51 protein-coding genes, 2 tRNA genes and 2 pseudogenes (2 of these 55 only partly in view) are annotated in these 57671 nt (G+C 58.7%); 16 read left to right on the top strand and 39 right to left on the bottom strand.

Features of this window, described 5'->3' with window-relative positions:
• Positions 1 to 654 carry the 5' portion of a DUF6544 family protein gene (locus GZ092_RS10025; RefSeq protein WP_293636248.1) on the bottom strand. It extends 195 nt beyond the left edge of the window, so only the first 654 of its 849 coding nucleotides appear in the window; its start codon is at positions 652 to 654; its stop codon lies off the left edge, out of view.
• Positions 655 to 922: 268 nt separating this feature from the next.
• Here GZ092_RS10025 and GZ092_RS10020 point away from each other — a divergent pair, with 268 nt between their 5' ends.
• Positions 923 to 1339, top strand: coding sequence for a hypothetical protein (locus GZ092_RS10020; protein ID WP_293636247.1), 417 nt, complete (start codon positions 923 to 925; stop codon positions 1337 to 1339).
• Between the two features lie 68 nt (positions 1340 to 1407).
• Here the strand turns inward: GZ092_RS10020 and GZ092_RS10015 are convergent, their stop codons facing one another.
• From GZ092_RS10015 to GZ092_RS10000, 4 genes are all read right to left on the bottom strand, one after another.
• Entirely contained in the window at positions 1408 to 2733 is a 1326-nt protein-coding gene (locus GZ092_RS10015; RefSeq protein WP_293636246.1) for a hypothetical protein, read from the bottom strand.
• A 3-nt stretch (positions 2734 to 2736) separates the two neighbouring features.
• Positions 2737 to 4635 carry an AAA family ATPase gene (locus GZ092_RS10010; protein WP_293636245.1) on the bottom strand — a complete coding sequence of 633 codons (1899 nt, stop codon included), beginning with the start codon at positions 4633 to 4635 and terminating at the stop codon, positions 2737 to 2739.
• Between the two features lie 41 nt (positions 4636 to 4676).
• A complete protein-coding gene (locus GZ092_RS10005; protein ID WP_293636244.1) occupies positions 4677 to 8075 on the bottom strand; it encodes a TM0106 family RecB-like putative nuclease in 3399 nt (1132 codons plus the stop codon).
• A gap of 63 nt (positions 8076 to 8138) precedes the next feature.
• A complete protein-coding gene (locus GZ092_RS10000) occupies positions 8139 to 8540 on the bottom strand; it encodes a hypothetical protein (RefSeq protein WP_293636243.1) in 402 nt (133 codons plus the stop codon).
• An 86-nt stretch (positions 8541 to 8626) separates the two neighbouring features.
• Here GZ092_RS10000 and GZ092_RS09995 point away from each other — a divergent pair, with 86 nt between their 5' ends.
• On the top strand, positions 8627 to 9604 hold the full coding sequence (locus GZ092_RS09995; protein ID WP_293636242.1) for a YafY family protein: 978 nt from the start codon (positions 8627 to 8629) through the stop codon (positions 9602 to 9604).
• A gap of 101 nt (positions 9605 to 9705) precedes the next feature.
• Here the strand turns inward: GZ092_RS09995 and GZ092_RS09990 are convergent, their stop codons facing one another.
• Positions 9706 to 10197: a pyridoxamine 5'-phosphate oxidase family protein gene (locus GZ092_RS09990; RefSeq protein WP_293636241.1), complete on the bottom strand. Its 492-nt coding sequence runs from the start codon at positions 10195 to 10197 to the stop codon at positions 9706 to 9708.
• A 690-nt stretch (positions 10198 to 10887) separates the two neighbouring features.
• Between GZ092_RS09990 and GZ092_RS09985 the strand changes: the two genes are divergently transcribed.
• On the top strand, positions 10888 to 11487 hold the full coding sequence (locus GZ092_RS09985; protein WP_293636240.1) for a hypothetical protein: 600 nt from the start codon (positions 10888 to 10890) through the stop codon (positions 11485 to 11487).
• A 39-nt stretch (positions 11488 to 11526) separates the two neighbouring features.
• On the top strand, positions 11527 to 12258 hold the full coding sequence (locus GZ092_RS09980; RefSeq protein ID WP_293636239.1) for a hypothetical protein: 732 nt from the start codon (positions 11527 to 11529) through the stop codon (positions 12256 to 12258).
• Positions 12259 to 12541: 283 nt separating this feature from the next.
• Here the strand turns inward: GZ092_RS09980 and GZ092_RS09975 are convergent, their stop codons facing one another.
• The 6 genes from GZ092_RS09975 to GZ092_RS09950 all read right to left on the bottom strand — a co-directional run bounded on the left by GZ092_RS09975 (position 12542) and on the right by GZ092_RS09950 (position 16212).
• Complete coding sequence (locus GZ092_RS09975; protein ID WP_293636258.1) at positions 12542 to 12703, bottom strand: DUF3024 domain-containing protein; 162 nt, start codon at positions 12701 to 12703, stop codon at positions 12542 to 12544.
• 255 nt (positions 12704 to 12958) lie between these two features.
• Positions 12959 to 13507 (bottom strand): methyltransferase domain-containing protein, encoded by a 549-nt coding sequence (locus GZ092_RS09970; RefSeq protein WP_293636238.1) that lies wholly within the window; start codon positions 13505 to 13507, stop codon positions 12959 to 12961.
• A 129-nt stretch (positions 13508 to 13636) separates the two neighbouring features.
• The gene (locus GZ092_RS09965) at positions 13637 to 13894 is read right to left on the bottom strand and encodes a DUF1272 domain-containing protein (protein ID WP_293636237.1); all 258 of its coding nucleotides are present in this window, start codon (positions 13892 to 13894) and stop codon (positions 13637 to 13639) included.
• Between the two features lie 176 nt (positions 13895 to 14070).
• Positions 14071 to 14910: a hypothetical protein gene (locus tag GZ092_RS09960; protein WP_293636236.1), complete on the bottom strand. Its 840-nt coding sequence runs from the start codon at positions 14908 to 14910 to the stop codon at positions 14071 to 14073.
• Between the two features lie 281 nt (positions 14911 to 15191).
• A complete protein-coding gene (locus GZ092_RS09955; RefSeq protein WP_293636235.1) occupies positions 15192 to 15539 on the bottom strand; it encodes a DUF2845 domain-containing protein in 348 nt (115 codons plus the stop codon).
• Positions 15540 to 15726: 187 nt separating this feature from the next.
• Positions 15727 to 16212 (bottom strand): lipocalin family protein, encoded by a 486-nt coding sequence (locus tag GZ092_RS09950; protein WP_293636234.1) that lies wholly within the window; start codon positions 16210 to 16212, stop codon positions 15727 to 15729.
• A gap of 199 nt (positions 16213 to 16411) precedes the next feature.
• Here GZ092_RS09950 and GZ092_RS09945 point away from each other — a divergent pair.
• Positions 16412 to 17140, top strand: a pseudogene (locus GZ092_RS09945) (NAD(P)-binding domain-containing protein); the annotation flags it as partial.
• Positions 17141 to 17162: 22 nt separating this feature from the next.
• Here GZ092_RS09945 and GZ092_RS09940 read toward each other — a convergent pair.
• Together GZ092_RS09940 and GZ092_RS09935 are read right to left on the bottom strand one after the other, a co-directional pair.
• A pseudogene (locus GZ092_RS09940) lies at positions 17163 to 17660 on the bottom strand (IS21 family transposase); the annotation flags it as partial.
• Between the two features lie 133 nt (positions 17661 to 17793).
• The gene (locus tag GZ092_RS09935; protein WP_293636257.1) at positions 17794 to 18060 is read right to left on the bottom strand and encodes a hypothetical protein; all 267 of its coding nucleotides are present in this window, start codon (positions 18058 to 18060) and stop codon (positions 17794 to 17796) included.
• Positions 18061 to 18400: 340 nt separating this feature from the next.
• Here GZ092_RS09935 and GZ092_RS09930 point away from each other — a divergent pair, with 340 nt between their 5' ends.
• Entirely contained in the window at positions 18401 to 18877 is a 477-nt protein-coding gene (locus tag GZ092_RS09930; RefSeq protein WP_293636233.1) for a hypothetical protein, read from the top strand.
• 144 nt (positions 18878 to 19021) lie between these two features.
• Here the strand turns inward: GZ092_RS09930 and GZ092_RS09925 are convergent, their stop codons facing one another.
• The 6 genes from GZ092_RS09925 to GZ092_RS09900 form a co-directional block, all read right to left on the bottom strand.
• A complete protein-coding gene (locus GZ092_RS09925; RefSeq protein ID WP_293636232.1) occupies positions 19022 to 20815 on the bottom strand; it encodes a DUF6538 domain-containing protein in 1794 nt (597 codons plus the stop codon).
• 113 nt (positions 20816 to 20928) lie between these two features.
• Positions 20929 to 21004: transfer RNA gene (locus GZ092_RS09920), tRNA-His, on the bottom strand.
• Between the two features lie 36 nt (positions 21005 to 21040).
• On the bottom strand, positions 21041 to 22975 hold the full coding sequence (locus tag GZ092_RS09915) for a SurA N-terminal domain-containing protein (RefSeq protein ID WP_293636231.1): 1935 nt from the start codon (positions 22973 to 22975) through the stop codon (positions 21041 to 21043).
• Positions 22976 to 23057: 82 nt separating this feature from the next.
• A tRNA-Val gene (locus GZ092_RS09910) sits at positions 23058 to 23133 on the bottom strand.
• A gap of 18 nt (positions 23134 to 23151) precedes the next feature.
• On the bottom strand, positions 23152 to 23424 hold the full coding sequence (locus tag GZ092_RS09905; RefSeq protein WP_011801034.1) for an HU family DNA-binding protein: 273 nt from the start codon (positions 23422 to 23424) through the stop codon (positions 23152 to 23154).
• Between the two features lie 250 nt (positions 23425 to 23674).
• Positions 23675 to 24781 carry a tartrate dehydrogenase gene (locus GZ092_RS09900; RefSeq protein WP_293636256.1) on the bottom strand — a complete coding sequence of 369 codons (1107 nt, stop codon included), beginning with the start codon at positions 24779 to 24781 and terminating at the stop codon, positions 23675 to 23677.
• Between the two features lie 314 nt (positions 24782 to 25095).
• On the opposite strand from GZ092_RS09900, the gene GZ092_RS09895 reads away from it, so the two are divergent.
• Complete coding sequence (locus GZ092_RS09895; RefSeq protein ID WP_293636230.1) at positions 25096 to 26037, top strand: LysR family transcriptional regulator; 942 nt, start codon at positions 25096 to 25098, stop codon at positions 26035 to 26037.
• Here GZ092_RS09895 and GZ092_RS09890 read toward each other — a convergent pair.
• The 3 genes from GZ092_RS09890 to uvrC form a co-directional block, all read right to left on the bottom strand.
• Entirely contained in the window at positions 26018 to 26899 is an 882-nt protein-coding gene (locus GZ092_RS09890) for a DMT family transporter (protein WP_293636255.1), read from the bottom strand. The two genes, GZ092_RS09895 and GZ092_RS09890, sit on opposite strands and share 20 nt — an antisense overlap.
• Before the next feature lie 62 nt (positions 26900 to 26961).
• Positions 26962 to 27528: a CDP-diacylglycerol--glycerol-3-phosphate 3-phosphatidyltransferase gene (pgsA, locus tag GZ092_RS09885; RefSeq protein WP_293636229.1), complete on the bottom strand. Its 567-nt coding sequence runs from the start codon at positions 27526 to 27528 to the stop codon at positions 26962 to 26964.
• Positions 27529 to 27613: 85 nt separating this feature from the next.
• The gene (gene uvrC, locus GZ092_RS09880) at positions 27614 to 29554 is read right to left on the bottom strand and encodes an excinuclease ABC subunit UvrC (RefSeq protein WP_293636228.1); all 1941 of its coding nucleotides are present in this window, start codon (positions 29552 to 29554) and stop codon (positions 27614 to 27616) included.
• A 43-nt stretch (positions 29555 to 29597) separates the two neighbouring features.
• On the opposite strand from uvrC, the gene earP reads away from it, so the two are divergent.
• The 3 genes from earP to GZ092_RS09865 all read left to right on the top strand — a co-directional run bounded on the left by earP (position 29598) and on the right by GZ092_RS09865 (position 32500).
• Positions 29598 to 30725, top strand: coding sequence for an elongation factor P maturation arginine rhamnosyltransferase EarP (gene earP / locus GZ092_RS09875; RefSeq protein ID WP_293636227.1), 1128 nt, complete (start codon positions 29598 to 29600; stop codon positions 30723 to 30725).
• A 177-nt stretch (positions 30726 to 30902) separates the two neighbouring features.
• Entirely contained in the window at positions 30903 to 31457 is a 555-nt protein-coding gene (gene efp, locus GZ092_RS09870; RefSeq protein WP_029525317.1) for an elongation factor P, read from the top strand.
• Positions 31458 to 31636: 179 nt separating this feature from the next.
• Complete coding sequence (locus tag GZ092_RS09865) at positions 31637 to 32500, top strand: TIGR00730 family Rossman fold protein (RefSeq protein WP_293636226.1); 864 nt, start codon at positions 31637 to 31639, stop codon at positions 32498 to 32500.
• Between the two features lie 39 nt (positions 32501 to 32539).
• Here GZ092_RS09865 and GZ092_RS09860 read toward each other — a convergent pair whose 3' ends face one another.
• The 12 genes from GZ092_RS09860 to GZ092_RS09805 all read right to left on the bottom strand — a co-directional run bounded on the left by GZ092_RS09860 (position 32540) and on the right by GZ092_RS09805 (position 44998).
• Positions 32540 to 33736, bottom strand: coding sequence for an MFS transporter (locus GZ092_RS09860; RefSeq protein WP_293636225.1), 1197 nt, complete (start codon positions 33734 to 33736; stop codon positions 32540 to 32542).
• Between the two features lie 13 nt (positions 33737 to 33749).
• Positions 33750 to 35114 (bottom strand): DNA recombination protein RmuC, encoded by a 1365-nt coding sequence (rmuC, locus tag GZ092_RS09855; RefSeq protein ID WP_293636224.1) that lies wholly within the window; start codon positions 35112 to 35114, stop codon positions 33750 to 33752.
• 3 nt (positions 35115 to 35117) lie between these two features.
• Entirely contained in the window at positions 35118 to 36104 is a 987-nt protein-coding gene (locus tag GZ092_RS09850; RefSeq protein WP_293636223.1) for a D-glycerate dehydrogenase, read from the bottom strand.
• A 17-nt stretch (positions 36105 to 36121) separates the two neighbouring features.
• Positions 36122 to 37534 carry a sodium:proton antiporter gene (locus GZ092_RS09845; RefSeq protein WP_293636222.1) on the bottom strand — a complete coding sequence of 471 codons (1413 nt, stop codon included), beginning with the start codon at positions 37532 to 37534 and terminating at the stop codon, positions 36122 to 36124.
• 69 nt (positions 37535 to 37603) lie between these two features.
• Positions 37604 to 38800, bottom strand: a complete 1197-nt coding sequence (pncB, locus tag GZ092_RS09840) for a nicotinate phosphoribosyltransferase (protein ID WP_293636221.1) — start codon at positions 38798 to 38800, stop codon at positions 37604 to 37606.
• A gap of 89 nt (positions 38801 to 38889) precedes the next feature.
• Complete coding sequence (locus tag GZ092_RS09835) at positions 38890 to 39243, bottom strand: FKBP-type peptidyl-prolyl cis-trans isomerase (RefSeq protein ID WP_293636220.1); 354 nt, start codon at positions 39241 to 39243, stop codon at positions 38890 to 38892.
• Between the two features lie 59 nt (positions 39244 to 39302).
• Complete coding sequence (locus GZ092_RS09830; protein WP_293636219.1) at positions 39303 to 39950, bottom strand: ABC transporter ATP-binding protein; 648 nt, start codon at positions 39948 to 39950, stop codon at positions 39303 to 39305.
• Entirely contained in the window at positions 39937 to 40719 is a 783-nt protein-coding gene (locus tag GZ092_RS09825; RefSeq protein ID WP_293636218.1) for an ABC transporter ATP-binding protein, read from the bottom strand. Before GZ092_RS09825 ends, GZ092_RS09830 begins: the two co-directional genes overlap by 14 nt.
• Positions 40719 to 42590: an ABC transporter permease gene (locus GZ092_RS09820; RefSeq protein ID WP_293636217.1), complete on the bottom strand. Its 1872-nt coding sequence runs from the start codon at positions 42588 to 42590 to the stop codon at positions 40719 to 40721. The genes GZ092_RS09825 and GZ092_RS09820 overlap by 1 nt, the downstream gene beginning before the upstream one ends.
• Before the next feature lie 208 nt (positions 42591 to 42798).
• On the bottom strand, positions 42799 to 43575 hold the full coding sequence (locus GZ092_RS09815) for a nitroreductase (RefSeq protein WP_293636216.1): 777 nt from the start codon (positions 43573 to 43575) through the stop codon (positions 42799 to 42801).
• Complete coding sequence (locus tag GZ092_RS09810) at positions 43572 to 44018, bottom strand: thioesterase family protein (protein ID WP_293636215.1); 447 nt, start codon at positions 44016 to 44018, stop codon at positions 43572 to 43574. Before GZ092_RS09810 ends, GZ092_RS09815 begins: the two co-directional genes overlap by 4 nt.
• Positions 44019 to 44041: 23 nt before the next feature.
• Positions 44042 to 44998: a histone deacetylase gene (locus GZ092_RS09805; RefSeq protein ID WP_293636214.1), complete on the bottom strand. Its 957-nt coding sequence runs from the start codon at positions 44996 to 44998 to the stop codon at positions 44042 to 44044.
• Between the two features lie 171 nt (positions 44999 to 45169).
• Here GZ092_RS09805 and GZ092_RS09800 point away from each other — a divergent pair, with 171 nt between their 5' ends.
• Positions 45170 to 45715 carry a phasin family protein gene (locus tag GZ092_RS09800; protein ID WP_293636254.1) on the top strand — a complete coding sequence of 182 codons (546 nt, stop codon included), beginning with the start codon at positions 45170 to 45172 and terminating at the stop codon, positions 45713 to 45715.
• 246 nt (positions 45716 to 45961) lie between these two features.
• On the opposite strand, the gene GZ092_RS09795 is transcribed toward GZ092_RS09800, so the two are convergent.
• Positions 45962 to 46837, bottom strand: a complete 876-nt coding sequence (locus GZ092_RS09795; protein WP_293636253.1) for a patatin-like phospholipase family protein — start codon at positions 46835 to 46837, stop codon at positions 45962 to 45964.
• A gap of 160 nt (positions 46838 to 46997) precedes the next feature.
• Here GZ092_RS09795 and GZ092_RS09790 point away from each other — a divergent pair, with 160 nt between their 5' ends.
• From GZ092_RS09790 to ggt, 3 genes are all read left to right on the top strand, one after another.
• Positions 46998 to 48056: an extracellular solute-binding protein gene (locus GZ092_RS09790; protein WP_293636213.1), complete on the top strand. Its 1059-nt coding sequence runs from the start codon at positions 46998 to 47000 to the stop codon at positions 48054 to 48056.
• A gap of 170 nt (positions 48057 to 48226) precedes the next feature.
• Positions 48227 to 48994: a 3-hydroxyacyl-CoA dehydrogenase gene (locus GZ092_RS09785; protein ID WP_293636212.1), complete on the top strand. Its 768-nt coding sequence runs from the start codon at positions 48227 to 48229 to the stop codon at positions 48992 to 48994.
• A gap of 182 nt (positions 48995 to 49176) precedes the next feature.
• Entirely contained in the window at positions 49177 to 51060 is a 1884-nt protein-coding gene (ggt, locus tag GZ092_RS09780) for a gamma-glutamyltransferase (protein WP_293636211.1), read from the top strand.
• Positions 51061 to 51393: 333 nt separating this feature from the next.
• Here the strand turns inward: ggt and GZ092_RS09775 are convergent, their stop codons facing one another.
• The 3 genes from GZ092_RS09775 to GZ092_RS09765 form a co-directional block, all read right to left on the bottom strand.
• Positions 51394 to 51981 (bottom strand): YigZ family protein, encoded by a 588-nt coding sequence (locus tag GZ092_RS09775; protein WP_293636210.1) that lies wholly within the window; start codon positions 51979 to 51981, stop codon positions 51394 to 51396.
• Between the two features lie 10 nt (positions 51982 to 51991).
• Entirely contained in the window at positions 51992 to 53278 is a 1287-nt protein-coding gene (locus GZ092_RS09770) for a mechanosensitive ion channel family protein (protein ID WP_293636209.1), read from the bottom strand.
• A 258-nt stretch (positions 53279 to 53536) separates the two neighbouring features.
• Positions 53537 to 54445 carry a YihY/virulence factor BrkB family protein gene (locus GZ092_RS09765; RefSeq protein ID WP_293636208.1) on the bottom strand — a complete coding sequence of 303 codons (909 nt, stop codon included), beginning with the start codon at positions 54443 to 54445 and terminating at the stop codon, positions 53537 to 53539.
• Between the two features lie 137 nt (positions 54446 to 54582).
• Here GZ092_RS09765 and dnaG point away from each other — a divergent pair, with 137 nt between their 5' ends.
• Together dnaG and rpoD are read left to right on the top strand one after the other, a co-directional pair.
• On the top strand, positions 54583 to 56610 hold the full coding sequence (gene dnaG / locus GZ092_RS09760; RefSeq protein WP_293636207.1) for a DNA primase: 2028 nt from the start codon (positions 54583 to 54585) through the stop codon (positions 56608 to 56610).
• A gap of 392 nt (positions 56611 to 57002) precedes the next feature.
• Positions 57003 to 57671: the 5' end (the start) of an RNA polymerase sigma factor RpoD gene (gene rpoD, locus GZ092_RS09755; protein WP_293636206.1), read on the top strand. 1536 nt of this gene lie beyond the right edge of the window; the window shows 669 of its 2205 coding nt (coding positions 1–669); the start codon lies at positions 57003 to 57005; its stop codon lies beyond the right edge, outside the window.

Here is a 57671-nt window from a genome sequence, read left to right as displayed (position 1 = left end):
GATGCCGACAACTTCGCCTGCCGCGTTGAACCGGAATTCGAGTGACACAGTGACATCATGGACTGTGAGCGTCGCGCATGCCGTGCGGTCATCAATGGCACTCCAACGCAGACGCTCGCTGGGCAGCAGGGCTGTCGGACTCCAGACTGTTTCGGCCAGGAAGCGATGTAGCGCGCCGGAGTTCATCTCTGGTGTGCCGCCATCCGAGGCGATTCTGATGGCTGAGAGCAGACTGACCTGGCCGGCGCCACGGCCGTCGACCAGAGAATCAAGCACCCGAATATGGATGCCAAGAGTAGCCCGGACCCGGGCGTCCCAGAGGAATCCAGTGGTTGTCGGTGCAATCGTCTGCTCGGCAGTGAAGGTCATCCAGCGTTCGGTCTTGGCGTCTAGCCTTAGCCGGCCTTCTTGCCGGAGATGTGCCAGACCGATAGTCTCGAATCCATCGGGCAGTGCCATGTGGAGATAGCGCTGCACAGGTGGCGGAAGGCTGTCGTAGTCAATTGAGCCTTGAACCAAGCCGGTCTTGACCTTTGATGCCTTTTCAAGAGCAGCGGCTAGCGAGCCGACTGCTTGACGTTGTGCTCTGCATCCGAGAACAAATATCACGGCAGCAATAACCACGGCACAGGTGATGGCAACAACCATAGTCATGGCAAACCATTCAGATTAATCATCTCTTTGCACGTGGCACGGGTAACAGAGTAACGGGATAACGGCGTCATGACAATGGCAGATTACAAAAGCTCCCCCCTGATGCGGTGACTTTTTCTGTATTGAAGTTGATGCTCTGACTGGTCTGAAAAATTTGTTTTTTTGTACAAAGAAAATTTGAATAATTTTTTAAAAAATATAAACATTCACCCTCTACGGTTCAGCCGGCCACGAATTGCGGTTGGCAACTACCAAATAGGAACTGTTTATGCAATCACATTCAATTCAAATCAAACCTCTCGATAGTCGCTGCCGCTACTGGGCAAAGATAGTGCGAGCTGGAAACGAACTCCCTGTACCCTCGCTCATCACGGGAGCCAATGATATTGGTGGCCCTTACTTGCAACTTGGAGAGGAAGAACTACTACCAGGTGATGCCCTTTTCGAGGGAGAGGCGAATCATCAGCGCCGCAATGACCGTGGTTGGAGCTATTGGCTTGCGTTTGTGAGCGAAAGCGGTGAATTTGTCCGTTACGAATCTAGTTTTAGCACTCAGAAAGCGGAAATGAAGGCACAAGGCCTTTCACCTGAATTGCTTAATGGGAGCGGGGACATTGCCGCCATGGTGCGCATTGTTCACGGACTCCGAGCAGGCCTGAGCGTGACGCCCTCAAAAACCGAATAGCCAAATTGATGACAACGCGTTGCTGAACCGTTTAAATCAGCATGTCGATTTCCAAATTGGATAAACCCTTATGCAACAACTGGCGTCGGAGACTTCGGCTCCTGAAAAGTACCTTCAATTATGAATATTTCTTTTAACTTACCTGGAATTAAATTCAGGTTTTGTAATTCAATCGTCGAGACACAGATTCGCTGATTCAGTCCCAAGGCACCATCAGCGCCATGTACCCAATATTCCGCGCGTCTGGGCGTCCACTCTCCCAGTTCACTGTGATGCGGATACAAGAGCAAGACATCCGGGGACGCGTATTGGGTCGAATAAGCGTACATCTGGTACACGTCAGTCGAGGTCACACCCTCCCGGTATGACTCTTCCTTGAGGCGCTTCCACTTGGTGTCAATAATGAAAGCAATCTTCCCTCCTTTCCTTGCCACGATGTCTGGCTTTAGTGCAAAAACCGGGCTCCCGCTTGCAAGACGTGCCAAATGGCGCTTTGGGCCCTGAAGTGAAACCACCAGCCCATCCTTGGCGAAAAGGCGTTTAGCGATGGCGCCCACATAGCTCTCAAAAAGCTGGTTCATATCAAAGAGCAAGGCGAACCCGTCCCCGGAGCCAGAGACGATGTCAGGAGACTTGCTTTCTATGAAGAGCCGTGCGAGCGCCAGAACAGGCTTGTACCGTAAAGATAAGCGGTTAGTTCCAGCCATTGCCCAGTTGATGGCGTTGGGAGCCAGGTCATCAACCTCTTGAAAGCAAAATACCAACTCCGCAATGTTGCGCTGGTTGGTCTGGGTTTTTGCCACTTTGCTCAGAACGCGCAATGCCGCCTTCAGGGCTTGGTTCAGCGGGTTGTTTTCTGAAAACTCGTCAAATATGCAAGCCAATCGGTCCGGCCGAGCCAGATTATGGCGAATTTGGTCGATTACTGACAGTCGACCGCGAAGCATCGTCAAGTTATCGCTGCGAGTCTCATAGCGTCTGACCATCCCCCTGCGCACGCATTGCCACAGCTTCTCGCAGAACAACCGAATCAATATTTCAAGGATGCTGTCGTTGTGCTTGTCGACCTTGGTGGAATCATCGTCGTAAAGCTGAAGGTCCAGCACCACGGAAATCATCCTGGCCAGGTTATGCCTGACCTGTGATATCTCGCCCTCGATTTTCGGAAGCACCTCAATCTGGTCGCGACCAAGATTGATGACTCCCACAAAGTTCTGAGCGACCAGGCTCAACCGTGGACCATGCTGGAATACAGTGACCTTGTGAAGCTTTTGGTATTCCTCCGAAAATCGTTCAAGCGCACGATGCTGGTCCGCTCTTACGACCCGATTGATGGGGTCGAAGGTGTCACCGCATGTGATTCGCTCGTATTCCCGTAGTGCCAGAACCGCCATAGCTCAGTTGCCGCCGTAAATGCGCTGGTATGCAGTCACCGGGAAAGGCGCCTCATTGACCCTGTACACAACTCGGGGCTCGTCCGAGAAGCTTTCGTCCCCGTCTGCGGGCAGCTGTGCGAGTTTATTGCTGATGACAAAGTCACCTGTGCCGTAGTCGTTTAGCGCACGTCGAACGTTAGACCAGTTTTCGTAAAAGTACTCCTGCAAAAGCGGGATAACCTTGCGCCGGAAGACCTGCTCCAAGCCCTCAACGCTTGAAATTCCTATGAAAAATGCATGGCCAATGCGATGGTCACGGTCGAACAACGCTTCAATTCGGTCATTGAGCGCTGTCAGCAGCTTGACCAAGTCCACCCCAGGAATATCATTTTTTTCCAGCGTCGAGGCGTCCGGCTCCAATTCTTCAAAGTCAAACCGACGCCTCAACGCCGTATCCAGCAATGCAATTGAACGGTCGGCCGTATTCATTGTCCCAATCACATGCAAATTTGAAGGAACAGTAAAGTCTTCCCCTGAGTATGGAAGCTTGACCGAAATGGCATTTGTCTCCCCTTCACGCTTATCTGGTTCCAACAGCGTTATGAGCTCACCAAAAACTTTTGAGATGTTGGCCCTGTTAATTTCATCAATGATGAGTACATGGGGTTGAACTGGGGGCTCTTTCGTTTGTGCAGTCAAAAGAGCATTTAGTTTTTCATAGTTAAGGCCCAACGCATCCAATTTGTAAATTGCTTGCATTGCAAAACCTCTATCGAAGATTTCGCTAACCGGCATAGCTGGCTCAAACACCGCAAGCCATTTGACAGGCCGACTCTGATGGAACGGAGCATCTTCCAAGAACTCATACTCGCCCGTAACCTCTGCAATACCACGGAATGATTTGTTCCCGTTAGACACCACGACGATGTCACCAATCTTCAGCTCATTATTCAAATAATTGACTGCCCAAACATGGGCCTCTATCCTTATTGTTTCTGGAGCATCTTTAAGCAATTTCTCCCTAATTGCAGATTCATTTTTGCAACCTGTGAAATCCACTTCATTGCCGTATCCGAGGAGCACGCACTCGTTCTCCAGTGCATATTTAAAAACCGTTACTCCTTCTTCGCTCCAGCTTGCCCCCAAGGACATTTTGAAGATAGTCCGCTGTTGCAATGGTTTTCCAGAAAGCCCGGGCTTCACGAGTTGACGGATTCGGGCGGAATCACAGGCCTTGCGGAATACGCCGGGAACCACACTGTAGGCAATTTGACTTGAGGAATTGAGGTGTGGCCGCAGCCCTTCAATGAACTCTTCATAGCCAAATGATTGGTGGAACGTCACAAAACTGATTCGTTGCTCCAGCCGAAGAACTTCGTACCGAGCCATCAACTCCTTACGGGTAGGTGGTACCTTACCATCGCAAAGCTGGACTGCACGGGCTGCTGTTACATAGGTCTTGCCGGTTCCGGGAGGACCATAAAGGATGGTGTTTGTCGCATTCATTTTTGAAATTTCAAGGTTTGTAGCATCTAAAGGCACTGGAATACTTAACTGCGGGACTTGTGCCGAAAGGGAAGCAGATACTGAACTATTCACTATACGAACTAAATACTTCCCCTCAGATTCTTTTTTAATTTCGGCAACATCACCTGATTTTGCACCAGAGTGACTGAAATATGAACCAAACCTTGACCTCAAACGTCCAGTATTACCCGTTACCCTAACATCATCTTCATATATTTTTCCAAATTCGTCTACTAAGGTGATTAGAGTTCCCTTTTGCTCTCCGCTTGCATTTCCGTAGTTTGCAGAAGAGAAAATTGACTGATTTAATGGAAAATGAATATATCCATTCCTAATCGCTCCATCCGTTAAAATTACACGTAATATATTTTCGCTAGCATTAAAGTTATTCATTTATTTATTTTATAAACCATACATTAAATTATAATAAACACTTAATCTGTCGTATTCGAAGTAGCGGTCGATTTTTCCGAATAATCAGCTATCCAGCAGAGTGTGTTTACAAGTGCCATTTGCTCTGGCGTCTTGCAATCCACATCCAGCAAGCGTGGACTGGCCACCACTACAACCAAGCACCTCGCTCGCGAAACTGCCACGTTCAGCCGGTTTTTGCTGTATAGGAACTCAATGTTGCGCGGCAGATATTCCCCGCTTGAGGTGGTCATGGATACCAGCACAGCTTCGGCCTCTTGGCCCTGGAACTTGTCGACAGTGCCTACCCGGGCACCTTCCGGCAGCACGCGCTTGAGCAAATTGACCTGCTGGTTGTAAGGTGCCACAACAAGAATATTGGACAGCCCCATGGCATGCTCGACCCCGTTGCGGTCCCTGTAGCGCTGTCCCAGAAGGCTCATGTAAAGCGCCCGAATCACCTCAGCCTCGACCTCGCTGCGCTGAGCGCAGCCATCGTGCTCAGTCCCCAAAAACCTGATGCCAGTGGGCTTGAGCGCAGGGTGGGCATCGCTTGCCAGCATCAAGCGCTGGTTTGAATTTTTGGGCTCGGCGTCGAGGCGACCGTCATAGACCGCCTCGGAAATAAATCGGCAGACATTCGGGTGCATGCGCCAGGTGTCGTTCAGAAACACGCCCGACTCGGGTGCAATCGTCGCCTCTCCTTTCAACAGATACTCAAGCACTGACGTACCCGATTCCCCGGGATGAACGCCCTGGATAGGCTGGCCAAGCTGCATCTGGTCGCCCAACAGAACGATGTTCCTGGCACAGGTTGACATGGCCATTAGATTGGCCAGCGACACCTGGCCCGCCTCATCGACAAAGAGGTAGTCGAATTTATGCTCAAGTCTGGGCGAGGAAAACAGCCAGGCCGTGCCGGCGCACAGGGAAAACTCCTTGAGCCGTTTGATGATGTCCTGGGTATTGGTGCTGTCGACGATGAATTTCCCGTTGATGCACGATTCTGGACCGGTGGACTTCTTGACGCCCTTGAAGGAAAAGCCAACGCCTTGGGCGACTTTCTCAACGGCCACCAGGAGATTGTTGATGGCTTTGTGGCTGTTGGAAGTGACGGCCACTGTTTTTCCCGCTTTGAGCAGCGCAACGATAATGTGCGAGCCGGTGTACGTCTTCCCGGCCCCGGGAGGTCCTTGGATGAACAGGTAGCTGCTCGACAGCTTTGCCACCACCCGGATGGTTCCTGCCAGTAGGTTTTCACCCTGCGCAATCAACGGCTGCGCGCCGTCATCACCCTCAACTCGGGGATTTACCTTTCTCAGCAAGTCCAGACCAGCACGGAACTTGTTGTCCCCTGCAAGGTAGGCATCGACAAAGCGCTTGTACGCGCCCTGAATCACGGACGTATTGATTGGAAGACCGGTGCCGAGCGCCACACCCGAGCTCGGTGGCGGGTCTTCAAACCCCACGTCAAAGCTCACCTCGCGGTTGTCTTCGTCGATAACGACCAACTTCGCCTCAAGCATCGACTCGACCACTGCACAGTTGTCGCCCGTCTTGAACTTGAATTCCTGCTCCGGAAAGCGGTAACAGCAACTCCAGCCGTCGCCATTTTGGACGTGCGGCTTGACCTGGCTCAGCCCTGCGATGACCTCGATATCTTCCAGCAATTCATCGTCAGTAGCCTGCTGACGCGCAAAGAGCGCCCACCACACCGGCTTTTCGCAGCGACGGTGAAAATCCAGAAGGTGAAACATCAACTCTTGCATGCAGTCTTGGTCGCTCCACATCAGCCGGTCGGCCGGCAGACTGCCGAGTAGTTGCACACGGTAAGCATCCATTGCCGCTTCAGCGCGCAGCGCAGCGGGCGACTTTTCCCTGGCCTGTAGCGCGTCCACGATACCCATGGCCGCCGGCGCCGCTTCCTGAGGCCGAATGCGCATCAGCCACTGACGCAGCTCGAAGGTGCTAATGACATCATCCTTGTTGTAATCCTCGATGGCCTGAAGCAATGCGGCGTTCTGCGTTGCTTTCCACTGCTCGTAGTAAACAATGGATGCGCCAGCGGTCTGGATGTCGCCTGCCCGTGCGGCGCTGTAAAAGCGCTCGATGGATTTGATGGAATAGCTGGGCTCTCCCACGCGCAGGCCCTCGCGAACCACGGCATACAGGTCCACCAGCTTTCGGTCCCTGAGCAGGTTGTCCACCGCGTCTTCCCGGGTTCCGTGCAGGCACATCAGCCGTTTGAGGGCCGTGGGTTCGTACGGGGCATAGTGATAGACATGGGCGTCGGGCCATTGCACCAAGTGCGCCTTGACGAAATCGATGAAGGCTTCGAAGGCGACCTTTTCTTGCGCCCGGGAATGGGCCCAGAAGGGCTTGAACACCGCGATGGCATTTTTAAAATAGTACAAGCCGAACAGGTACTCCAAGCCCCCCTCCTCCAGTGGGTCACCTTCCATGTCAAAAAAGAGGTCTCCTTCGCTGGGCCGGGGTAGCCGCCCAAAGCCTTTGCCAACCAGAACGGGAAGCAGTTCAAAAACCTGAAGGCCGGTCTTCAGTGTCTGGACCTGCAGCCGCGCCTGATGGCTCAGCCGCTGAAGGGTGTCTGCCTGCATGCGGGGAATCTGCGCACCTGCGGGCAGGCCGGCAAGTGCCTCCATGGTTGAAATGCCCGCAGCGCGTAAGCGGGGCATCTGCAGGCGGGTGATGCCAGCGATTCGGTTGAGGTGGTCCTCGCTTTCCCACTGCTTAGCGCACAGGTCTCTCCAGCGGCACAGAGAACAATGGCCGCTTCGCTCAGGAAAGCTCTCACGGTCGGCCTGCGCTGTCCATGCCAGGAACCGCTGCTTGAGTTGTCCGTGGTAGCGCTGGTAGTCAGCCACCAGAAACGTCTCCTTGCGACCATCGCCGAGCACCACGTGCATGAGGCGCGGCATGAGCCCTTGGACCTCGGCAAGCATTTCCGAATACAGGCACAACTGGAGCAAGAACTTGGCGCGGCTTGACCGCGCCAGCTTGGTGTCGACCACCTCGTAGCTGTAGTTGCCCAGTCTGGATGGAGTGGCGACGCGCACCAGGAAGTCGGCATGGCCAAGCCATGGGTCGGTTAGGAATGTTGCCTGAAACAAGACCTCGGCCCCGGAGGCAAGCGCCTTACAAGTATTGGCAGACGCAGCATCGTTGCCAATGCCATCCTCTGTCAAATCCGTGACGCCGCCGCACTGCGACTTCAAGAGCTCAAGGTAGCGCCCTTCATGCTCGAAACCCTTGCCTTGTATAAGCGCCATTTCATCCGTATCAACTGCTTTGACAAGCGGCGTCTCCAGGTTGATTAGGTCCAGGTGCGTGAGGTGCGTGCAAGCCGCAAAGTTGACAAGGTCCGATGCTGAAAACAGCTTTCCCGAAATTGACTTTTGCATTGGCTGGCGCTTTCATTGTTTTTGTTTTGCTGGATTGGACCACGAAGCTCATCAGTAAAAGCGCTATTGAAACCGGAACCGGTTGGCGCTGGCGTTCAGCACCTGGGGCCTGCGGCTGCGGCCTGGCCGCCGGGAGGAAAGGCTGACGTCGCGCAGCATGCGCCGATACCGGTGCCCTGCCGTGACAACACAGCCGTCGGCATTGACCACGGCATACAGGGAACGAACGTCCACGGCTTTGCGCCACAGCTGAGCAGGCTCATGAAGCGCGACCTCCTGAAGGGTTCCATCGTCAAACGTCACCACTTCGCAGCCTTTATGGTCGTGTTCATGCCGGCCGTACTGCAGCAGGCAATCAAGCACCGACAGGTCAACGCCGCGCTGCTGCACGCGCAGACTTGCATGGGCCGTCAGGCGGCTGGCGGGCATGGCCTGCCCTTGCGTAAAAACATCCTGTTGGTTCATCTTTTTCTCCGGTAGTCCACGAGCCAACGTATTATTGAAAGAGCAGTGGCTCATGAGAGGAGCCACCTTAAAAATAACAGGACCGCATGGACAAAACCGAACGCTTTTACAAAATCGACGCCCTGCTTCAGGCCAACCGCTTCGTTCCGATTGAGCGGATGCTGCGCGAACTCGAGGTGTCCAAAGCTACGTTTAAGCGTGACTTGGAGTACATGCGCGAGCGCCTCAACGCGCCTATCGAATGGGACCGGGAGGAAGGCGGTTATCGGTATACCGGCCAAAAGAATGGACGGCAGCAGTCCCTGCCGGGGCTTTGGTTCAATTCGAGCGAGGCTTATGCATTGCTCATGATGCAGGCCCTGCTTGCGGAGATGCAACCGGGCCTGCTGGGCGCCCATATCGAGCCATTGAAAGCACGCCTGAGGGCCGTCATCGAGTCCGGCCATCATCCGGCCAGCGATGTGGAAAGCCGGATTCGCCTGCTCAATGTGGCGGTGCGGTCGGTACCGGACAGGAACTTTGAAATCGTGGCGGCCGCCCTGCTCAGCCGCGAGCGCCTGGAAATGGCGTACTACGCGCGGGGCCGTGACGAATCGAGCCAGAGGGAAATTTCGCCACAGCTGCTGATTCACTATCGCGGCAATTGGTACTTGGCCGCCTGGTGCCATCTGCGCAAGGAAATGCGGTCATTTGCTATGGATGCCATCAAAACGGCAGTTGTTCTGAGCAAGCCTGCGAAAGAGATTGCCAGGCGCGAACTGGACGGGTTTGTGGGCAAGGGGTACGGCATCTATTCGGGGCCAAACGTGCGCTGGGCGAAATTGCGATTCTCGGCAGTGCGTGCCCGATGGGTCTCACGTGAACAGTGGCACCCCCTCCAGCGTTCTTTGCAAGAGGATGATGGAAGCCTGCTTTTGGAAGTTCCGTTCACCGACATGCGTGAACTGGCCATGGACATTTTGCGGCAGGGCCAGCATGTCGAAGTGCTGGAGCCACCAGAACTTCTGGCAGCGGTTAAGGCCGAACTCAAGCAGGCGCTGAGTCAATATTCGTCTAAGGATTAACTTTCCGGGAAGTTCCATCGGGCTCGGTCAACGAAAAATATAGCTGTAGTCTGGCGCCAGCGCCAATCGTCGTACTCGCTGATTGAGCTTGAAGCCCACCGTCACTGCCCTGTCGGCCCTAAAGTCCGCCGAACCTCTTCCTCGTCGATTGAGCGCGCCGCGCCGAAGCCCGCCACCTGCCTGGCACCTTTGGGCTCGATGGCGACAAACCGGAAGTCGCCCAGTTGGGTCATGAATTGAGCTTCCGGAAATCTCTTCACGTACGCAGACTGGCAAGTTTCCCAGGCGGGCGTGCCGGCTTCTAGCACCCGTGCCCAGCCATCCAGCGTGACTCGTGACAAGGCATGGACCGGCTCGCCCTCCACCTCCGCCTGCATCACGAGCACGGACACATTCGGCCGGGCTTGCAGGTTGCCTGTATGGGCAGCCAAGCCGCTCACATGGATGACCAGGAACCCGAGCGACGGCTCCATCGCGTAGGGAACCATGGAAACAAACGGATTGCCGTCATCGTCGAGGGTCCCCAGGGCAGCGACTCGCCTTGAATGCAACAGAGCGCGCAGCGCAAGGGTCAGTCTGGTTTCGTGCAGCATGAAGGTGTACCTAAAAAAACAGATGTTTGAACGTAAAGCTAACCGTCACGTACGGCAGGCAAAAGGTCTGATAAGTCTGTACAGGCGTTCCCGCCATTTGCATAAGCAGGCAACACAGTGCGCTCGCCCTGAGAAGCAATTGTGCGCATCACGGCCAACGGCGCCCAAAAAATTCTTTCCTAAAAGACATTCGTACCCAGCATGGTGGTCATACTGGTGCGCTACGTCATTATTCAGTTGCTGCCAATCTGGCTGCCCAAAGTCAGGATTGATGCCAGCGATACGCATTCGCTATCGGGCTGGTTTAGAGAACTGTCATCCCTATAGAAGGCCGGTTGAGCTTGGAGGATGGGCACTTGTGCTTTCTCAGTTTCTCATAGATGATATGGAGACAGTAAAGTTGTGATGTGGATGAGGAGCAACCCATAATACTGATAGCAGTTAAGCGTAAGGAACTATCACCGACGCATCGCACAAGTAGAGCATGCTCAGCCTTTGCGAAAGTTTACTCAATTCAATAAACTTTCTCGCTAATAACATGATGGTAAAAAGTTAACCTAAATGGTAATTCTTATATTGAAGTATCTTTAAATTAAAAATTCTTGCATCTGAAATTTTTACTTATTTGCTAAAAATCAATGAAATTGCTTGTTGCTAAAGCAAAATTATTTAAGAATTTAACAGTCATAATTGTTGCCAGTTAAAAAAACCGAGCTAAAAATGGATAGCGATAAGGTACCCTTCTTTGTTACTCTCGCTTTAGCTATCGCAGGCTGGTCAGCTACGTACATCGTCGGTCGCATCACGACCTCACCAACACTTGAGTATAAAATTTCTCAGGCTGTAGCTAATCCTTCCGAAAAGCAGCCTAACGCCAAAAGTATAACCGTACAACTCACAAACCTCACGCGCACCACAACATTCAAGAATTTAACAGTAGTGTTTATGGCTCAAGGAAATACTCAAATCCTAGGTAACATAACTGAAATGCAGCCTATACCACCTGCTTTTGAGGGCAACGACCCATGGAAGTATCGGGGAGGCCTTGCACAATACACGATACCTAAAGTTCACCCTGGCTGGAGATTTTCGATTCTCGTTGGTTTCATTGGCGATAAACCGCCGACTTTAAGATTTGAAAGTGAGGACCCCATATACATGACTGAACCATCTTGGGAGACTTGGTTTGTGAGGCATGAGGTATGGTTCTTTGTTGGGATTGCTGGAATATGGCTACTGGCGACCTTTCTTTTCTATTGGCAACGCTTAATCATAAGAAAACCTGCTTAATTACCGATTTCTCTATTGTTAAAAATACTGGAGAATATTGTGAAAAAATCCATATTTAAATTTTTAGGATTATTATTAATTGCTAGCCACGTTAAAATAGGTTTTGGCCAAAATTCTCAAATAACCGTGCAACTTGTTGACAAGCAAAAAACATCAGTTACCGGAATAGTAATTCTTAACCCAGGTTATCTCCGCCTAGGCAAAACCAAGTCTAACGGAGAATATAAATTTAATCATAAATGTAAAGATGGCCAAACGTTCAAGGCTGAACCAGAAGACAGAGCAAAGTACTATGATTCTGAAGAACAATTTTGTAGTGAAAAAGTTATACTTGAATTTTTCCCAAGACCACAGACGCTCTTTGGGATGACAGACTCCGTCTATATCCAAGAGGTTACTATTCCTACAAGCACTGTAAAAGGGAAGATATATGCGGGAGTATTTGGAGAAGTGGATGATAAGATAGAGCCTGTAACCGATGGAGACAAGGAAAAGTGTAAATTAACAATTGATACAAGTATAAAACTAGGGCTTTATACCGTTAATACAGGGTATTGGAGTATTGTCTCTAGTGGATTACCTCAAGACAACTTTCAAAAAAACGACGCAATTTATTTATTTCCTAGTTCATGCCAAAACTCAATGCAACAAATTGGCGAGATAAAAAAGAAAGCAAACTTCGAGCTTAAATCTGGAGTTTCTGATTATTTCATTGTGAATTCAAAACAAATTGGCAATGCTGTGGTCAAAGCGGCGAAAATATCTCCTTAATCCTTAGCCCATTGGGCGGAGCTATATTGTGGTAGCACTGCATGCATCTGGATGCCGGGGTATTTGATGATTTGGCGGCATGGCCCTGCCGGCTCCAAAGAACGCTTGACAGAGCGAGAAGGTCAAGGGCCAGTCTGGTTTCGTCCGGCATGAGCGCTTCCCATAAAAAAACAGATATTTGAACGAAAACCTGACCAGCATGACTGTAGGCAGGCGCCTTACTTAAAATCCCGTCACCGCCCCTGTTCTGCTCACCGTTTGCGTGGCATTAAACGCGACGCGTTCAGCTAAAGAAGCAACTGTGCTCATCGCGGTCAACTGCTCCCAAGAATTCCTTCAAGGTGTTCACCTTTGCTTTGGGCTCGTAACTGTGCCACTTCAGGTCTGAGCGCATCCAGAACACTTTCCAGATGCCCTTTGTTCGCACGAAAGTCGCCTTGGCCACGGGGGATTCATGCCGAACGCAAGCGTCTTTCCTGTCGGGTCGAATTTCAAAAATCTCGACGCTCCGCCCCTCGATTCTGTAGCCAATGTCGAGCTGGCCTCGGATATGTAGTGGAGGCCGGCGGCGGGCTATGAATTCCGTTAGCGATTTTTCACAACGCTTGCATTCGAGTTCAGTCAAATCCAAAGTCACAGCCCTTGACGAAGCATCAGATGAAGCCCGAGTTCATGGCCAACGTTGGGATGGGGCACTTTTTCATAGGGCGGCTTGGGCCACACCCAGTCTTGCGCAGGAAAGAGCGCCCGCATGGCGTTGATGTCGCAGTGATAAGGCGGCCCCTGAATGAGCCCCTCTTCGGTCGCTTCCGGTCGAATCATCTGCATGAACAGTGCCCAAATACTGCCCTGGGAGCCACTTTTGAAGCTGCCTGGCGTACTCCACCCAATGGTCAGGATGAAGCGCGCACAGGCAGGTCTGCTCGTAAATGGCATCAAACGGCTTGTCCGGCTGATATGCCAAGACATCTGCCCGCAAGACCTCGGCCATCAAGCCTTGGGCCGACAACAGAGCCCGGGTCCGCTCGACCGCTGCCGGGGTGTAGTCGATGCCGACCACGTCAAATCCTTGCCGAGCCAGTTCGGCCACTTCCCAGCCGCTGCCACAACCGGGAACGGCAATCCGGCATGGCTTTAAGGCCTCACTGTCCAGCCATGCCAGCAGCTGGGGACTTGCTGCACCGCGGTCCCAGCCAGTTTGCTTTTTCTCAAAACGCTCTTGCCAGAAATCAGTGGTGGGTCCTGCCATGTTGGGTGCTCGGTCTTTCTTTTGGGAAAATTGAAATTGCTGTCGGCAGTGTACGGTTGGGCCACCCAACAGGTTTGGCGCCCGCACTGGCAACACGCTGTTTTATCACCGGCGTGAAGCTCGGGATGGCTATTCAAGCGATGCAGGCTGGGCGCAACCGCCTGGCTTGAAAATGCGCTTCGTCGAGGCTAGATTACTTTCAAGCTTGCATGCCGGTCGTCTGGGCCTGGCGACCAGTTCGCCCCCGCAGTTGGGACAGATGCCCATCAGCACCGTCTGTGCGCAGGAAACGCAGAAAGTGCATTCAAACGAGCAGATGCGGGCCTCGCTGGATTCCGGTGGTAGGTCACGGTCGCAGCATTCACAGTTCGGTCGAAGTTCAAGCATGGCTGCATTCTGGATTCAAAAAGACATATAAATATAAGGACTGACAGGGAGCAGAACTGAGTTGGAAGCACCAGGATTAAAAATCCAACCGGTACGAACTTCATGCGCTTATTGGCGACCATCGTGCCAGCAACAAGGCCGCACCTAGGCAAGCCATGCGCTCGGTCTCGGTTAGGCTAATTCCGGGGCACCTGCTCGACGCAGCTCGCCAGCCGGGCATCCCCGCCCCATGCCTGGTACGCGGCTTGCGCTTTTGCGGTCGTCGCCGCTTCGCTGTGGCTGTCAAACTTCTCTGCAGCATCTTTGAAAAACACCCACAGCACATGGGGCGCATCCACCTGGCCTGCAAAACGCTCGAGGCGTGTCACGTTGTCTTTGAGTGGCAAACCGGCGGCGAGCCGCGCCAGCGCGACGCTGCCCTCCCCAATGCGCGGACCCGCGTCGCCGACCACGAACGGCACGGCAATGCGCCGGTTGACGTTGTACGCCACGCCAAACGACCCCATCGCGACGCCTTTGGCGAGAAGACTGCGCGGCGCGACGGCAGCGGCAATACTAAGCGGATTCACGTAGCGCGTCTGCTCCGCTTCGTCAGCGAAAGAACGGTCGGCCAGCGTGGTCGGCGAGACATAAAAGCCCGAGCCGTCCTTCTGCAGCACGGGCACGACGGATTGAATGGCGCGTCCGTTGACCCTGGCCGAGCCTCGGCCCAGGATGCCGTACCAGTTCACGACGCCGACCGACGGATTGGTCCAGCCGGCTGCGCCGATTCGCCCCACGTCCCGCATGAAACGTCCGGTGCACGTCGCGTTGCTCTCGGAGCCTTCATACGAGTTGCCGTCCAGCAGGTATACCCGCCCGGCATTGCACAGGTGGATGAGCGAGCCGGCCTCCGCGTTACGCGGATGGTAGGCGCGTGCATAGCCATCAATGTTGATGTTGAGCTTGGCGAACGCGGCAACACCTCCATCAGAAAGCAGCCATGCGCGGCGCAAACCGCCTAGGTTGGACGCCAAGGAGCCATCACATTCGGCCGCTAGCACCGGGGCCAACATTGAGCCCAAGCATGCTGCAATGAAAATGCGCTGGCGAAGTAATGTGCGACCGTGAAGCCTCATGGCTGAGCCTCTTTCTGCCAGGTTGCTTGAACAAGGATGCTACGCCGCTAAGGGTCAATGGGCAACAGCCGCAACTGGTTGATGAGAGAACAATGGACAAAATATGGCTTTCACTATGCCAAGGGGTGAATAAGCCCCCGGAACTGTGCCTTCAACCACCATCACGTCAACGCCCGTTATTACGGCGTTGCCCGCGCGCCGTAGGTGATGGACTGCACCACACCCGCAGGAAAGCGCACCGTCGCGACGAGATTGCCGGGACCACGGTCGTACAGCCATTCATCGACCACTAGGCAAGGAACGACCGAGCTGGCAAACGGCTCGGGCACAAGCTGGAATCCAGGGTAATAGTAGACCGGCGCACAGTAGGAATCCTGAAGCAACGGCTCCCCGCAGTGGTAGCGGACAGACAGGCGCGAGTCGCCTGTTTCAACGATGTGGCCATTGCACCGCAGCGTTTCCGCATACGCAGGCGGGTACAAGGAGGAAACGACAGCGGCAAGGGAAATGCGGACAAGGAGTTTCACGCGCACTACTTTCGCACTAAGGGGCCACACAGCGCAATGGACGGTCACTTTACCCATGGGAGCGAGCATGCCACTTTTTTGCATCTGGCCCGACGAGCATGTTCAAACCGAATTCCGTGGATTTATAAACCAAACGATGAACGGCAGAGCCGTGCCAGGCGGCCATCGGCCTCTTCGCTACCCCACGTCACTCCTGCTGGAGGGTCCTTTCCAGCCGCTGAAGGTCAAACCCTTTGCGTGTCAGCCGACCCAACAATGCATCGTACGCGGCAGAGTCGACCTTCATGCTTCTGGACAAAATCCACAGGTACTCTCGCTTGGGCTCGCTGACGGCCACGAGCTGGTAAGCCGGGTCCAGGTCGATGACCCAGTGGTCGCCCCACACCATGGGAAGGAAGGACAGCCAGGCCGGGGCGAAACGAACCTCCAGTTTTGAAGACGTCGCATCCCCAATCTGCCGGCCGCTGCCGAGCGCTTCCTTCATCTCACCGCTGCCTTGCCGGCAGCGGTTGATAACCTGCACACCGCCGTCGGGCTGCAAGGAGTCAATGGAGCGACCAACGCGCTGGCCTTGCGCAGGTCTGGCCCTTGGCAGGTTCACAATGCATTGACCACCCAGCCAGCCTTCGATGTGTTGCGCATACTGCCGCACCCCTAGCTGGTCAATATTCAATCGGCGCCAACACCTGTCGGACACACCGCACCTTTGGAGCGTAATATGGAGTTTAGTTTTATCAGCTTCGCTTGATTAACTGATGTTGCCCACCGTGAACTCCGGCGGCTACCCGCCAAAATAAGCAGTTCGTCGTCGTCGCTGTTTAACTAACTGCGGAGGCAACTCCTCGCCGTGCAAACCTCTTAAATCTAAGGACTATATGAACATTGGAATCATCGGGGCCGGCCACATCGGCAGCGCCCTCGCTGTGCGGCTCGTCAGCCTCGGACACTCGGTTTACATCGCCAACTCGCGCGGGCCTGAAACGCTGAAAGACGTGGCCCAAAAAACCGGCGCCAAGCCGGTTACGGCCCAGGAAGCGGCCCGCCACGGCGAAATCATCGTGGTCACCATTCCGCTCAAAAACATCCCCGACCTGCCCAAAGACCTGTTCGCGGGCGTGGCGGCCGACGTGCCGGTCATCGACACGAGCAACTACTACCCCATGCTGCGCGACGGCCAGATGCCGGAGCTGGAAACTGGTGACCTCACTGAAAGCGAATGGGTGCAGCAGCACCTAGGCCGCCCGGTGGTGAAGGTATTCAACAACATCTACGCCGACCACCTCCAAAACAAGGGCCTGCCCGCCGGCTCGCCCGGCCGCATCTCCCTGCCGGTGGCCGGCGACGATGCGGCGGCGAAGCAAAAAGTCATGGCCCTGGTTCAGGAACTGGGCTTTGACGCCGTGGACGACGGCAGCCTGCACGAGTCGTGGCGGCAGCAACCCGGTACCCCCTCCTACGGCGCCGACCTGCCCGCCGACAAACTGCGCGAGCATCTCACCAGTCTGGGCACCCGACGCACCGAGGCGCAACACGCCGAGTACCTGGCCAACCACGCCAAGCAGGAACAGGCAATGGCTGCGCAAGGCAACAACCTGAAGTAGAGGCCTCCCGAATCACCGGCTAGCCGGAGTCGATGACCGTAACGTGGCGCCATCCCGAATAGGCCGGTGCAACTTGGTACAGACGGTGAGTAAACGCCACGCCGGCAATCTCCACTTTCAGTTCATCAGCCACGGTGAAGTCCGAGATGCCTTGGCGCCCTGGCGGGTGTTCCTGGGCAAAGTAGACCTCCCGCTCGGCTCCAAACTTGGCACGCCACAGGCGCATGCGTCGCTGCAGGGTCCGCAGCACGCTTGTGTCCCACTGGCCGGGATAGCGGCGCTGGAGTTCTTCGAGCAGGGTGACGGCGTTGAGCCGGGCATCGGTTTGCAACAGTGGGATGACTTCGCTGTCCAAAACCGCACTCAGCGGGTCTTCTCGGGTGCGCCAGTTCCGCTCGGGACGCTGGGAGGGCAGGCTTTGCGCGTCTTCAATACGCCGGGCGCTTCGCTCGCTGATGCCCGCTTTGGCAGCAGAGGCTACTTGACTTAGCTTGATTCGGTGTTGCTTGTACTTGTGCACTTGGTGGTCCGTGATTCTCTTGCCGGGCATGCCGCCTACCTTCGATGTGTGTTCGAAGGTTCAACGGTAGCCCCGCCTCCCGGACCCGCCCGGTGTAGGCCTCTAACCAACCACGGTAATTGTCGTCAACCAGCTAAACGTGATTCGCGTCTGAGGCTGCATGTGGCTGTGACGTCACACTACTCTTCTGTGATGCTTCTTCTTTAGCCTTTTTGTTCGCCATATGACGACCAACAACGCAGCCACCAACCGCACCGAGCACGGAATGGTGTCCTGCGACATGTCCGGCTACAGCCCCCACCGCAGCGCCCTTGAGGCAACCTTTGGCGCTAGCTGCGCCAGTTGTGAGTGCGAGAACGGTGGCAAGGGTGACGCAAGAAATAAGGTGGGTTGAACGCATTGAAATATTACTTTCGTAGTGGTGATTTTTGGATGAAATGAGAGTTCCCATGCACCGAACTTAAACCTTCTCAGGAAGTTTAGCGCGGTACTGCCCCTGCATGGCCAACATCCATCCTGGGTATTCCGGTGGCAGAGCACTTGCCTCATCCAGCACCTGCAACGCCTCTTCTTTCTGCCACCAAAGTTGGTGTCCTTGTACACCGGCGCGACGGTTCCTCAGCAGGCGACCTCAGCCTCCTCACATTCCATAATCCACCGTCAAATCAAAAATTCAGGTTGCTATACGACTCGTATGACGAAATTCGTCATCTTGATAGAACCAATTTTGAGGACAACACATGCAAGTTTTTGGAAACGTGGCTTCACCGCCTGAACGCAAGGTGAGCAAGAGCACCAACAAGGGTTATTACGAATTCCGATTGGCAGAGAGCCAAAGGGGCTTGGATACGGGCCCGACCTGGTTCACCATAAGAATGATGGTCGACGAAAACCCGCAGCTTAACAAAGGAGACTTCGCCAGGGTTACCGGAAAATTGAAAACGGACTTCTATCTTTCACGCGAAGGCAAGCCCACTGGGACGCTACTCATCATTGCTTTTGAAGCCACCAAGGTCTCCAAGGTAGCAGCATCGCAGGATATGGATAAATCAGCTGGCCCTGCTGCTATCAAAGAAGCAGTCAAAGAAAAGGCTCACGCAGCTCAGCAGGTGCTCCCTCAGGCCACTGCGCCGGTAAAGCCGCCGATACACGCACCGGACCGGCAGGAAGCAGCGGTAGCGCAGGAAGAGTCGGATTGGTCAACTCTATACAGCTGACAGGGTAACGAAGGTAACGGGAGTGGTTCGACGAACAACAATAATTTGATTTTAAAAAGCCACCCTTATACGGTGGCTTTTTCTTTTACTTGTACCCGTAATATTGACGCAAATCTCCAATACGTAAATTACATAGACTGCAAATTATGTTGATTTCCCAGTGCCGGTTGTCTTGGGCAGTTTCGGGAATTTGACACGTCCCTTCCCAGGCTGCCATGAATGCGCATCAATTGGGAAAAACTTCACCTTTCGGAATTCGTCCATCAAGGCGTCCAACGGAACATCGGCAGAACCGTACCCATCCGTTATCGAACCTTCGCCGCTGGCATGACCAAGGATGCGCTGGAGATATTTTGTTTCCACGCGCGCATTCGTCATCGCATCTTTCATGGTGTGGCGAAAGGAATAAAGCACTTTTTTGGGCTCATGGATACCCAATATCTTCGTTTTATAACGCCCAAAAAACTTGGAAAATGCACCCGAAAGCTTGTCATGCCAGTCATGGCTCAACGATGGAAACAGTGAGACTTCGCCTTTTTCTCGAACGGAATCCATGTAGCGAAACAGCCCCAGGTTAATAAGTTCGGTTGCCAGGGGCACTTTCCGAATGGAGGTTCCATTTTTAAGGAGTCGCCATTGCAGTTGAGCTTTGCCGTCGATATTTGATTTCTTTTTCTCGGCTTTCTGCTCTTCAGAAAACAAATCATCGTCTTGAGACGGACGGTCGATGATGTTGAAATACCAGCCATGCTCAGGGTCCTGCACCACATCGGCAAGGGCCAAACCAGCAATTTCTTCAGTCCGCGCACCGGTGTAATACATAAGTATTGGAATCCAGTAGGTCGCCTCTCCTGCCTGGCCCTGCGAGCGCAGTTGCTGGTGGTTAAAAATCGGCGATGAAAAAATGTTCCCCAAGTCAGCATTGTCAAAAGGCAATCGACGCTTCTCGCGCTTTTCAAAGCTGTTCTGCTTCAAGCCCAAGGTGTCTGCGGCTGGATTGATGGAGAGCACACCCCTGCCCTTGACGACCTTGAAAAGGGACTTGATTTTGGCCAACCGCTCATTGAGTGTGATGACGGCAAGACCGCGTGCAGCCATCACATCCACAAACTTTCGCATCAGCTCAGGAGTGAGCTCGCCGGGCTGGTCTACACCATTTTCGGTGGCGAACCGCTGAAGCTCACGCCATGGTGTCTGAGTGGCAATAGCGGTACTTTTCGGCCGATTGCTAACGTAGTCGCGCCAGGCAATGAATACCGCATCCCAATCGGGCCCCTGCTTTGACGATTTGCCGTCTTCGTTTGTAGCAACCTCCTTGGGCGTTAGCACTTCGGGTGCCACGTCGTTGGTTTTAACGACCTGTCCGCCTTGTCGGGCGCGCTGGTGGTCCAAAGAGGTCACGACGGCACTAAGGAAGGCCGCACCGGCTCGCTTGGACTCCTCGGGTGACATTTCGACATCCAGCCCGCAAAGGTGAATAAATCCGTGCATGGCGGGCAAAATTTTGTCGGACCGACCCGTGGCCAGCATTCGACCCAATTGGGCACGTTGCTCCTCCAGCCGCGCCCCCAGTTCGTCGAACTCGTCGTCGTCGAGCCCCTCACTTCGCTGGCGCTCGTCATTGAGCAACACCTGCCGAACCCAATGGTCCGCCAACGCATTCAGTTGCTCGTTGGACAAGGAATCGAGCTTCTTCCTAGAGTAGGACGCCTGTTTTTGCTGTAACGCAGCAAGTTTCTGGGCAAACTCAGCATCAATCCGATTTATTTCGACTTTGAGGCGTTGTTTGGCCACGCGCAGGTCGGACGTGCCTAGACTGCGAACAATGTGCGTTTTTTTAGGGGGATACGCCGCCAAGAGTGCGGCGGGTATACGGCGACGGCAGTATTTGATGCCGTTAATGCCGCGTTCATAAAGATTTTCTGAGATTGCTTTCACGTTCCTGCTCCACGTAGTTGTGTGACAGGTCGTGTAACAACCAGAATTTATATCTGGCGGTAAGTGCTTGATTCATAAAGAAATCAAACACTTACATGAACGCTAAGTATGAATGGGGTGGCTGATGGGGCTCGAACCCACGACAACAGGAATCACAATCCTGGACTCTACCAACTGAGCTACAGCCACCGTAACTTCAAATTATAGCGTTAAAGAGAGCATGATTTACCTGCTTTGGACAGCTTCCGCATTTGGCTGAACAACTGCGGGCTTGGCTACCAGTATCTCTGCCTTGAATCGATCCTTCAAACCATTGTAATAAGCCAGCGTTTCGGCAGATGTCCACTGTTGGCTGTACTGGTTGCGCTCTTGCAGGGCTGTTGCGTCGGCTGGTTGGTCACGCGGCACAACCTTGTTGACCTTGATGATGGCATAGCCCTGTGAACCCAAGTCGACTCCCGTAAAAAATGGCAAAACGTTGCTGTCACCACGCAGCGCAGCATCAACAAGTGGCGCTGGCAACTGCTGGTTCTGTTCACGCGATACCAGTATCGGCAAGGCCAAGGCCGCCGCAGCGGGTGCGGCCTTCCAGGCCGCAAGTTTGGCAACTCCATCCTTGCGGGCCTCTTCGGCACCGTGCTTCGCCAGCCAGCGCTGGCGCACGATGCCTCTGACCTCGGTCAAAGGCAAGGTTTGCGCCGGGGTGTACTGGACAATGCGTCCTGACACCAACTGGTTGGAGCCCACCTCAACGGCTTCGGTGTTGCGTTTTTTCTCGGTTGAATCAGGTGAGAAAAGCGCATTGAGAAACTTGGTATTTGCCAGCGGACCGGTTGCGCCTGCAGCTGGCTGACGCAGTACGTTCCCAGCGGTTTTGATTTCAAGTTTCAAACGATCAGCCACAGGCTTCAAGCTGTCGGACTGTTCATACACACCATTTGAAAAGGCTTCAGCGGTTTCAGAGAATTTCTTTTGTGCCTGCTGCTTCTTCAGGTCCGCTTCAAGCGTAGGCTTCATTTCTTCAAAACTTCGTTGTTTGGGCACCTTGATGTCGGTCAGCTTGATAATGTGGTATCCAAAGTCAGACGCGACCACATCGCTGATATCACCCTTTTGCATCGAAAAAACAGCGTCTTCAAATGGCTTGACCATGGCGCCTCTGCCAAAAAAGTCAAGATCGCCACCGCTGGGCGCAGAGCCCGGATCCTGCGAGTTTTTTCGGGCAACGTCAGCGAAGGTATCAGGGGCTTTTCGAACACTTGCGAGCAATGCCTCAGCTTTTGCCTTCGCTTCCTCACGCTGAGCAGCTGGCGCGCTGACCGGAGCGGTAATCAGGATGTGGCTGGCCCGACGCTCTTCCGTGCCACTCAAATGTTTCGCGTTCTGCTCGTAATAAGTCTTGAGGTCCGCTTCATTGACCGTAATACCTTTGGTCAACGTGTCGAGGTCGAGCAGAACATATTCGATGCTGGCTTGTTCGGGTGCCTGGAAAAGGTTTTCATTGGCCTTGTAGAACTGCTCGATGTCGGATTCTGACGGAATGAGCTTTGCGGCGTAATCAGCAGCGTTGAATCGTGCCAGCTGGATCTCCCGCTTTTCAAAAAAAGCGTTCAATGCGAGGTCAGCTGCCACACTGGAAGTCAAGCCGCTGTTGGCGACACCCGCCAGAACCTGTCGCCGGGACAAATCAGACCGCACATTGGCTTCAAACATTTCCGGACTCAAACCCTGGGCACCGAGCAATTGGCGATAGCGCTCCATGTCAAGCGAACCATCGGCGCGACGCAAGGCGGCAATTTCAGGACTGCTCTGCAATTCCCGCGCAAGATGCTGGTCGCTGGTGGAGAGCTTGAGTTTTTCAGCAGCCACGGCAACCACGCGGTCACGAACCATGCGTTCCAGCGTGGCATAGCGTGCCTCAGGTGTATCGAGCAGTTTGGCATCCAGCGTCGGCATGGAGGCGCGCAGACGGTCGACTTCTTTAAGATGCTCCCGATCCCATTCAGGCTGGCTAATTTCAGTGCCGTCCACCTTGGCCACCACACGGCCTTTTTCAGCGGAAGGATTGCTGTTCATGCCAACCAGTATGAAGGACGGTACGATCAGCAAAAACAGCAATGCCATTGTCCATTTGGTGTGCTTGCGAATGAAATCAAACATCTTCGAATTTCCTGTATGACGGCCCGAACGGGCACAACAACGAAAAAAGGCGAACCCTGGTTCGCCTTTTCTTTTTAGTGGGTGGTGGGTGCTGACGGACTCGAACCGCCGACCTACGCCGTGTAAAGGCGCTGCTCTACCAACTGAGCTAAGCACCCCACTGTACAAACATTACATCAGTTCAGCGCATCCTTGAGCGCTTTGCCTGGACGGAATTTAGGAACCTTGGCTGCCTTGATTTTAATCGCATCGCCAGTCCGGGGATTTCGGCCCGTCCGTGCTGCACGTTTACCAACAGCAAAGGTACCAAAACCCACCAGAGACACAGAGCCTCCTTTTTTCAGCGTGGCCTTCACCGCGCTGATGGTGGACTCCAGAGCACGCGTTGCCGCAGCCTTGGAAATGTCGGCATTCTGGGCAATGTGCTCAATCAATTCAGTCTTGTTCACAAAAAACACCTCGTCATTTGATCAGTTGTTCTGGTTGGCTTGATACCTGTTTCCGCGACAAACGGAAGTGCGATGTCGGAAGGACCGCCAGGACAGTTTGGCATCTGGATCCATTAAAGCCATGGACTTCCAAGCTGTCAACATGACGCAAGTATTTAAGCGGTGGAGCAGAATTCTAGCTTTGTTTTGGTGAATTCTGATTGTGTTGCCAGGCATGCGCTTTAATTTTCATGCTTGACAACATGCATTTTTACCCGTTAGCCAACACTTGCGCGATGGCTTTACCAATGTCCATCGTACCCGCCTGACCTCCCAGATCAGGCGTGCGTGGCGCACCGCTCTCGGGACTGAGAACCTGTTCAATAGCGGCAAGAATGCCATCATGGGCGTCCTTGTATCCCAGAAATTCCAGCATCATGGCACCGCACCAGATCTGGCCGATGGGATTGGCAATGCCGCGCCCGGCAATGTCTGGCGCCGAGCCATGGACCGGCTCGAACAGCGAAGGAAACTTGCCCTCCGGATTAAGGTTGGCGCTGGGCGCAATGCCGATGGTTCCCGTGCAGGCAGGCCCCAGATCACTCAGGATGTCCCCAAACAAATTGCTGGCCACAACCACGTCAAAAAAGTCCGGTCGTTGCACAAAATGCGCGGTCAGGATGTCGATGTGGAACTTGTCGAGCTGGATCGCCGGATAGTTTTTTGCCATTTCTGCAACACGTTCATCCCAATAGGGCATCGAAATGGAAATACCGTTGGATTTGGTCGCGCTGGTCAGATGTTTTTTGGGTCGCGTCTGCGCCAGCTCAAAGGCAAACTTCAGCACCCGATCAACGCCGATGCGTGTAAACACCGACTCCTGCAGCACAAACTCCCGTTCGGTGCCCGGAAATGCCCTGCCGCCGATGCTCGAATATTCACCTTCGGTGTTTTCACGCACGATGTAGAAATCAATCTCTCCTGGCTGGCGCGGACTACCGTCTCGCCGCACGACCGGCGCGATGATGCCAGGCATGAGCCGTGCAGGCCGCAGGTTGATGTACTGGTCAAATTCGCGACGGAACAGCAGCAGCGAACCCCAGAGCGACAGATGGTCGGCAATCTTGTCGGGCCAGCCTACTGCGCCAAAGTAGATTGCGTCATGTCCCCCAATCTGGTCTTTCCAGTTGTCGGGCAGCATCTTGCCGTGTTTTTCAAAATAGTCCCAGCTGGAAAAATCGAAATGATCAAACTGCAGGTCAATCCCGTATTTGACCGCTGCGGCTTCCAGCACACGAATGCCTTCAGGCATGACTTCCTTGCCGATGCCATCGCCCGCGATGACGGCGATTCTTTTTTTATCAAGTGTTTTGTTCATGGTGTTTTCCTTTGGTTCAGTTTTGAAAAATTCGAGTGCCTGCGCCAGCACTTGCTCCGGGGCCTCTTCCACCATGTGGTATCCGCACGCAACGCTTGCGCCGGATAGATCGCTGACGCGTTCCCGCCACAGCTGTGCAGGATTTTGGCGGGACTGTAGACGTCACTGGAAACGAAGCCTTCAAACATGGATAAGCCTAAATTTTTATCCGTTTTAAGCAGATTGCATGCGCCACAACCTGGCAGGATTTTGTCGCAATAAAATAGATGGTTCAAGCAATAATTTGGCAACAAATAATTTCTATTGAGGCAACAATGGAACGCAGCGATCTGGAACTGGTAGTGGCGGTACGCGACCATGGCAATATGGCCGCAGCCGCGCGCAGCCTGAATCTGGCGCCGCCTGTCGTCACCAAGCGGCTAGCGGCACTGGAGGCACGGCTGGGACAGCGGCTGTTCCAGCGGACCACCCGGCGTGTCAGCCCCACGGCAGAGGGCGAAACCGTCTATGAACGGGCCTTGGCGTTGCTGCAGGGCTTCGACGCGCTTGAGGCCGAGCTTCAGGAGCGCAAGGCCGAGCCTTGTGGCTTGATACGGCTGGCCGCGACCTTTGGCTTTGGACGCCTGTGGCTGGGGCCGGCGCTGGCCCTGTTCCAGGAACTCTATCCGCGCATCGACATCCAGCTGCAGCTCACCGAGCAATTGCCTGACCTTGCAAGCGAAGGATTTGATGGCGCCATCTGGCTGTGGCAGGTCCAAGGCAGGCAGGCGGCCCAATGGGTGTCACGCCGGCTGGCGCGCAACCAGCGCGTATTGGTAGCGTCGCCCGAATACCTCCGGCTGCAGGGTGAACCGTTGACGTTGAATGCATTGCATGACCATGCCTGCCTGATCGTGCGTGAAAACGCCCCTGCACAGAGCCAAAGCTTCGGCACCTGGACGCTGCACAAAGGCAACAGCAAAACACACGAACAGGTCAGGGTGCGCGGTCCGTTGTCTAGCAATTCCGGAGAACTTGTGCGTGACTGGTGCCTGGACGGGCGCGGCATCATGCTGCGCAGCCTGTGGGATATCGAACCCTGGCTGGCTTCTGGCCAGCTGGTGCGGGTGCTGGATTGCTATGCAATGCCGGATGCCGACATCCACTGGCTGGCACCTTATCGCACGGATTCGCCCCGCCGCATCCGGCTGCTGATCGACTTTCTGGTCATGCAATTCCAGGACGAGCCCTGGAAAATTACGCAGCCTGCGGCTTAGCGGGCCGCACCACCAGGCTGACGCCCAGGGCTGTGAGCGCCGTGCCTGCCACGGTCGCCAGCGTGATGGCTTCTCCAAACAATAACCAGGCCATCACGGCCGTGGTGGGCGGCACCAGGTAAAGCAGGCTGGTGACCGCCGTGGCCGCGCCGCGCTGGATCAGCAGGTACAGCAGCGAACTGCCGCCCAGCGTCAGCGCCAGCACCGCCCAGGCCATGGCGCCGATGAATTCAGCATTCCAGACAATCGCCTCGGTTTCCAGGAAGGAAAACGGCAGCGTGACCAGCAAGGCGGCGGCCAGTTGTATAGCATTGGCGGTGCGCACGTCGGTCGGCTGGACAAAATGCTTCTGGTACAGGGTTCCCACGGTAATGCAACCCAAGGCAAATACCGTACAGCCCAGCGTGAGCGCGGTCACTTCGCTGCCGCTGCCGAATTTGCGCGCCACCACCAGCAGCAAGCCGCCCAGCCCCAAAGCCAGCCCGGCCCACTGGCGGGGCGTGACCTGCGTTTTTGTCGCTGTGGAAGAACCCGATGCGCTGGCCCATGAAAGCCACAGCGCAGTCAGCACCGGCTGCAGTCCAACGATCAATGCCGCCAAGCCAGAGCCCATGCCGCTTTTCACCGCGACCCAGACCCCACCGAGGTAGCCGGCATGCATCAGCACACCGCTCAAAGCCAGGTGCAGCCACTGCTGGCGCGCGCGCGGCCAGCGGGCGCGGCTGAAACCGATCCAGATCAAAAAGCAGGCAATGGAAAACGCATAGCGCAGCACCAGAAAGGTCAGCGGCGGCGCGTACGGCAGGCCGAACTTGGCCACGATGAAGCCGGTGCTCCAGATCAGCACAAACACGGCGGGCATGGCCCGGATCAGGGGACTGGAGGGCGGCGAAAGACTCACAACCGGCTTGCGTCAGGAAACATTCATTTGGCCCGAGCGCGAATTTCAGGAATCGCTTTTTGCAGGTAATAGGCCATCGACCAGACCGTCAGGATGGCGGACAGCCAGATCAGCCAGGTTCCCCAGACGGGGGTGTTGATGATGCCGAACAGGCGGCCGTCGTAAAGCAGGAAAGGAATCGCGATCATCTGCACTGTCGTCTTGACTTTGCCGAGCATGTGAACCGCCACGCTGCGCGAGGCGCCGATCTGTGCCATCCATTCGCGCAGCGCAGAAATGGCGATCTCGCGGCCGATGATGATGAGCGCCACGAATACATCGGCCCGTTGTAGATGCACCAGTACCAGCAGCGAAGCGCAGACCAGGAACTTGTCGGCCACCGGGTCCAGGAAAGCACCAAACGACGATGTCTGGTTCAGCTTGCGTGCCAGATAACCGTCAAGCCAGTCGGTGGCGGCAAACACGACGAACATCACCGTGGCGATCAGGTTGCGTTCAGCCGCAGGAATGTTCAGGTAAAAGACTCCCACGATCAGCGGAATCGCGATGATGCGAGTCCAGGTCATTATGGTGGGGATGGTCAGGAACATGGCACCGATTTTGGCATGAGCGGCAGACCGGCTGCGTAAGCGATGCGGCCGTCCTGTGCGCGACAAGCAGCGCCGCGTTGCGCCGTCAATGCAGCGCCCGGTAGATTTCCTCGGCCAGTTCGGTGGAAATGCCATCGACCATGGCGATGTCCTCGACGCTGGCCGAGGCGATGCCGCGCACGCCGCCAAAGCGCTGCAGCAGGCTGGCGCGCTTTTTCGGACCAATGCCGGCAATGTCTTCGAGCCGGCTGCCGCCCACCCGCACCTTGGCCCGCTTGGCGCGCATGCCGGTGATGGCGAAGCGGTGCGCCTCGTCGCGAATCTGGGCGATCAGCATCAGTGCTGCCGAGTCGCGGCCCAGGTAAACCTTTTCCCGGCCGTCGGCAAACACCAGCTCTTCCAGCCCGACCTTGCGGCCCTCGCCTTTTTCAACGCCGGCGATCAACCCCAGGTCCAGCCCGAGTTCGACAAACACCTCGCGCGCCATCGAGACCTGGCCCTTGCCGCCGTCGACCAGCACCAGGTCGGGCAGCATGGCCTCGCCATTGCGCGCTGCCTCGGCCAGCTTGCTGTAGCGCCGCGTGAGCACCTGGCGCATGGCGGCATAGTCGTCGCCGGGGGTGATGCCTTCGATGTTGTAGCGGCGGTATTCGCTGTTCTGCATCTTGTGTTCCTTGAAGACCACGCACGACGCCTGGGTCGCCTCGCCCGCCGTGTGCGAAATGTCAAAGCACTCGATGCGCAGCGCGTCCAGGTTGTCCATCGGCAATTCCAGCGCTTCGGCCAGTGCCCGGGTGCGGGCCTGTTGCGAGCCCTGCTCGGCCAGCAGCCGCGCCAGTTGCAGGCCGGCATTTGTCTGCGCCATTTCCAGCCACACGCGGCGCTGCTCGCGTGGCTGGTGAATCGCGGCGACGCGGCTGCCGGTCTGGTCGGCCAGCGCAGCCATCAACTCCTTGTCCACCGGCTCGCTGACCACCAGCGTGGGCGGCACCGGCACATCGATGTAGTGCTGGGCAATGAAGGCCTCCAACACCAGTGCCTCCAGCGATTTTTCCTTCAGCGCAACCGCTGGCGAATCGGGCTCGGCATCCAGCGCAGCCACGTCGGCGGCATGCTCCACATGCGTCGGAAAATACGGCCGGTCGCCCAGATGCCGGCCACCGCGCACCATCGCCAGGTTGACGCAGGCCTTGCCGCCCTGCACTTTCACCGCCAGGATGTCCACATCTTTGTCACCGCCAATTTCCATCGACTGCTGGTGCAGGATTTTCGACAGGGCCGACATCTGGTTGCGCAACTCGGCGGCCTGCTCAAACTCCAGCCGGTCCGAATGCACCAGCATTTTCTTTTCCAGCTCACCCAGGATTTCCTGCGTCTGGCCCTGCAGGAACCGCTCGGCATTCGCCGTGTCCAGCGCGTACTGCTCGGCCGACAGATGACCCACGCACGGCGCCGAACAGCGCTTGATCTGGTACAGCAGGCAGGGCCGCGTGCGGTTGTTGAACACCGTGTCTTCACAAGTGCGCAGCCTGAACACCTTTTGCAGCAAAAGAATGGTGTCCTTGACGGCCCACGCGCTGGGATAAGGGCCGAAATAACGGTGCTTTTTCTCGACCGCGCCCCGGTAGTAGGCAATGCGCGGAAAGGCGATGGCTGAAGGCGCGCCACCCTCGGGCCGCGGCTGGGCTGCGGTCAGCTTCAGGTATGGATAGCTCTTGTCGTCCCGGAACAGGATGTTGTACTTCGGGTGGAGCGTCTTGATCAGGTTGTTTTCCAGCAGCAGCGCCTCGGCCTCGGAGCGCACCACCGTGGTTTCCATGCGCACGATCTTAGTGATCATGTGGCCGATCCGGGTGCCGCCATGGTTTTTCTGGAAATAGCTGGTGACGCGCTTTTTCAGGTTGCGCGCCTTGCCGACATAGAGCACGCTGCCCTGCTCATCGAAATAGCGGTAAACGCCTGGCAAGGGCGGCAGTGCCGCCACTTCGCTGAGCAGTTGGGGGTCGAATTCGTGGGTTGGGGTCATGGTGTCAAGGTTGCGGGATGGCCGTATTGTGGACAATCCTTTCATGAATCACCGCCTGCAATGGGACATTTTTTGCAAAGTCATCGACAACTACGGGGACATTGGCGTGTGCTGGCGTCTGGCGGCCGACCTGGCGACGCGCGGCCACCGGGTGCGCCTGTGGGTGGACGACGCTGGCGCGCTGCAATGGATGGCGCCTGGCGGTTGCGACAATGTTCAGGTTGTTGCCTGGACACAGCCTTTCGACCTCCAGGCTGCGGATTTGGCCTCGCAGCCCTGCGATGTGCTGATCGAAGCGTTCGGATGTGATGCAGATCCTGAATTCATAGCTGCTTGTGCAGACCAGCAAAGCGCAAACGGCCTGAAACCCGTATGGATTAACCTGGAATACCTGTCTGCTGAGGCGTATGTCGAGCGTTGCCATGCCCTGCCCTCGCGGGTCCAGCGCGGCCCGGCGGCGGGCTGGAACAAATGGTTTTTCTACCCGGGCTTTACAGCAGCCACCGGCGGCCTGTTGCGCGAGCCCGGACTGGCCGACCGGCAGGCCCGCTTTGACCGGCAGGCCTGGCTGGCCGCGCAAGGCATTGCGTTCAGGGGGGAAAGGCTGGTTTCGCTGTTCTGTTACGAACCCGGCGCGCTGCCAGGCCTGCTGAAGCAGATGGATCAGCACGGCCTGGACGGCGAGCCGGTGCACCTGCTCGTTGCGGCCGGCCGGGCAAGCCATGCCGTTCAAGCCACTTTTAATGACAAAACAGGTCTGTTGCGCAATACCAGCGGGCACAAGCAGCTATCAATTTCATATCTGCCGCAGTTGACCCAGAATGAATTCGACCATCTCCTGTGGGCCTGCGACCTGAATTTCGTGCGCGGCGAGGACTCGCTGGTGCGCGCCCTCTGGGCCGGCAAACCGCTGGTCTGGCAAATCTATCCGCAGGACGATGCAGCGCACCTGGCCAAGCTGGACGCCTTTCTCGACCTGCTTGAAGCGCCGCCTTCGCTGCGCCGCTTTCACCAGGCGTGGAACCGGGTGGGTGCCGGTGATGAAGCGGCACTTGACGGGCGGCGCGACCTGCAGGACTGGCAAGCCTGCGTTCGGAGCGCCCGCGAGCGCTTGATGCACCAGAACGACCTGTGCACCAAGCTGCTTAGCTTTGTGGCAAAAAACCGCTAAAATCATGCGTTTTGCGGTCCGGCCTGTTGAGGCAAGACGCATGAATGGCCTGAAAACCGGCCCTGTCACTGGTGCTGTCACTGCCCCCGTAACCGGTCCTGGTTTTGGTCTTATAACCCGCCGCAGAACCTGCACCACAGCCGCACAGGGTCAGCGGTCCAACACACTGAAATTGCTATGAAAATCGCTCAAGAAATCCGCGTCGGTAACGTCATCATGCACGGCAAGGACCCGATGGTCGTGCTGAAAACCGAATACAGCCGCGGCGGGCGCAACTCCGCCACCGTGCGCATGAAGCTGAAAAGCCTGATTGCCAGCTTCAACACCGAGCAGGTCTTCAAGGCCGACGACAAGCTCGACCAGGTTTTCCTGGACAAGAAGGAATGCACCTATTCCTACTTTGCCGACCCGATGTACATCTGCATGGACGCCGATTACAACCAGTACGAAGTCGAAGCCGAAAACATGGGCGACTCGCTGAACTACCTGCAAGACGGCATGGAACTCGAAGTCGTTTTCTATGACGGCAAGGCGATTTCGGTCGAAGTGCCCACCAGCGTGCAGCGCGAGATCACCTGGACCGAGCCCGCCGTCAAGGGCGACACGTCCGGCAAGGTGCTCAAGCCGGCCAAGCTGGCCACCGGTTTTGAAATCGGCGTGCCAATCTTCGTGGCCCAGGGGGACGTGGTTGAAATCGACACCCGTACCGGCGAATACCGCAAGCGTGTCTGATCCGGCATCATCCTGCCCCGCCAAAAGGCTCCCATTGGGAGCCTTTTTTTATTTCCCCGCACCAAGCGCGACACAAACCGTCTTTATGATGGTTGCGTTACCCGTCGCTTTCCTTACCTTGCCTAACGCGTGACCGGGTGGTCAACCACCCGGTTCACGCCTCACCGAAACCCAAGCCCATGGAACAAACACAAGACTTATCCGAAGACCGGCTGGCCAATGCCTGGGCTGAACTGCATTCCCTATCCACTGACAGCGCGCCGCTGCGGCCCGACGCCAACCGTCTGGCCTTTGCCGATCCGGAATTCCTGCTGCGGCGCGAAACCCGCGCCATCCGCATCCAGCTTGAAATGCTCAAGCCCGAAATCGACCAGCAGGCCCAGGGCATTGAAAATACCATCGTGGTGTTCGGCAGTGCGCGCTTTCCGGCGCCTGAGCAAGCCCAGGCAGCGCTCGTCCTGGCCGAGCAAGGCGATGACGAAGCCGCGCTGGCACTGGCCCAGCGCCACATGCGCAATGCCGGGTATTACGACCAGGCGCGCCTGTTTGCACGCATCGTGGCGGGCTACAGCAACCCGCGTCCGTCGGCCGAGCAGTTGTTCATCTGCACTGGCGGCGGTCCCGGCATCATGGAAGCGGCCAACCGCGGCGCGCAGGAAATGGGCGCGCTGACCGTCGGCCTGAACATCGTGCTGCCGCACGAGCAAGGCTCGAACCCGTATGTTTCGCCATCACTGAACTTCAAGTTCCACTACTTTGCCTTGCGCAAGATGCATTTCATGATGCGTGCCAAGGCACTGGTGGCTTTTCCCGGCGGTTTCGGAACACTCGACGAGCTGTTCGAGGTCATCACGCTGGTGCAGACCAAGAAGGCCAAGCCCGTGCCGATCATTCTTTTTGGCACTGAATACTGGAAACGGCTGTTCAACTTCGACGTGATGATCGAGGAAGGCTCGATTTCACCGCAGGACCTGGACCTTATCCAGTATGTCGATGAGCCGCAGGCCGCCTGGGACACGATCAAGAACTTTTACGAACTTTGAGTTCCCTGCCCCGCTGGCAGAAACGGCGGCAGCCGGGCATCAGCCTGGCGTTTTGCCATGCGGTGCAGCGGCGATGCTGTCCCTGAGCAGCCAGGCCAGGCGCGAGCCCAGGCCCACCACGGCGCCTGTCGCCCAGAACACGCCGGCAATGCCGACCAGTGCACCGGCCGATCCGAACAGCATCGGCATCAGCACGCTGGAAGCGTTGATGGCCATCAGCCGCAGGCCCAGGGCCTCCCCATGCCGCGCCTCGGGCGTGATCTGGTGCAGCATGCTCATGATCATGGGCTGCACCATGCCCAGCGAAAAACCCAGCAGCACCGAGCACATCCCCATGCCGAGCGCCGAGCGTGTGAAGGGATAAATTCCAAACAGCAAGGCCGTTGCCAGCATCGAAGTGGCCAGCACCTTCCATTCCTTCAGGTGCGCGGCCAGCCATGGCATCAGCAGGCGAATGGCGGCGGCGGCCAGCGCAAAAGCGCCCAGGATCGTGCCGATCACCGAGGCGCTGATGCCGCGCTCGAAGCCCAGCACCGGCACGACGAAGGTGTGCACATCCCAGCACGATGACAACAACCAGTTCACGCACATCAGGCGACGAAACATCGGATCGCGCAGCAAATCCCATGCCTTGGGCCGTGTGCCATCGCTTGCAGCCAGCAAGGCAGGCAGTTCACGGGTTTGGCGTACCAGGAACCAGGTAACGAGCGGCAGCAGCGCCATCAGGAAAAACGCTGCCCGGTAACCCGTCAGGCTGCCCGGTGACGTGCCGGCATGGTCGATCAGCAGTCCGGCGGAAAACGGGCCGACAAAATTGGAGATGGCCGGGCCGATCGCCAGCCAGCTGAACACCTTGCGCAGTTGCAGAACGCCACCCGCCGCCCGCCCCACATGGCGCTGCAGGGCAATGGTGGCCACGCCAGTGGCGCCACCCGTCAGCAGCGCGGCCAGGCACAGCACCGGAAACACCGGGAAAGCGACGGCAGCGCCCGCCCCGGCCATGGCGGCAAGAACGCCGTAGCTGACCGGGCGCCGCAGGCCATGCCGGTCGGCAAAGCGGCCTGCCGGCAGCGCCAGAAACACCTGCGTCAGGGCAAACAGCGCCAGCAGCACGCCCACGGCCGCGGGGCTGTAGCCTTCGCGAAGCGCCAGCAGGGGCGCTGACATGCGCGTGCCGGCCATGCAGGCGTGCAGACAGACCTGCGCCAGGATCAGTCGGGCCAGTTCGGGCGTCATGCGGCGGCGGCGCTCACTCCGGCTCCAGTTCCTTGTCCAGCGGAATCAGCCGGACCGCTTCCGAGTCAGGCAGGGCCTCGACATTGCGCAACGCCTTGCCCATGACCCGGCTGCGCTGCTCGGCGCTGCTGAGCGTGTTGAGGACGGTTTCGGTCTGCGACTTGACCTTGGCCAGCACGTCGCCGAACTTGCCGAACTCGGTCTTGACCGCCCCCAGCACCTGCCAGACTTCGCTGGAACGCTTCTCCAGCGCCAGCGTGCGAAAGCCCATTTGCAGGGAGTTGAGCATGGCCAGCAGTGTGGTCGGGCCGGCCAGCGTGATGCGGTGCTCGCGCTGCAGGCATTCGATCAGGCCCGGACGGCGCAGCACCTCGGCATACAGGCCCTCGGTCGGCAAAAACAAAATGGCAAAGTCGGTGGTGTAGGGCGGCTCGATGTATTTTTCAGAGATTGATTTCGCCTCAAGCCGGATGCGCATTTCCAGCGCCTTGCCGGCACTCTCGGCGCCCGGCCCGTCAGCGCGCTGCTGCGCATCGAGCAGGCGTTCGTAATCTTCGTTCGGAAACTTCGCATCGATGGGCAGCCACAGCGGCTCGCCCGAATCGGACCGGCCCGGCAGCTTGATGGCGAAATCGACCGGGTTCTTGCCGCCGCGCCGGGTCACGACCTGCGCGGCGTACTGCTCCACGGTGAACACCTGCTCCAGCAGCGCGGCCAGCTGGGCTTCGCCAAAAATGCCGCGCGTCTTCACATTCGTCAGCAAATGCTTGAGGTCGCCCACGCCCTGCGCCAGCGTCTGCATTTCACCCAGCCCCTTGTGCACCTGTTCGAGCCGGTCGGCAACCTGCTTGAAGCTCTGGCCCAGCCGCGCTTCCAGCGTGTTCTGCAGTTTTTCATCGACGGTTCGGCGCATTTCATCGAGCTTGGCTGAATTGGTCTGCTGCAGCTGCGCCAGCTGGTGCGCCAGCGTTTCACGCACCTCGCCCATGCGACGGGCATTCGATTCACTGACCGACTGCAACTGGGTCGTCAACGTGTCGGACAGGCTTTGCTGGAGCACGCTGAGCTGGCGGGAAAAGGCATCGATCTGGGTGTTCTGCGTGCGCGTGGCTTCGGCGCTTTGCTGCACCAGCGTTTGCTGGAAGGTGGCCAGCGTCGAGGCCAGTTCCTGGCGGCTGCCGCGCGAGCTGTCGTTGATTTCGCGGCGCAGTTCGCGCTCCAGACGGTCGTTGATGTCGGCAAACCCGTTGAGCAGTTCGGCATGGCCTTCGGCAGAAACAGGAACGGGCGCCGGCTTGCGCACAAGCAGCCAGACCAGCAGCAGCAGGTTGGCCAGCAGCAGCGCCGCCGCCAGCCAGAATTCAAGGGAATAAGTCACTCTTTATTTGATAGCTGTCACTTCAGGATTCAAGGGCGTGAGAGGCTTTTTTCCTGTAAAAAAAGCAATCAGGTTATCGGCCGCCAGGCTGGCCATGGCCAGGCGCGTCGGCAGCGTGGCGCTGGCGATGTGCGGCGTCAGCACCACATTCGGCACGGTCAGCAGGTCGGGATGCACCGACGGCTCGCCCTCGAATACATCGAGGCCCGCCGCTGCAATGGTCTTGTTGCGCAAGGCCGCTGCCAGTGCCACGTCATCGACAATGCCGCCGCGTGCAATGTTGACCAGCGTCGCGGTCTGCTTCATCAGCGCGAGTTCGGCGGCGCCGATGGCGTGGTGCGAAGCCGGTGAATACGGCAGCACCAGCACCAGATGGTCGGCGGTCTTGAGGAGTTCTTCCTTGCCGACATAGCGGGCCTGGCATTCGGCTTCGAGCGCGGCGTCGAGCCTTGAGCGGTTGTGGTAGATCACCTTCATGCCAAAGCCAAGCGCGCCGCGCTTGGCGATGCCCTGCCCGATGCGGCCCATGCCCAAAATGCCCAGCACGCTGCCATGGATGTCGGAGCCGGCAAACATGTCGTAACTCCATTTCGTCCATTGCCCGGCGCGCAGGAAATGTTCGCTTTCGGTGATGCGCCGGGCCGTGGCCATCAGCAGCGCAAAGCCGAAGTCGGCGGTGGTTTCCGTGAGCACGTCAGGCGCATTTGTGGCCAGCACGCCGGCAGCGGTCATCGCGTTGATGTCAAAGTTGTTGTAGCCCACGGCCATGTTGGCGCAGATTTTCAGTTCCGGACAGGCAGCCAGCACGTCGCCGTCGATGCGGTCGCCGCCGGTGGTGAAGGCGCCGGCCTTGCCTTGCAAGCGCGCGATCAGATCGGCTTTGGACCAGATGCGGTCGTCCTGGTTGGACTCGACCTCGAAATGCTGTTCAAGCCGGGCAATGATTTCAGGAAAAACAGCGCGGGCAATCAGGATCTTGGGTTTGCTCATGGGAAGGCTAGCTTTCTTTACTTGAACCAGAGGAAGGTCATGATGACGAAGAGCGGAATCAGGACACCGCCCGACCACAGCATGTAGCCGAAGAAGCTGGGCATTTTCACGTTGCGGTCTTCGGCGATGGCCTTGACCATCAAATTGGGGGCGTTGCCAATGTAGGTGTTGGCGCCCATGAACACCGCGCCGGCCGAGATGGCCGCAAGCGTCGGGGCGAACGTTGTCATCAGCGCCTGCGGGTCGCCGCTGGCGGTGTTGAAGAACACCAGGTAGGTCGGCGCATTGTCCAGAAATGAACTGAGCGCGCCGGTGGCCCAGAAGTACATCGCCGGGTCGGGCGAGCCGTCGGGCCGGGTCACGCTGGCCACCACCGCACCGAAAGGGCCATTGGCGCCGGCCTTGAGCATGGCGATCACCGGGATGATGGTCAGGAAAATACCGGCGAACAGCTTGGCGACTTCCACCATCGGTCCCCAGGAAAACTGGTTGTCTGCATGCACCTTGGTCGAGGTGATGGCCAGCGAAACAAAGGTGATGGCGACCAGCCCCGCGTCGCGCACCAGGCCGGGCAGGCCGACGCTGGTGCCGGCGATGTCGAACACCACGGGCGACTTCCAGATGCCGCTGAGCAGCACCAGCCCGGCAATGGCGCCCAGCAGCCAGAAGTTCGCGCCGCCATCAAAACCGACGCGCCGGGTGTCGGGCGTCGGGTCGATCGGCTGCATTTCCCCCCGGCGACGGTAAAACCAGGAATCCAGCGCAAAGAAGATCGCCAGCAGCGAGCCGACCAGAAAGAGCGTTTCGGGAAAGATGTGCTGCACGGTCCAGAAAAAGTCCACGCCCTTGAGGAAGCCCAGGAACAGTGGCGGGTCGCCCAGCGGCGTCAGCGAGCCGCCCGCGTTCGACACGATGAAGATGAAGAACACCACCACATGCGCCTTGTGCGCGCGGTTGTCGTTGGCCCGGATCAGGGGCCGGATCAGCAGCATCGACGCACCGGTGGTACCCATGAAGCTGGCCAGCACCGCGCCAATGCCCAGGATGGCGGTGTTCAGCCCCGGACTGCCATGCAGGTTGCCCCGGATATGGATGCCGCCGGCGACGGTGAACAGCGCCGTCAGCAGCAGGATGAAGGGAATGTATTCCTCCAGCAGCGCATGCATGAAGCTGAACGCCGCCAGGCCCGGGCCGTACATCGCGGCGAAGGGCAACAAAAAAGCCAGCGACCAGGCGGCCGACACCTTGCCGAAATGGTGATGCCAGAAGAATGGGGCCAGCAGCGGCAACAACGCAATCGACAGCAGCAGGCCGGCAAACGGCACGCCATACAGCGCCGACAGCACGCTGCCATCCAGCGCGGCAGCAAACGACAGGCCAGGCGACAGGCAAAGTAGCGCGAAGGCGGCAATGCAGCGAAGAAATTTCATGGACAGGTCCGGTTAAAAAGCTCGAATACCCGTGGCCGGAAAGCGCGGGTTCAGTGGTCAGGGGTCTGCTCAGCGCACCGATGCGACATCGAACACCTGACGCAGGTAGGCCAGGTATTTCTCGTCGTCGCACATGTTCTTGGACGGCGTGTCCGACAGCTTGGCCACCGGCTGGCCATTGCAACGCACCATCTTGATGACAATCTGCAGCGGCTCGTAGCCCAGGTCGTTGGTCAGGTTGGTTCCGATGCCAAAGGCCAGCTGGCAGCGCCCCCGGAACTGCCGGTACAGCTCGATGGTCCGGGGCACCGTGAGCCCGTCGCTGAAGATCAGCGTCTTGGTCTTGGGATCGACGCGGTTTTCCACATAGTGGCCAATCATGCGTTCGCCCCACTGGAACGGGTCGCCGCTGTCGTGGCGCGCGCCGTCGAACAGCTTGCAAAAGTACAGGTCGAAGTCGCGCAGGAAGGCGCTCATGCCGTACACATCCGACAGCGCAATGCCCAGGTCGCCCCGGTATTCCTTGGCCCACATTTCAAAGCCGAACACCTGGCTGTCGCGCAGCCGCGGCCCCAGTGCCTGGCAGGCCTGCAGGTATTCATGCGCCATCGTGCCCAGCGGGATCAAGCCGAGCTTCATGGCAAACAGCACATTGCTGGTGCCGGCCAGCTGCCCTTCAGCACCGGTGCCCAGGCGGGTGACCAGCGTGCGCAACACTTCTTCATGCCAGGCCTTGCTGAAACGCCGGCGGGTGCCGTAGTCGGCAATCTTGAGGTCGGCAAGGCTCCTGACCTGCAATTGTCCGATCTTGGTTTCCAGGCGCTTGCGGCCTTCGGCAAGGTCGGGCTGCTTTTGGGTGTTGCGGAAATAGACCTCGTTGATGATGGCCAGCACCGGAATCTCGAACAGGATGGTGTGCAGCCACGGGCCCTTGATCACCACTTCGATCTCGCCCGAAGGCAGGGCCTTGACGCTGACATACTTTTCATTGAGCTGGAAGATGCCCAGAAAATCGACAAAGTCGCTCTTGATAAAGCGCATGGCCTTCAGGTAGGCCAGCTCGGCATCCTGGAACTGCAGGCTGCACAGCCCGCGGATTTCCTCGCGTATCTCGTGAACGTAGAACGACAGGTCGCCGATGCCGGGCGCGCCGGCGTTGCGGCACTTGAACTTGTATTCGACTTCGGCCGCAGGAAACTGGTGCAACACCACCTGCATCATGGTGAACTTGTACAGGTCGGTGTCGAGCAGGCTGGTGATGATCATGGTGAACCCTGAAGCCGCGTGGAGCGAAATGCGTTGCGCCAGGCCCGCTGCCGGGCCTGGCGCTTCTTGCCTATGGTTGCCGGCGGCAATCAGGTGCCGAGAAAGTCCACTTCGAACAGCAAGGTGGCGTTCGGTGGAATCGCGCCGCCTGCACCGCGCGCGCCGTAGCCGAGTTCTGCCGGAATGACCAGGCGACGCGTGCCGCCGACCGACATGCCCTGCACGCCCTCGTCCCAGCCGCGAATCACTTCACCGGCGCCCAGCGAAAACTGGAAGGGCTGGCCACGGTCCTTGCTGGAGTCGAATTTCTTGCCCTGCACGCCGTCGTTGTACAGCCAGCCGGTGTAATGCACCTTGACGTATTGGCCGGCCTTGGCAATGGCGCCGGTGCCCAGCACGGTGTCTTCGTACTGCAGTCCCGAAGCGGTGGTAGTCGTCGTCATGGCAATGTCCTTTGTAGCGATAAATTGAAAAATGAATGAGTCCCCCAAACGGGCTCATTTCACGAGTCCCTGACTTTACCCGCAACCAGCCACAGCAAGCGGTCGGCGCGCGAGGCCAGCAGGCGATTTTGCTCGACGACCAGCAGTCCCATGCCTTCGCCCCTGAGGGCCAGCAGGGCATCGCGGATCGACGCCACCAGCACTGGCGCAATGCCTTCGCAGGGCTCGTCAAGCAGCAGGACTTTCGGGCCGGTCATCAGAGTACGGGCAATGGCCAGCATCTGCTGCTGGCCACCGCTCATCTGCGCGGCGGGCCGGTTGAGCAGGGTTTTAAGGACCGGAAACAGGTCCAGCGCCCGGGCTTCATGTGCCTTGGCATTGCGGCCGGCGGCGACATGCAGGTTTTCGCGCACCGTCAGTTCGGTGAACAGCCGACGGTCTTCGGCCACGTAACCCAGCCCGGCCTGCGCGCGCCGGTGGGTTTCCCAGCGTTCGACGTTCGCCAGACCCGACGGCATCTGGTAACGAATCGTGCCCTCAGTGCGCACTTCCAGCCCCATCACCGCCTTGAGCAGCGTTGACTTGCCCGCGCCGTTCAGCCCTTGCAACACGACCATCTCGCCGGCCGCCACGCGAAGCGACACCTCGAACAGGGCTTGGGCCGGGCCGTAAAAGGCGCTGAGCCTGTCGATTTCAAGCACGCGCATCTCCCTTGGCCTGCACGCCGTCACCGGCATCCTCCTGGCCGTCGCCCAGGTAGAGCCGGCGCACGTCGGCATCGCGGGAAATCTCGTCGAACGATCCCTGCGCTGCCAGCCGGCCTTCGATCAGCACCAGCACCCGGTCGGCAACACCATCCACCGCATCCATGTTGTGCTCGGTATAAAGCACGGCCATGCCCTGCCCGGCAAGCTTTTTCACCAGTTGCATCAGGCTGGCGCGCTCTGCTTCGGCCAGTCCGGCGGCCGGTTCGTCGAGCAGCAGCAGCCGGGGCGAGGCGGCCAGCGCAATGGCCAGTTCAAGCCGCTTTTTGGCGCCGTAGGACAGGCTGGCCACGTCCTCGCCAGCCACATCGCGCAGACCGGCCTGGTCCAGCAGCGCCCTGGCCGCCCCGACCGACTGCCGGTCCAGGAGTTTGAAGGCCGAAATGGCCTTTTGCGCACGACTGGCCTGCACAGCCAGCTGCACATTTTGTAGCACAGTCAGCGCTTCAAAGACCTGCGCCACCTGAAAGGTGCGCGCCACGCCGTGCCGCAGGCGCGCAGCCGGCGCCAGTTTTTCCAGTGCCTGACCGTTCCATATGATGGCACCGCCCGTCAGCGGATACTGGCCGGCAATGCAGGCAAAGCAGGTCGATTTTCCGGCGCCATTGGGACCGATCAGCGCCACGCATTCACCCGCCGCCACGTCGAAGCTCACGCCATCGACCGCATGGATGCCGCCAAAATACTTCACCAGACCTTGCACCTGCAGCATCAGCGAATCCCCTTGATGGCGCGCTGGCTGCTTGCCCGCGACAGCAGGCCGAGCAGTCCGGACGGCGAAGCCACCATGATCAGCATGATGAACAGCCCCAGCAGGCCGCGCCAGTAAGTCACTTCACGGCCCAGTTCTGCGCCCAAATAGCTCAGCAACACGCTGCCCACCACTGCGCCCCAGAGCTGGTGTACGCCACCAAGCAACACCACCAGCAGCGCATCGACCGAGGTGGACACAGCCGCCAGCGAAGGGAAAACAGCGCCCTTGTGCGCCGCGAACATCCCGCCCGCCAGGCCCGCCAGCACCGCGCTTTCCACAAATATCCGGTACTTGAGCCAGCCCACCGACAGGCCGGATGCGGCGGCGCGCAGCGGTGCATCGCGCACCGCCTGCAGCGCCGCGCCCATCACCGAGCGACTCAGGAACCGCAGCGCGAACACGGCGATCAAGGCGAGCGCCACCAGCAGCGCATAAAACACCGGCCGGCCGTCATCGCTCACCAGCCGCAGGCCGATCAGCCCGTTGTCGCCGCCGGTCAGGCTCACCCATTGCGTCGCACCGGCCCAGACCACCTGCGCCAGCGCCAGCGACAGCATCGCCAGATAAACGCCGCTGCTGCGCACCACCGCCGCGCCAAACACTGCCGCCACCGCCAGCGCGGCGCCGCAGCCCACGGCCAGCGCGACCGGAAGCGATGCGCCCCAGAGGCTGTGCGACAGCGCCGCGCCATAGGCGCCAAGCGCAAAAAATGCCGCATGGCCAAAGCTGACCAGCCCGCCCAGCGCCATCATGGCCTGCAGGCTGATGCCGAAAATCATCAGGATCAGGCCGTCGGCGGCCAGTGCCTGCCAGTAGGGGCCTCCCGCCCAGGCAACTGCAGCCAATGCAGCGAAAGCCAGCACCACCCCCGAAGTCCAGCCACGCCCCAGCTGCAGGCCGCGAAACTTCTGCGCGGCCTCCCGGTTGCTTCCGTGTTCCAGCGACGCGGCCGGTCTGCCCATAAGCCCCTGCGGTCTGAACACCAGCACGACCGCCATCGTCAAAAATACCACCACCAGCGTGGCCTGCGGAAACCAGGCGGTGCCAAAAGCATGCACCAGACCGATCAGCAGCGCGGCGACAAAGGCGCCACCGATGCTGCCCAGCCCGCCAGTGACCACGACCACGAAGGTCTCGACGATCACGTTCATGTCCATCTGCAGATGCGCCGGTTCGCGCGGCAGTTGCAGCGCGCCGCCCAAGCCGGCCAGTGCGCAGCCCAGCACCACCGCGCCCAGCATCAAGGGTTTGGGGTTGACACCCAGCGCCGCCAGCATGGCGCGGTCCTGCGTGGCAGCGCGCAGGCGCTGGCCAAACAGCGAGCGGCGCAGCAACATATGCAGACCCCACCAGACCAGCGGCCCCAGCGCGATCATGGCCAACTGGTACACCGGAAAAAATTCGTCACCGATCTGCACCGATCCCTTGAGCCCGGGAAAGCGTGGCGCAAACACCTCGTCCGGCCCGAAACTCCACTGCATCGCGTCATGCATCGCCAGGCTCAAGCCGAAGGTCGCCACCAGCTGGTACAGCTCGGGCGCGCCCGACATTCGTCTTAACAGCAGGAATTCGGCAATTCCGCCGGCCACTGCAGCGCAAGCAGCTCCCAAAAGAATAGCAAGCAGGTAAAGCGGCAGACTTTCGCCCCACACCGGAAACCAGTTGGTGACCCAGTGCGCGGTGAACAGCGCGCCCAGCATGAAAAAACTGCCATGTGCGAAATTGACGATCCGCGTGACGCCAAAAATCAGCGTCAGCCCCGCCGCCATCAAGAACAGCGTGGTCGCGTAAGACAGACCGCCAAGCAACTGAACGACGGAAAAGGTCATGCAGCCGCAATGCTTCAGCGAGCGTCCACGCTCAAACCAGAAGAAAGCAAGGCACGAGCCTGCTCATGGGTCAAGCTTGCAAAACGCTGTGTGCGGCGGTGCCCGCTCCAAACCGGCCGGGGCCGCGGAACCGGCTTTGCCGGGCCGCAGGCGCAGCGGCCCCCTAGGGGGGCAGCGAACCGCACGCAGTGGGGAGCGTGGGAGCTCATCACTCCACCCAGGTCGTGAATTCTGCTGCGCTCACGCGCGGCGTGCGAAAGGTGTTGACCAGCGCCGATTCGTCGGCATAACCCAGAGACATGCCGCAGACCAGCATTTCGGCGTCTCCTGCGCCGATGTGCGGCATGATGATCCTGGCAAAGCCGTTCCAGGCCGCCTGCGGGCAGGTGTGCAGGCCATGGCCTCGCGCAGCCACCATGAAGTTCTGCATGAACATGCCGTAGTCCAGCAGCGAGCCCCGGCCCATCACCCGGTCCAGGGTGAACATCAGGCCAACCGGCGCATCAAAGAAGCGGTAGTTGCGCTGGTGCTGCGCATGCATCTTGTCCTTGTCGCCCTTGGTGATGCCGAGCAGGCCGTACAGCCCCCAGCCGTTCTCGCGCCGGCGGTCAATATAGGGAGACACCCATTTCTCCGGGTAATAGTCGTATTCCTCCTGATACTCGACCGCCAGCGCCGGGTTGTCGCGCAACGCGTCATGGGCGCGGCAGACCTTTTCAACCAGGCTGTCCTTTCTCGCGCCTTGCAGGACATAGGCTTTCCACGGCTGCGTGTTGGTGCCCGACGGCGCGCGGCAGGCCAGTTCAAGCAAATGCAGAATGAGCGCGCGCGGTACGGGAGCCGGCAGGAACTCGCGCATCGACTGGCGGCTTTCGATGGCGCGATCGACCGCATTGACAGGCGGCTGGCAGGCGCTGCTCGGCGCATCGTCGGGCGCAAAATCGCCGGCGACGACAGGGTGGACGGAAGAATCGGTTGGGTTCATTTCAGCAGCTCCAGGACAGACAATAATTCAGGCGGCAGACAACTTGCCGGCCGGCGCGTGGCGCGATCGACATACACATGGATGAAATGGCCCCGGGCCGCGCACGGCAGGCGGTCATCGGCCGGGAACAGCGCCACCTCGTAGCGCACGCTGGACGCGCCGGCATGCGCCACGCGGATGCCGGCCACCACCGGTTCGGGAAACGCCAGCGGCGAAAAATAGTTGCATTGCGTCTCGACCACCAGGCCAATCACGCTGCCGGCATGGATGTCAAGCGCGCCGCGCTCGATCAGCAGGCCGTTGACGGCGGTATCGAACCAGCTGTAATAAACAACGTTGTTGACATGCCCGTAGAGGTCGTTGTCCGACCAGCGGGTACCGATGGCCCGAAAGGCCCGGTAGTCGCTGCGGTATTCGGGCTGGGGTCGGGGTGCGATGCTCATGGGAACGCTATTTTGCCAGCGCATCAGCCGGCAGAATTCCACCGACGCCAATATTCCAGCGCTACGCGGTAGGTGTTGACCTGCACCTGCACGGTTTCGTTAATATTGTTGCCATAGCCGCCTGCCATCGAAAAAGCCAGCGGAATCCGCCGTTGCCAGGCCCAGTCGAATACCCGCCGGTCGCGCGCCTCCAGACCGTCGAAGCTCAGGCTCAGCCGTCCCAGGCGGTCGCCTTCGTACGGGTCGGCACCGGCCAGGAACAGGACAAGGCCGGGCGCGAAGCGATGGTCCAACTCGTCCAGCGCGTGTTCCAGCGCCTGCAGGTAAGGCGCGTCCAGGCAACCATCGGCCAACTCGACATCAAGGTCGCTGGCCTCCTTGCGGAACGGAAAATTCTTTTCGCCGTGCAGCGACAGTGTGAACACACTGGCGTCACCGGCAAAGATGCTGGCAGTGCCATTGCCCTGGTGCACGTCCAGGTCAACCACTGCGACCTGCAGCGGCCGGCGCGCCTGGCGGTGCCGCCGCGCCCATTCGGCCTGCATCAGCCGCGCGGCCACGGCCGCGTCGTTGAACACGCAAAATCCGCTGCCCTTGCCCGCATAGGCATGGTGGGTTCCGCCCGCAAGGTTGGCGGCAATGCCCTCGGGCCGGGCACCCGGTCCCAAGCCCAGCGCCATTCGCGCCGCCATCACGGTGGCCCCGGCCGAACGCCTGGCGCGTTCGGCCATCGCCGGGCTCCAGGGAAAGCCGATCTCGCGCTGCGCCGGCGCCGGCAGCGTGCCTTGGGCGATGGCCTCTATATAGTCAGGCGTGTGCACCAACGCCAGTTCACCATCGCTGGCAGCCGGGGCCTGGCCCAGACGCACTTCGGGAAATTCACCCGCCAGCCGCTCGCGCAGCAGCTGATACTTGGGCATGGGGAAGCGGTGTCCGGCAGGCAGCGGCAAGACAAAGTGATCGGCATAGAAGGCTTGCACGAATCGTGATCCTGAAATATCAAATCAAATCAGAGTAACCCATCTAGATTGGTGCATTGCAGCAAAATTTGCTTGCAAAAGGTCGGGTTTCTCCTATAATCAATTCCATGTTGCAGTGCAGCAATTCAGCGCAAAGCAACTATCAACCTTTAACGACACATTTGGAGATTAATTATGCTGACCGCTGAACAACTCATGGCTTCCCACAAAGCAAACATCGAAACCCTGTTTGGTCTGACCCAGAAAGCCTTCGAAGGCGTTGAAAAACTGGTCGAACTGAACGTGCAAGCCACCAAGGCTGCCCTGGCTGAAACCGCGAACAACGCACAAGCCGTCATGGGCGTCAAGGACGCACAGGAACTGCTCGCGCTCCAAGCCAGCATGGTGCAGCCACTTGCCGAAAAAACTGCTGCCTACAGCCGCCACCTGTACGACATCGCCCAGTCCGCCGGCGCTGAAATCAGCAAGACCTTCGAAGGCCAGACCGCCGAAGCCCAGAAGAAATTCGCCGACCTGATCGAAAGCTCCACCCAGAATGCACCTGCCGGTTCCGAAACCGCAGTGACCATGATGAAAAGCGCCATGACCGCCGCCAACACGGCTTTCGAGTCGGTCCAAAAAGCCGTCAAGCAAGCCGGTGACATGGCCGAAACCAACTTCAATTCGGTGTCCGAGTCCGCCCTCAGCGCCACCAAGAACGCTTCCAAAAAGCGTTAATTTCAATTCCCTGTGTTTCAGGGTGCCCAGCGCACCTTGAAAGCACACTGAGCCCGCTTAGTTAGACTGGTCTGAATTGACCAGTCCTGACCAGTTGTCTCCTCGGTTCCTTGCAGAAACGTCAGGTTTCGCGGTTCCGTTCAAGCCCAGTCTCGCGACTGGGTTTTTTTTTGGTCAAATCAGTCCGTCTAGCTCGTCCAGCAAGCATGGACAGCTATCGAAAGATGAGTGGATCCAATCGCGGACTCAGGGGTGAGACGAGACGCCGGCAGCCAGCCGGGCCTTCAGCGCCGGAAGCGCCGCCAGCATCGCCGCCCTGCCCGATTCAATGGCCAGCTTGCGGGCCGAAAAATCGGCGCTCTTCAGCCCTGTTTGCGAAGGCCGCACCACCACATCGGCCTCCTTCAATTCGTACTGATTGATGCTTTTTCCCATGATGGAAAAGGTCTGCAGCAGGATCTGCAAGGTGCCTTCGGCCGGATTGCTTTCGGGCGGATTTGAAATATCGACCGCAATCACGATGTCGGCGCCCATTTGCCTGGCAAAGCGTACTGGCACAGGCGACACCAGGCCGCCATCAACATATTCATGCCCGCTGATCCTGACCGGCACGAACACCGCCGGTACCGCGCTCGATGCCCGTACTGCCGTGCCGGTGTCGCCGCTGCGAAACATCACCGCCTGGCCGCTGTTGAGGTCGGTTGCGACGATGCCCAGCGGGATCGCCATGTTCTCGATCAGGCGGCCGCCGACCAGCTGGTTGACGTAGCGGCCCAGCGCATCGCCGCGAAACATCCCTTTGCCGATGATCGGCAGCATCCAGTCGGTGATGGCCACTTCCTCCATCCCGAGCGCGGTCTGCTGCAGCTGCGCGCTGGTCTTGCCGGTCGCGTAAATCGCCGCGACCAGGCTGCCGGCCGAGGTGCCCACCACCATCTGCGGCCGCAATCCGGCTTCTTCGAGCACCGCGATCACGCCGACATGGGCAAAGCCGCGCGCCGCGCCGCCGCCCAGCGCCAGGCCGATCTTCAACGGCTTCCTGACAGCAGGCAACGTGACCGAATCGGGCGCAGCGGTCTTGACAGGCACCACTGGTGCCGTGGTGCAACCGGCGACGAGCATGAGGGGAAGCAGCAGTTTTCCCAGCCATCCCGCCGAAAACCTGCGTGTCAGGCGCACACCAGCCGCCTGGTCCAGGTTGTATTTTTCAGCCGAAAAGATATTGCGACTAATTCGCATTTGCATTAAACTCATTAACTTTCAAGCCTTCAGGATTTTCAACATGATCAAAAGTGCGCCAATTTTTACCGGACTTGCCCTTGCTGCCGCTGCCTTGATGGGTGCCGCGGGCAGCGCAAGTGCCCAGGAGCAGGTGGTCAACCTGTATTCTGCCCGCCACTACCAGACCGACGAGGCGCTTTACAGCAATTTCACCAAGGCCACCGGCATCAAGGTGAACCGGGTTGATGCCGACGATGCCGGCATCCTGGCGCGCCTGAAGGCTGAAGGAGCGGCGTCGCCTGCCGACGTGATTTTGCTGGTCGATGCCGCCCGCCTCTGGAAAGGCGATGTCGAGGGCCTGTTCAAGCCCATCAAGTCGCCCACGCTTGAAGCGGCCATTCCGGTCAACCTGCGGGCCAAGGCCAGCCCTGAAGGTACGACCTGGTTCGGCTTTTCCACCCGCGCCCGCGTCGTGGTGTATGACAAGCTCAAGGTCAAAAAGGCCGATGTCGATACCTACGAGGAACTGGCTGACCCCAAGAACAAAGGCCTGCTGTGCACCCGTTCGGGCGCACATCCCTACAACCTGTCGCTGTTTTCAGCCGTCACCGAGCACATGGGCGAAGCCAAGACCGAGCAGTGGCTTGCGGGCCTGGTCGCCAATATGGCGCGCGCCCCGAAGGGCGGCGACAGCGACCAGATCAAGGCCGTGGCCAGCGGTGAATGCGGCGTGGCGCTAACCAACTCTTATTACCTGGCGCGCATCATGCGGTCCAGCGCACCCGAAGACAAACTGGTGGCTGACCGCGTCGGCGTCGTATTTCCGAACCAGGAAACCTGGGGAACGCATGTGAACATTGCCGGCGCCGCCGTGGCAAAGAATGCCAAGCACGAGGCCAACGCCATCAAGTTCATGGAATACCTGGCCACTCCGGATGCGCAAAACTACTTTGCCAACGGCAACAACGAATGGCCTGCTGTGCCCACCGTGAAGGTCAGCAACCCGGCGTTGCAGGCCATGACGGGCGGCAGCTTCAAGTCGGAAACCATTCCGGTCAGCGCCATCGGCTACAACCAGGTCAAGGTGCAGCAGATGCTGGACCGCGTTGGTTACAAATAATCGAATCATTCGTCAACCCTTGAGCGCAGGCCCGGCCGTTGAAAGACGGCCGGGCTTTTTCATGCGCGATAATTGGCGACTGGATTGACGTTAACGTCAACGTCAACCTGCTCGACCAACTTCTTTTTCCGTTTCCCTTTTTTCAACCTTTCAACATCAAGGAATATTCCATGGACATCGCAGGCAAGGTATTTATCGTCACCGGTGGCGCCTCAGGGCTGGGCGAAGGCACGGCACGCATGCTGGTCGCCAACGGCGGCAAGGTCGTGATTGCCGACATGCAGGCTGAAAAGGGCGAAGCCATCGCCAAGGAACTGGGTGAAGGCAACGCTGCTTTCGTCAAGTGCGACGTGAGCCAGGAAGCCGACGGCCAGGCCGTGGTGGCCAAGGCCGTGTCCATGGGCAAGCTGATGGGCCTGGTGAACTGCGCCGGCATTGCACCGGCTGAAAAGACCGTCGGCAAGAACGGCGCGCACAGCCTGGCGGTGTTCAGCAAGACCATCACCGTCAACCTGATTGGCAGCTTCAACATGATCCGTCTGGCTTCTGAAGCCATGTGCAAGAACGAACCCGAAGCCACCGGCGAGCGCGGCGTGCTGATTTCCACGGCCTCTGTGGCGGCCTACGACGGCCAGATGGGCCAGGCCGCCTACAGCGCTTCCAAGGGTGGCGTGGTCGGCATGACGCTGCCCATTGCCCGCGATCTGGCGCGCAATGGCATCCGCAACATGACGATTGCCCCCGGCATTTTCGGCACGCCGATGATGTTCGGCATGCCGCAGGAAGTGCAGGATTCACTGGCCGCCGCCGTGCCCTTCCCTTCGCGTCTGGGAACGCCGCAGGACTATTCCAAGCTGGCCAGGCACATTTTTGAAAACGACATGCTGAACGGTGAAGTGATCCGCCTCGATGGCGCGATCCGCCTGGCGCCGCGCTAAAGCGCCAGCGGCATGCGTGGCCAGGCCGGGCTGCGCATGCTCTGTTTTTAATAGCTGTCGGCGCACGCCCTGCTTGCGCAAAGTGCCAAAAAACCACTAAACCCAGCGCAGACTTGCCGCAAACCACACAAACGCAACGCGTTGCCGTAGCATGACGACTCACCCAACCCGGAGGAGAACGCATGAAACGTCTGTTAAGTACCGTTGCATTTGCCAGCCTGCTGACCGCCTGCGCCAACACACCGACCACCAGCCCGCAGTCAACTGCGCCGTCCGGCCCGACTGGCTCCGGCACCACTGTGCAGCAGCCCGAAAGCGCGACCGGCTACACGCCCAAGCCCGGCTGGGCCACCAGCAAATTCGCTGTCGCGGCGGCCAATCCGCTGGCCACCGAGGCAGGCTACCAGGTGCTCAAGGCCGGCGGTTCGGCGATTGATGCGGCCATTGCCGTACAAATGGTGCTGACGCTGGTCGAGCCCCAATCCAGTGGCATTGGCGGCGGCGCTTTTCTCTTGCATTCCAGCGGCACCAAGGTCGAAGCCTTCGATGGCCGTGAAACCGCGCCGTCATCGGCCAATGAAAACCTGTTCATGGGCACCGACGGCAAGCCCATGCCGTTTTACGACGGCGTGGTCGGCGGGCGTTCGGTCGGTACGCCCGGCACGGTGCGCATGCTGGAAATGGCACACAAACAATACGGCAAGCTGCCCTGGGCCAAATTGTTCGAGCCGGCCATTGCGCTGGCCGACAACGGCTTCAAGGTCAGCGCCCGGCTGGGTACCTTGCTCAAGGACGAAAAATACCTGAAGAACGACCGTACGGCGGCCGCCTACTTCTACAAGCCCGACGGCTCGCCGGTCGACATTGGCACCACGCTGCGCAACCCGGCGCTGGCTGACGTGCTTCGACAAATTGCCAGCAAGGGCTCCAGCGCACTGCTGACCGGTGCGGTGGCGCAGTCCATCGTTGCCAAGGTGCAAAGCCACACCAGCAACCCCGGCAAGCTGTCCATGGGCGACCTCGCCGGCTACCAGGCGAAAAAACGCCAGCCTATTTGCGCTGACTACAGCGCACGCGGCAAGGCTTACGTACTTTGTGGCATGCCGCCCCCTAGTTCGGGCGCCATAGCCATCGGACAGATCCTGGGCATGCTGGACAACACGCCAGCCTCCACGCTCGGCCTCGTCACCGGCATGGGCGGCGTGCCCGGCACCACCGGCCCCACGCCTTCGGCTGACTGGCTGCACCTGTACACCGAAGCCTCGCGCCTGGCCTTTGCCGACCGCGCCCAATACCTGGGCGACCCTGATTTCGTGCAACCGCCTGGCGGCAGCTGGATGAGCCTGCTCGACCCGGCCTACCTCAAGTCACGTGCCAGCCTGATCCAGCCCAGCGGCCCGAGCATGAAAGTGGCCAAACCCGGTGTACCCGGCGTGGTCAGGACCGCTTACGCACCCATGCCTGACCAGATCGAACACGGCACATCGCACATCAGCATCGTTGACAGTTTTGGCAACGCCATTGCCATGACGACCACGATCGAGGACCAGTTCGGCTCGCGCCTGATGACCGACGGCGGCACCGGCAAGGCGGGCGGCTTTTTGTTGAACAACGAACTGACCGACTTCAGCTTTGCGCCCACAGACGCCGAAGGCAAGCCGGTCGCCAACCGCGTGCAGGCCAACAAACGGCCGCGCTCGTCGATGGCGCCGACATTGGTGTTCGACAAGGCCACCGGCCAGCTCGTCATGAGCGGCGGCAGCCCTGGCGGCGCGCTGATCATCCACTTCACCGCCAAGACGCTGTACGGCGTGCTGAACTGGGGCATGCTGCCACAGCAAGCCATCGACCTGCCCAATTTTGGGTCGCTGAACGGGCCGACGCTGCTGGAAGAAAAGCGCTTTGCCCCGGCCACCGTCGAAGCGCTGCGCACGCGCGGCGCCGAAGTGCGTGAACTGGCCATGACCAGCGGCCTGCAAGCCATCACGCGCGGCGTAATCCATGGCCAGCCCATGTGGCTGGGCGGCGCCGATCCCCGGCGTGAAGGTCTGGTGATGGGAGATTGAGGGGAATTTTAGCCAAATAGCGCCGCAGCGCTTGATGGGCGGGCGCTGGTTGCTATCTAAAAAGAGCGCACTTGCGGTGGCAGGCGGGCTCTTTTTTTGTGGGTTTATGAATGAGACTGCGCTTTGATGTATCCAAGGCATGGCGAATAACGGCAATGCAGTGCAAGCAGTCTTGCGCTTGTGAAGTGCAAATTTGGCCGTTGACGTTGCCGGATTGCATCAGGCACTCGCTGATTTCGGCTGGCAGGTTGGCCGGGATGGCGTTAAAAAGATGGCCGGTCTGCATATTGGGCTGGATGGATTTCCGTATGGAGGCGGCTGGCGTGGCGGCGCTCAGGCTGCCCGACTGAACTGCAGCGCGCCACGCAGCAGGTTGCGCGCCGACGCTTCAAACTCGCGGGCCTGGCTGACCTTCATGCGCAACACGAGGGTGACGGCTTCAGCATACGCGGCATCCAATACCGTGACATGCTGCTGTTCGCACAGCCGGCGCAGGCTGGATTCGTCGGCAAACTGCAGCACGCAGCGCCGTTCGCACTCTGGCTCGACCGGCTGCAGTTCGGCATTCTTGACCGCCTCTGAAATGGCCTGGCCGTAGGCGCGTGTCAGGCCTCCCGCGCCCAGCTTGATGCCGCCCCAGTAACGCACGACCACGGCGAGCACGTTCATCAAGTCCTTGTGCATCAGCACGTTGTACATGGGCTTGGCCGCCGTGCCGGACGGTTCGCCGTCGTCGTCCAGACCCGAATCACCGTCGCACACCAGTGCCCAGCACACATGGCAGGCGCCTGGATGCTGCCGGCGCTGCCCGGCCAGCAGCAGTTGGGCCTCGGCCCGGCTAGCGACGGAGAACAACATGCCGATGAAGCGGCTTTTCTTGATGACGATTTCGGCGCTGGCGGGCGCGGCTAGCTTGTACATGGCGAAAAGTTCAGGCTTTACGCAAGGCCTGCACGGTTTCGGCCCGCTGCGTCATGCCGATGCGCAAGTCGTTTCCGGTCGGGCTTTGGTACAGGCGCAGGCCGAACTCGGGCAGGATGGCCAGCAGGTGATCAAAGATGTCGCCCTGCGTGCTTTCGTAGACCATCCAGGCAGTGCTGGCAGTGAAACAATACACCTCGATCGGCACGCCTTCGGGCGTGGGCTCCAGCGTCCGCACCATCAGCGTCATGGCCTGGTGAACGCGCGGGTTGCCGCGCAGGTAAACCTCGATGTAGGCGCGGAAAGTACCAATATTGGTCAGTCGGTGCTGGTTGGCCGGAAACGCTCCTTTTTCGCCAAGTTCAACACGTGCCTGGCTGTTGAGCTCGGTCAGCGTTGCGCGTTTGCCTTGCAGGTAAGGCCGCAACAGCGCGATGTTGCTCAGGTAGGCGATGTCGGCGTCCTCCAGAAAGCGCACGGAACTCGCATCCAGCCGCAAGGTGCGCTTGATGCGCCGGCCACCTGACTCCGACATGCCGCGCCAGTTACGGTAGCTCTCGGACATCAGCCGCCAGGTGGGGATGGTGGTGATGGTCTTGTCCCAGTTTTGCACCTTGACCGTGTGCAGCGCGATATCCACCACATCGCCGTCAGCCCCGACCTGCGGCATTTCGATCCAGTCACCCAGCCGCAGCATGTCGTTTGACGACAGCAATACGCCGGCGGTGAAAGACAGGATCGTGTCCTTGAACACCAGCATCAGCACGGCCGACATCGCGCCCAGCCCCGACAGCACGATCAGCGGCGAGCGGTTGAACAGCGTGGCCGCCGCGATGATGGCGGCAGCCACCATCAGGATCAATTTCCCCAGTTGCACATAACTCTTGATGGAGCGCACTTTCATGGCGACGGTCTGGCCGTCGCCTGCGACGTTCTGGTGTTGCGCCAGCAGCAGCGCATCGAGCATGGCCAGCAGCGAGCGCACCATCTGGATCACCATGAAAGCCATGGCAACATTGCCCATCACCGTTACCACCTTCAGACTCAGGTGGGGCACCTCCTCGATGCCCATCAAAATCACCACAAGCGGAAAGACCTGGGCCATGCGGCGCACTGCAGCGTCGGCCAGCACCACATCGGTCAGCCGTGAATCGGCCCGGTTGCGGATGCGCCGAAGAATCGGCATGAACACCAGCACCACCACGAAGCGCACCACCACGGACAGTGCCAGCAACGCCGCCAGCCCCGCAAAGGCCTGTAGCCAGGGTTCTAATTTTGTGAAATAGGAAAGATTCAATGCAGGCCAGTGTTTGTATTGGAAAGCCGGTCAGACCGGCGAGGGTGCATTTGGTTCGCAAGTACCACTGCGAGACGGCTCCAGTCATGAAAATAGATGAAAAATGCCTCTTGCGCATACCTGGCAAGCAAAAGCAGCTATTCAAATCATAGCAATCAGCCCCATCGACTCTGGCAGTCAAACCCGTCTGTCAAATTCAAACTCCGGGAGTTTACCGGCCGAGGTTTTCGGCCGCTGGCCCGGAACCATCGCGCCAGGCTACTCAAGCGGCTGGTTCGTTCGCAGGGGCTGGGGCGGCGCTTTCGGCCCGGCGGTACCAATGCGTTCATATTCTGAAATTACCTGCGCGCCCAGCAGCAGCAGCGTCGCAGCAATCTCAAGGCTCAGCAAGACCACGATGGCCGTAGTCAGCGAGCCATACACAAGTCCAACCTGAGACAGCGTGGCGAAGTACCAGACCAGCACATGGCGCGTCACTTCCCACAGCAGCGCAGCCGTCACGCCGCCCATCAGCGCCTTGCGCAGGGACAACTGTCCCACCGGCATCACCATGTAGACCGAGGTGAGCACGAAGATCTCGCCGGTCAGCCCCAGCAGGTAAAGCAAAATGCCTGAAAAACCGCTCAGCGACCAGCTTGCGCCCAGCAAATCAATACTCTTGTCACCCAGCGCCTGAAAACTTCCCGCCACCAGCGTCATCAGCAGGAAGCCCAGACCCAGACAAAAAATATAGCAGTAAGGCAGCACGGCCGACACCAGGAAATGCCGCCGCCGGATCGCCACGCGGTGCAGGAAAATCACCGACATCGCGTTTTCCAGCACGGTAAAGGCCAGCGAACTGAAAAACAGCATCGTGCACAGCAGCACCCAGCCCATGACGTCGCGGTGCGCCAGAAAATTGGTCAGTTCGTTGACGATGAACCGCGATTCTCCCGGTGCCAGCCAGCCGATGTAACGGCTCAGCGACGCCAGCAACGCTGACTGGTCGATCACATGCGAGAGCGCAATCGCGATCAGGATCAGCAGCGGAACAATCGACAGCAAGGCGTAGTAGGCCACCGCGCCGGCCAGCAGCAGTCCCTGGTTTGCGCGAAAGCCCTTGAGTATCTGCCAGGCGAAGGCGCCAGGGTGGCGAAGCACGTAAGCGGCCTGCGGTTCAAGCGTCATGAAAGAAACCCGTGGTCGAAGGCAGGTGAAAAAAACAAGGAATTCATTATGTGGGGCCTGAGGCAGGCAGGACGACGCCTTCCACCCAATCCTTTGTAGGCAGCTGTGCTTAAATTGGCTTTCAATTTTTTTCCCCCATGGCCATTCCCCAATCATTCATCCAGGAGCTTCTCGCCCGCGCCGACGTGGTCGATATCGTCGGCCGCTACGTGCAGCTTAAAAAAGGCGGTGCCAACTTCATGGGCCTGTGCCCGTTCCACGGCGAAAAATCGCCGTCCTTCAGCGTCAGCCCGTCCAAACAGTTCTACCACTGCTTTGGCTGCGGCAAGAACGGCAACGCCATCAGCTTCCTGATGGACCACGCCGGCATGACCTTTATTGAAGCGGTGAAAGACCTGGCCCAGCAATACGGACTGCAGGTGCCAGAAGACGACGTTTCGCCCCAGGACCGTGCACGGGCAGCGCAGGTGCGCGAGCAGCAGGCGACGCTGACCAGCGTGCTGGAAAAGGCCGGACTGGCCTACATCAGGAGCCTGCGCACGTCGGATCGTGCCATCCAGTATTTCAAACAGCGCGGCGTGTCAGGCGAAATCGCCAGGACTTTCGGGCTGGGTTATGCCCCTGAAGGATGGCGCGGCCTGGCCAGCGTGTTTCCCGACTACAACGACCCCTTGCTGGTTGAAAGCGGGCTGGTCATCACCGGTGAGCCCGGCGAAGAAAACGTCGCTGGCGAGGCCAAGCGCTACGACCGTTTCCGCGACCGGATCATGTTTCCGATCCGCAACGTCAAGGGCGAATGCATCGGTTTTGGCGGTCGGGTGCTGGGCGACGACAAGCCCAAGTACCTCAATTCTCCCGAAACCCCGGTGTTCAGCAAAGGCCGCGAACTGTACGGACTTTTCGAAGCGCGCACCGCCCTGCGCCAGCACGGTTACGCGCTGGTCACCGAAGGATATATGGATGTGGTGGCGCTGGCGCAGCTCGGCTTTCCCAATGCGGTTGCCACGCTGGGCACAGCCTGCACCTCGGAGCACGTGCAAAAGCTGTTCCGCTTCACCGATTCGGTGGTGTTCAGCTTTGACGGCGACAGCGCCGGCCGGCGTGCAGCGCACAAGGCGCTCGACGCCGCCCTGCCCTTTGCCAGTGACGTGCGCACCGTCAAGTTCCTGTTTCTGCCGGCCGAGCACGATCCGGACAGCTTCATCCGCGAGCACGGCCAGGAAGGTTTTGCCGCCTATGTCAGCAAGGCGGTGCCGCTGAGCCGCTTCCTGCTGGAAGCGGCGGGCGAAGGCTGCGACCTGGACACCGCCGAGGGACGTGCGCACATGGCCAGCAATGCCCGGCCGCTCTGGACTTCGCTGCCCGAAGGCGCGCTCAAGCCGCAGTTGCTGGCCGAGATTGCCGACCAGGTGATGATTGACAGCCGCGAACTGCTCCATCTCTGGCAACCGGCATCAGGCGGCCGTAAAACCCACTACAAAAAAACCGGCGGGTCGCCTTCTTCCGGCCCCGGCTTTCCCGCCAAGTCGGTGCCTGACCTGGACCACGGCATGCCGGAGTTTGGGGACTATCTGCCAATGGATCGGCACGACGATGCCGATTACGCCGCGTCGGAGCCGTACTTTACGCAGCCGTCCTCTTATTCATCGTCACCGGAAGCCTCCCCCGGCAAGCCGGGAAAATTTGGCCGCAAGCCTTTCGCCTCCGGAACCGCCCCGCGCCGCGTGACGGGCCGCATTTTGCCGGCCAGCCGCGAAGACCGGGTGCTCAGGCTGCTGCTGACCGAACCGCAAAGCTGGGACCGGCTCAGCACCGAGGAGCACCAGCTGCTGCTCGGACTGCCGGCGCCGCACGGCGCGCTGTTTGCCTGGCTGGAAAGCCAGCTGCATGAGCATGGCCCGCAGTCCTGGGCCGTGCTGCGTGAAGGCCTGCGCGGGCATGCCCATGAGCACCATGCCCTGGCGCAGTTTGCCGAAGTGCTGGAAGGCGTGGACTACGACTGGGGCGAAACCCGCAGGATATTGGCGCAGCTTCAGCAACTCAGGCACGACAGTGAAATTGCAGACCTGGCCGCACGTGCGCCGAATGAGCCAGCCGTGCTGGAGCGATTGCGCGAACTTCTGGCGCAATCACGCACCCGAAGCACCCCCTCGAAACCCGCATGAACACTGGATTAATTCAAAATTCAGGGTATAATCCGATTTTCAGCAAGCGCGACAGCAGCACCTCCGGCACCGGCCCCCTTTAACCCAAGGGAAACTCCACAGGAGACGGCCAACGCACCGCAAGGACTGCATTCCAAATGTTCGCCCAACCAGCTTGCCAAAATTTTGAGATTTTCTGTGCCATGGCACAAGCTGTCTTGATTTTTTACCGCATCCCTTTTGAATCCTGATTTTTTTTGTCTTCGGTGTCCTGACTGTGGTCGGGAAACCAGCGCGCCGATGATGTGCCCGGTTAAAAGGTTGAAAAACCTGGAAAAACCGCCATATCCATTCCAAGCCCGTGTTGAACCTGCCCCGCCGGGCAAAAGTTTCTTGAATTCTGCGAGACCGATATGACCCTGAAGAAAGTTCCTGCCGTGCAGCCCAAATCCACCCAAGCCCAACTTCTCGCCGCTGCAGACGCACTGCTCAAAGGCGCTGCGCCTGCCAAAAAGAAACCTGGCCGCCCGCCCAAGGCGCCAGCGGCTGAAGCCGCTCCAGCGGCCGCAGCCGTGCCGAAGCGGGGACGAAAAACCAAGGAATCCGGACTCGACGGCGATGAAGACCTGTCGGACATCGAGGCCGAGTTTGCCGAAGAGCCGGCAGCGGTCGAGGTGACGGTTACCGCTGAAAAGGTCAAGCCACTGCGCATGAAGATCAGCAAGGCCAAGGAACGCGCCCTGATGAAGGAATTCGGCCTGGACGAAACCGTCCTGTCCGAAGAAGACATCCTCAAGCGCCGCCAGCGCTTGAAAGCGCTGATCAAGCTCGGCAAGACGCGCGGCTACCTCACGCACGGCGAAATCTCGGACCACCTGCCCGACAAGCTGGTCGATGCCGAGACGCTCGAAGTCGTCATCAACATGCTCAACGACATGGGCGTGGCGGTGTATGAGCAGGCGCCGGATGCCGAAACGCTGCTGCTGAACAACACCGGCGCCACCGTGGCGACCGAGGAAGAAGCCGAGGAAGAAGCCGAAGCGGCGTTGTCGACAGTTGACAGCGAGTTCGGCCGTACCACC

The organism is Polaromonas sp. (assembly GCF_010365105.1).
GTDB lineage: Bacteria > Pseudomonadota > Gammaproteobacteria > Burkholderiales > Burkholderiaceae_C > Polaromonas.
The sequence above is the reverse complement of the archived record's forward strand: the minus strand, read 5'-3'. Positions and strand labels throughout refer to the sequence as shown.

Coding starts and splice junctions, on each gene's coding strand:
- GZ092_RS09895 (WP_293636230.1), top strand. CDS start 25,096: ATGGAACGCAGCGATCTGGAACTGGTAGTGGCGGTACGCGACCATGGC.
- GZ092_RS10000 (WP_293636243.1), bottom strand. CDS start 8,540: ATGAACCAACAGGATGTTTTTACGCAAGGGCAGGCCATGCCCGCCAGC.
- GZ092_RS10020 (WP_293636247.1), top strand. CDS start 923: ATGCAATCACATTCAATTCAAATCAAACCTCTCGATAGTCGCTGCCGC.
- GZ092_RS09900 (WP_293636256.1), bottom strand. CDS start 24,781: ATGAACAAAACACTTGATAAAAAAAGAATCGCCGTCATCGCGGGCGAT.
- GZ092_RS10005 (WP_293636244.1), bottom strand. CDS start 8,075: ATGCAAAAGTCAATTTCGGGAAAGCTGTTTTCAGCATCGGACCTTGTC.
- GZ092_RS09810 (WP_293636215.1), bottom strand. CDS start 44,018: ATGAGCATCGCACCCCGACCCCAGCCCGAATACCGCAGCGACTACCGG.
- GZ092_RS09865 (WP_293636226.1), top strand. CDS start 31,637: ATGGAACAAACACAAGACTTATCCGAAGACCGGCTGGCCAATGCCTGG.
- GZ092_RS10015 (WP_293636246.1), bottom strand. CDS start 2,733: ATGGCGGTTCTGGCACTACGGGAATACGAGCGAATCACATGCGGTGAC.
- GZ092_RS09915 (WP_293636231.1), bottom strand. CDS start 22,975: ATGTTTGATTTCATTCGCAAGCACACCAAATGGACAATGGCATTGCTG.
- dnaG (WP_293636207.1), top strand. CDS start 54,583: ATGGCCATTCCCCAATCATTCATCCAGGAGCTTCTCGCCCGCGCCGAC.
- GZ092_RS09845 (WP_293636222.1), bottom strand. CDS start 37,534: ATGAAATTTCTTCGCTGCATTGCCGCCTTCGCGCTACTTTGCCTGTCG.
- GZ092_RS09990 (WP_293636241.1), bottom strand. CDS start 10,197: ATGCTGCACGAAACCAGACTGACCCTTGCGCTGCGCGCTCTGTTGCAT.
- GZ092_RS09970 (WP_293636238.1), bottom strand. CDS start 13,507: ATGGCAGGACCCACCACTGATTTCTGGCAAGAGCGTTTTGAGAAAAAG.
- GZ092_RS09830 (WP_293636219.1), bottom strand. CDS start 39,950: ATGCGCGTGCTTGAAATCGACAGGCTCAGCGCCTTTTACGGCCCGGCC.
- efp (WP_029525317.1), top strand. CDS start 30,903: ATGAAAATCGCTCAAGAAATCCGCGTCGGTAACGTCATCATGCACGGC.
- GZ092_RS09775 (WP_293636210.1), bottom strand. CDS start 51,981: ATGTACAAGCTAGCCGCGCCCGCCAGCGCCGAAATCGTCATCAAGAAA.
- uvrC (WP_293636228.1), bottom strand. CDS start 29,554: ATGACCCCAACCCACGAATTCGACCCCCAACTGCTCAGCGAAGTGGCG.
- GZ092_RS09815 (WP_293636216.1), bottom strand. CDS start 43,575: ATGAACCCAACCGATTCTTCCGTCCACCCTGTCGTCGCCGGCGATTTT.
- GZ092_RS09835 (WP_293636220.1), bottom strand. CDS start 39,243: ATGACGACGACTACCACCGCTTCGGGACTGCAGTACGAAGACACCGTG.
- GZ092_RS09930 (WP_293636233.1), top strand. CDS start 18,401: ATGCAAGTTTTTGGAAACGTGGCTTCACCGCCTGAACGCAAGGTGAGC.
- GZ092_RS09890 (WP_293636255.1), bottom strand. CDS start 26,899: ATGCCCGCCGTGTTTGTGCTGATCTGGAGCACCGGCTTCATCGTGGCC.
- GZ092_RS09790 (WP_293636213.1), top strand. CDS start 46,998: ATGATCAAAAGTGCGCCAATTTTTACCGGACTTGCCCTTGCTGCCGCT.
- pgsA (WP_293636229.1), bottom strand. CDS start 27,528: ATGTTCCTGACCATCCCCACCATAATGACCTGGACTCGCATCATCGCG.
- ggt (WP_293636211.1), top strand. CDS start 49,177: ATGAAACGTCTGTTAAGTACCGTTGCATTTGCCAGCCTGCTGACCGCC.
- GZ092_RS09965 (WP_293636237.1), bottom strand. CDS start 13,894: ATGCTTGAACTTCGACCGAACTGTGAATGCTGCGACCGTGACCTACCA.
- GZ092_RS09785 (WP_293636212.1), top strand. CDS start 48,227: ATGGACATCGCAGGCAAGGTATTTATCGTCACCGGTGGCGCCTCAGGG.
- GZ092_RS09795 (WP_293636253.1), bottom strand. CDS start 46,837: ATGCTCGTCGCCGGTTGCACCACGGCACCAGTGGTGCCTGTCAAGACC.
- GZ092_RS09825 (WP_293636218.1), bottom strand. CDS start 40,719: ATGCTGCAGGTGCAAGGTCTGGTGAAGTATTTTGGCGGCATCCATGCG.
- GZ092_RS09765 (WP_293636208.1), bottom strand. CDS start 54,445: ATGACGCTTGAACCGCAGGCCGCTTACGTGCTTCGCCACCCTGGCGCC.
- GZ092_RS09860 (WP_293636225.1), bottom strand. CDS start 33,736: ATGACGCCCGAACTGGCCCGACTGATCCTGGCGCAGGTCTGTCTGCAC.
- pncB (WP_293636221.1), bottom strand. CDS start 38,800: ATGATCATCACCAGCCTGCTCGACACCGACCTGTACAAGTTCACCATG.
- GZ092_RS09850 (WP_293636223.1), bottom strand. CDS start 36,104: ATGAGCAAACCCAAGATCCTGATTGCCCGCGCTGTTTTTCCTGAAATC.
- GZ092_RS10010 (WP_293636245.1), bottom strand. CDS start 4,635: ATGAATAACTTTAATGCTAGCGAAAATATATTACGTGTAATTTTAACG.
- GZ092_RS09820 (WP_293636217.1), bottom strand. CDS start 42,590: ATGACCTTTTCCGTCGTTCAGTTGCTTGGCGGTCTGTCTTACGCGACC.
- GZ092_RS09935 (WP_293636257.1), bottom strand. CDS start 18,060: ATGCGTTCAACCCACCTTATTTCTTGCGTCACCCTTGCCACCGTTCTC.
- earP (WP_293636227.1), top strand. CDS start 29,598: ATGAATCACCGCCTGCAATGGGACATTTTTTGCAAAGTCATCGACAAC.
- GZ092_RS09995 (WP_293636242.1), top strand. CDS start 8,627: ATGGACAAAACCGAACGCTTTTACAAAATCGACGCCCTGCTTCAGGCC.